The organism is Frankia sp. QA3, assembly GCF_000262465.1.
Classification (GTDB): Bacteria; Actinomycetota; Actinomycetes; order Frankiales; family Frankiaceae; genus Frankia.
Genome location: NZ_CM001489.1, coordinates 381,386 through 438,253, shown reverse-complemented (window position 1 = coordinate 438,253; position 56,868 = coordinate 381,386). Strand labels below are relative to the sequence as shown.

Genomic DNA, 56,868 nt, shown 5'->3' with positions numbered 1-56,868 from the left:
GCGTGTTGGTGAACGCCGACTGTGCGCCGAGCACGTCGTTGTTCAACCGGCTGGTGAGCGCTCCGGTCTGGGTACGGGTGAAGAACGCGAGCGGTTGGCGTTGCACGTGCCGGAAGATCTGGCTGCGCATCTCGTAGATCAGGCCCTCGCCGATGCGGGCCGAGAACCAGCGCTGGGCGAGGGACAGGCCGGCGTCGAGGAAGGCCAGCGCGGCGACGATCGCCGCGAGCACCTCGACGTAACCCACCCGGTGACGCCCGATCCCACCGTCGATGATCTCCTTGAGGATCAGCGGGACGACCGCGCCGAGCGCGGCGCTGACCGCGATGAGCCCGAGAAACCAGACCAGCTGGCCACGCCAGGGGCGCGCGAAGGCCGCGATCCGGCGCACCGTCCCCGGCCGCAGGGAGGTCTTCGCCGTCGCCCGGTCCCGGGCGACGGATCGCATCAACGCCCGACTGTCCGGACCCGGCCGCATCACGCCTCCCACTGCCCTGTTGCTTACACTGTAAGCAGGTAAGCCCACGTCGGTGCGGGGTCATTCCCGCCGGCGGCGGACTGGACAGCGGCGGCCTGGGACGGCGGCGATCGGACGGCGGCGATCGGGCGGCCGCCCGCGGCGAGATCAGCCCGCGGCGGCGCCCCGCGAGGTGTCCAGCAGATCGACGACCGTGCGCTCCCACGCCTCACTCTCGGCGTCGGGAAGGTCGCGAGCATCGGGACCGGCCACGCCCCAAACCCGCGCCGGGACCGCGGACCGGCCGGCCGGGTGAGCGCCGCGCAGGAGCGCCTTGACCTCGGCCGCGACGGCACGGGATGCGGCGAGCAGGCCCGCGACGACCGTGTCGACCTCGTCGTCGAGCCGCGGGCGGGGCACCAGCCGCTGGGCCAGCCCGAGGCGGGCCGCCTCCGCCGCGCCGAGCGGCTGCCCGGTCAGACACAGGTCGAGAGCACGGGACCAACCGAGAAGCTCGGCCAGCCGGGTCAGTGCCCCCGCCGCAGGCAGCAGGCCGACGCGCGCCCAGACCGGGCGCAGCCCCGCCTCGGCGGCGAAGATCCGCAGGTCGCAGGCGACGGCGAGGGCCGTGCCCACGTCCCCGGTGGTCTCGGCCACGGCGGCGACGCTGACCAGGTCGGCCCGCGTGGTCAGCCGTTCGAGCGCGTCCCGCCAGACCCGGTACCCCCCGATCAGGGAGGCCGGATCGGCCCGCACGCGCGACGGCGGGAATGGTGCGTGCCCGTTCGGACCCGGCGGACGCGGCGCGGTGTCCGCGGCCGGCGGGACCGCGTCGCCCACGCGAACGACGGCGACCCGGACGTCGCCGCTCATTCGCCGCTGGGCGTCATCAAGGGCGGAGCCGAGGCCCCCCAGAGACCCGGGATCTCCGGATCCGGACAGCCTGATGGTCGCGACGGGTCCGACGACCTCCACCCGTAGCCCGGCCGCCGCCGATTCGGCGGCGGCCGGCACCGCCATGATCAGGCGCTCTTCTTCTTGGTGCCCCGGGTCGCACCGCCACGGCCGCGCAGGGTCGTACCGGACTCCGACAGGATCCGGTGGACGAAACCGTACGAACGGCCAGAGGACTCGGCGAGCAGACGGATGCTCTGCCCACCTTCGTACTTCTTCCGAAGTTCGGCAGCGAGCTTGTCCCGCTCGGCGCCGGTGATCCGGGTTCCTTTCCTAAGCTCGGCCAACGTGGCCCCCTCCGTGTTCGATGATCTGCGAACCGATCTTCACTCAGCTCGAGTGAACGCGCCACTCGAAGCAGATGTGATCCATCACACGCGGTGCGCCGGTGCGTACCCGGGCCCTCGCGTTTCCATCTCCACGCCGACGCCAGCGCCGGCATGGCCCGGGTCGCACCCGCCCGCACGCACGCCGGGCGTCCACGGCCGACCATGCACGGTGACCAGTGTCCCCAATCCCCTGCGCACGGCCTAACAACGGCAACGGCGCGTCGCCGCGAACATCGTCACCAGCATGATCGGCGATCTTCCCTCAACGCAACACCGCAGGTACAACCAACAGTCGATCACTGTACAGAGCCCGCCGACGGACCGCTAACGCCGCAGATCAAACCGACTGATTACTCACACCCGGCGACGGCCCGCCCGGGGCCGTCGCCGGCCGGGAGACCGCCGCCGGACGGTCCGCGCCTCCCCCCGCGACGCCTGTCCGGCCTGGGTTCGCGCACCCGCAACCCGCGCGCCGATCGGCCCTGGACCTCGGCCGGCGGAAGACTCGTTACCGTGCAGGGGTGGCCCGTGAAGTGGTGATCGCCGGCTCGGCGCCGAGTGCGTCCCGGGACGCGGCGACCGGCTGGGCGAACCGGTGAGCGTCACCGGCAGCGCATCCGAGCGGGCGGGCGTCCCGACGGCCGCGCGGGGATCGGCGGACCGGCGGACCGGCACGCCCGCCGCCGCGCTGGGACCGGCCCTGCGGGCGGAGCTCGCCGAGGCCGGGATCTGGCTGGTCCTGGTCGCCTTCGGGCTCGCCGGCACCGCCGTACTGGCCAGCACCGACGTGAGTCTGGGTCTCGCGCGGCCCCCGTGGCACGACGGCTGGGATCCGCGCCTCGACCCGCTCGTCGCGGTCCCGCTCGCGGTCGCCGCAACCGTGATCGCACTCACGGCCTGGTGGGCCTCGACGATCCGGCCGCCAGCCCCGCCCACCAGCACGACCCCGACCACCGGCACCACTCCCGGCATCGACACCACTCCCGGCATCGACACCACTCCCGGCACCGACATCACTCCCGGCCCCGGCACAGCCCCGACCACCGGCACAGCCCCACCGACCGCCCCGGCCACGCGGCCGGTGGCGTTCCGGCTGCCCTGGAGCGTCCTGCTGCTGCTGGGCTATCTCGGCTCACTGGCGTGGACTCTCGCGCTCGCCCTGGTCACGCCCGGGGATCTCGCCGCCGGGCTGCGGGCACCGGCGGACCTGCTCGCGGCGGCCGGCGCGGCCGGCGACGACCCGCTCGGCCTGCTCGCCGCCTACACGACGACGACGCCGCACGCGGTCGCCGGCTCGGTCGCCGTGCTGCCGGCGCACCCGCCGGGACCGGTGCTCGCCACCTGGCTGCTCACCCGGGCGGGGCTGCACGGCGCCGTGCCGATCGGCGTGCTGTTCACCGCACTCGGCGCGCTGACCGTTCCGGTCGTGTGCGTCGCGGTGCGCTCGCTGTGCCATGAGACCGCGGCCCGCCGCCTGGTGCCCGTCCTCGTCCTGGCGCCGTGGAACGGCTGGATGGCGGCTTCCCCGGACGCCGTGACGGCCACGCTCGCCGCGCTGGCGGTCGCCGTCGGCGTGGTCGGCTGCGAACCGGAGCGCCGGTCGGTCTGGTGGGCGCTGGCGAGCGGGCTGCTGCTGGGCCTGGCGGCGCTGTTCGGCTACGCCCCGGTGTGGCTGGGGGTGGCGATCGCGGCCGCCTACTTCATCCGGCGCCGGCCGCTGCTCAACGTCATCACCGGGCTCGGCGCGCTGCTGCCGCTGTGGCTGCTCTACGCCTGGGGCTTCTCGTGGCCCGACGGGCTGGCCCTGGCCGGCGCGCCGCGGCCGTCCGCGGGAGCCGCGCTGGCCTGGGTCTTTCTGGACCTGACCGTCGTGGTCCTCGCCACCGGTCCGGTCGCCGTCCGGGCCGCGCGCCGGCTGCGCCTGACTCCGGGCTGGCCGTTCCTGGTCGGCGCCACCGCCACCGTGCTGTTCGCCGTGATCCTGGGCCTCGCCCAGGGCGGGGTGGAGCGGACCTGGCTGCCGGTGTTCCCCTGGCTGCTGGTCGCGGCGGTGGCGCCCCGGCCCCGGCCAGCCCGCCCGGGCGACCGGTTGCAGGCCGGCAGCCTGCCCGTCATCCTCATGTCACTGAGCGCGATCGGAGCCCTCGCCCTGCGGCTCTGCCTCGGCGGCCCCCCGACCTGACCTGCGGTCCGGGAGCGTCCGCAACCCGCCGCGGCGCGACCCGGCGCGTCCGGAACCGGGCGCGTCAGGCGGGCGCGGAGGTCGCCTCGGTGCCGCTCGCGGACGGTCGGGGTAGCGCGTCGCGGGGGATGTCCGGCTCCAGGAAGATCCGCATCGGAACCGTCAGGGACGCCCGCAGCGCCTTCTCGGCGCCGTCGATGGTCGCGGCGACCTCCCGCATCGTCGCCGTCGGCGCAATCCCGATCTTGGCCGCGACGAGGAGCTCGTCCGGGCCCAGGTGCAGGGTTCGCAGGTGGATGACCGCCGTCACTCCCGGCGCGGCGGCGAGCGTGCCGCGGATCGTCGCGACGGCCTGCGGGGTCGCCGCCTCCCCGACGAGCATGCCGTAAGCCTCGGTCGCGACGAGCACCGCCACGACGAGCAGCAGGATGCCGATGGCCAGGGTGCCGGCGCCGTCCCAGATGGGATCGTCGAGCAGCAGGGTCAGCCCGACGCCGAGCAGGGCGAAGATCAGCCCCAGCTCGGCGGCCAGGTCCTCGAGCAGGACGATCGGCAGCTCCGGTGCGCGCGCCTCCCGGATGAACCGCCACCAGGAACGGTCTCCCTTGATCTTGCTCGACTCGCGTACCGCGGTGGACAGCGAGTACGACTCCAGCCCGACGGCGATCAGCAGGATGACGATGGCGATCAGGCCGCTCTCCAGCTCGTGCGGGTGACGCAGCTTCTCGACGCCCTCGTAGGCGGAGAACAGCCCACCGACGCTGAACAGCACGATGCCGACGAGGAACCCGGCGATGTACCGCGCGCGGCCGTACCCGAAGGGGTGCTCCTCGTCGGGCGGGCTGGCCGACTTGCGCTGGCCGAGCAGCAGCAGACCCTGGTTGCCGGAGTCGGCGACCGAGTGGATGGACTCGGCGAGCATCGACGACGACTGCGTGAGCAGAAACGCCACGAACTTCGTCACCGCGATGCCCAGGTTGGCGGCCAGCGCCGCCAGAACCGCCTTCGTGCCGCCCTGCGTACTCACAAAGAACTCCCCATTTCCATCCCGGCGCCGGCGGCCGCCTCGTCCCTGCCACCATGCCGCCGAACATCGCTGCCGGTGTCCCCGCCGACCCGATGCTTCAGTCTTACAAGTCGGGCCGGCCGGCCGTGCGGCGGGTGGGGCGGCCCCGCGGCGGCAGCGCGACGGCAGCGCCTGAGGAGGCGGTGTCAGGCCAGCGTGATGAGCTCCATGAGATCGGGGGACCAGTTGTCCTCGACGCCGTCGGGCAGCATCAGCACCTTCTGCGGGTCGAGCGCCTCGACCGCGCCAGGGTCGTGCGTGACGAGCACCACCGACCCCTTGTAGGTGGCCAGCGCGGCGAGCACCTCGTCCCGGGACGCGGGGTCGAGGTTGTTCGTCGGCTCGTCGAGCAGCAGCACGTTCGCCGAGCTGCACACCAGCCCGGCCAACGCCAGGCGGGTCTTCTCTCCGCCGGAGAGGGTCTGCGCGCGCTGCTCCACGGTGTCGCCACTGAACAGGAACGCGCCGAGGATGCGCCGCAGCTCCACGTCGGAGGTGCCCGGCGCCGCGGCCCGCATGTTGTCCAGCACGGAACGGTCGGTGTCCAGCGTCTCGTGTTCCTGCGCGTAGTAGCCCAGCCGCAGGCCGTGCCCCGGATGCACCTCGCCGGTGTCCGCCCGCTCCTGCCCGGCGAGGATGCGCAGCAACGTCGTCTTGCCGGCGCCGTTGAGCCCGAGGACGACCACCCGGGACCCCCGGTCGATCGCCAGGTCGACGTCGGTGAACACCTCCAGCGAACCGTAGGACTTCGACAGCCCGGTGGCGGTCAACGGGGTGCGCCCGCAGGGCGCGGGGTCGGGGAAGCGCAGCTTCGCCACCCGGTCGGCGACGCGGACGTCGGCGAGGCCCGCGGCCAGCCGCTCGGCCCGGCGGTCCATCTGGTGGGCAGCGCGGGCCTTGGTCGCCTTCGCCCGCATCTTGTCGGCCTGCGCCTTCAGCGAGTCGATCTTCTTCTCGGCGTTGGCGCGCTCCCGGCGTCGGCGCCGCTCGTCGAGCTCCCGCTGGTTGAGGTAGGTCTTCCAGTTGACGTTGTAGACGTCGAGGGCGGCGCGGTTGGCGTCGAGGTGGTAGACCTTGTTGACGCACCGGTCGAGCAGGTCGACGTCGTGGCTGACGACGACGAGGCCGCCGGTGTGCGCGCGCAGGAAGTCGCGCAGCCAGACGATGGAGTCGGCGTCGAGGTGGTTCGTCGGCTCGTCGAGCAGCAGCGTCGCGTCCGAGCTGCCGGACCCGGCGAACAGGATCCGAGCCAGCTCCACCCGGCGGCGCTGCCCGCCGGACAGCGTGCCGATGGGCTGGGCGAGCACCCGGTCGGCCAGGCCCAGCGACGAGCAGATCCGGGCCGCCTCCGCTTCGGCGGCGTACCCGCCGAGCGTTCCGAAGCGCTCCTCGAGGCTGCCGTAGCGGCGGATCGCCGCGTCCCGGGCCTTCGAGTCGACCAGCTCGGCCATCTCCAGCTGCAGCTTCTCCATCTCGCGCAGCAGAACGTCGAGGCCTCGGGCCGACAGCACACGGTCGCGGGCGGTGTCCGTCGGATCGCCGGCGCGTGGGTCCTGCGGCAGGTAGCCCACCTCGCCGCGGACGTCGACGCTGCCGGCGAACGGCAGGCCCTCGCGCGCCAGCACCTTCAGCAGGGTCGTCTTACCCGCGCCGTTGCGCCCGACCAGACCGATCCGGTCGCCCTGCTGCACCCGGAAGGAGACGGGCTCGATCAGGGTGCGGGCTCCGGCTCGCAGTTCGAGCTCGGACACGATGATCATTGAGGTTGGGCCTCTTTCGGGCTTCCTGGCGACGCCGTGGTGACGTCAGACGGCTACGGACGACGATGGAAACGCCACCGGGCGGGACCTCCATCGGCGGGACATCCATCGGATCACGACGCGGCGATGCTCATGCCGTCCAGACTACGGTCCTCCCCCGCGCGACGGATTTCGTCGTGGCACGGGAACCCCTGAGGGACCGCGGCGCGCTGCGGCGAGGACAGCCGGCCTCCGGGAGCCGCCGGTGTGGAGATCCGCACGCTCATCCGCCCGCAGGCCACCTCCTGGCGAGGTGCTCGCCCCGACAGATCCTTCTCGCCGGTCATGGTGGGAAGCGGACGCCGAGCGCGTCGCCGGGGGTGGGCCGATCCTGTGATGGCAGCGGCCCCGCGCGGCCTGCTCGGATTCGCCGTCGAACGCGGCGGTGCGCCGGGGATGAGTGCGCCGGGGATGAGTGCGCCGGGGATGAGTGCGCCGGAGACGGGTGCGCCTGCGGTGAGGCGACGGGAGCCGGCGTGCAGGACCTGGCAGGCGGTGCCGGCCGCCGTCACGGGTACCGGGACGCGGTGGACCTCGTGCGGGTCGGCGAAATTTCCGGGCGTCAGGTCGCGGGCCAGGTATCGGTCGGCCGGTTGGTGACGGTGCAGAAGTGGTCTGTCGGGCCGGGCGTCCCCCGACCAGATCGGGCGGCCGCGGCCTTCTCCCGATCCGAGCAGGACGGTGACGCTGCGCGCGGAGCATCACCGGGCGCACACGACCTGCACCGGAGTTAACAGAAAGGACACCAGAACCTTAATATCTGGTAAACTGCATCATGCCATTCTGGGGATCGCCGGGTACCTGACCCCGCGACATCCTAAGGGGTAGCTCGGCTCATCACGGACGGGCAGGTGGTGGATATCATGACCGCTATCATCAAAATAGCAGCATCGATTGACGAGATTCCTACCATGGAAGAAACGGACGCGATGCTCGACGAGCTGCGACAGCTACCCCGTGACGCAGCAACGATCAAGCTGATGGACGATCTTCTCGAGTTCCGGATGCTACTCGGCGCGACATGATTGGGAATGCGCGCCGAGTAGCAGAGCCGAACCGGGGTGACGCGCCAGGTGAAGGTCACCTGGCGCGAGCCCGGTTCGGCTCACCTCGGGGCGAGGATATTACTGCTGCGAGCCGAACGGCTGGCCCTGCTGGCCGCCCTGCTGCGAGCCGAACGCCTGGCCCTGCTGGCCGCCCAGCTGGCCGCCCTGCTGGCCGCCGGAGAAACGCCCTCCGGAAAACCCGCTCTGTCCCGCTCCCACGCCCGCCAGCTCCTGGAGGCGGTTCTGGACGTACGTCTCGCTGTGGTGCGTCTTGTCCGCAATCCGGGCGACAAGGTCGTCGATGCTGTTGGCGGCGTCGACATCCGCCGCGCTGACCTGGCCGAACTGGTCGAGGATACGGTAGCGGATCTGCCGCCAGTTCTGCCGCAGCTGCTGCTCGACCTGCTGATCCTGCTGCTGACCCATTTTCCCTACTTTCCCTGTCAGGTCATTGAGATGCGCCGGGGCGCGAGGCGAACGTTACCGCAGCCTTTTCAGGGCTCGTCAAATCATTGGACGCTCCTGCGTGTATGTGGCGGTCCTGGGCGTCGTCTGCGAATCGCACTTCCTTCTGCACACCATCCCGACCCGGCCAGTCAGAAACAGGCAATACACAACCTGCGCGATCTGCCTGCGCCGCGCACTCCCCGCAGGCGGGGACGCAACGGCTGCGGGGGTTCCCGGCGGCGATCGCGCCGCAGGAGCCGGTCCGCCGCTTCACGCCGATACCGGGGGAGGCCGAGTTCGTCAGCGGGCACCGCAGACCGGCGAGCCGGCGAACCGGCTCGGCGTGGCGGCGCCGGCCGGACCCCACTAGGCTCCCGCGGTGGAGGCTGGCCTCGACGCCTCAGGCGAGGCGGGTCACGGCGACGGTGACGCCGAGGGAGGTGGAGGTGCCGCCGGAGAAGACGCCGCGCACGGGGGGGACGTCGTTGTAGTCACGGCCACGGGCGACGACCACGTGCTGCTCGCCGGCGGGGACCGCGTTGGTCGGGTCGAAGCCCCACCACCGACCGAGCCAGCCCTCCACCCAGGCGTGCGACTGCCCCTCGACGGTCTCGCCGACCTCCGCCTGGGCGGAGGGGTGCTGGTAGCCGGAGACGTAGCGCGCCGGCATGCCCGCCGCCCGCATCAGGACCAGGGCGAGATGCGCGAAGTCCTGGCAGACGCCCTCCCTGCGCCGCCACGCCTCCACCGCGGAGGTGTGCACGCCGGTGGTGCCGCGGCGGTAGGCGAGGCGTTCGCGCACCCAGTCGCCGACGGCGGGGATGAAGTCCCGCGGGCCGTGGCGGGCGACGAGCTCGCGGGCGGCCGCGGTGAGCTCGTCGTGCTCCGGGGTGGACGCCGAGGGGCGCAGGTACTCGACGAACTCGTCCGCGACCGGGTCGGCGCCCAGCCGCTCCCAGGTCGGGACGTCCGTCGGGGGCTGCGGCGCCGGGGCGGTCTGCACGATCGACCGGCCGGTGACGACCAGTTCGGTGTGCGGGGTGTGCAGGTCGAACGCGGTGACCTGGGTCCCCCAGTAGTCCCAGTAGCGGTAGGTGCTCGCCGCGGGCTCGGTGCGGACCGTGGCCTCCAGGGTGAGCTGGGACGCGGCGGTCTGCGGGATGATCCTGACCTCGTTGTAGGAGGACATCACGGGGGTGGCGTAGCGGTATCCCGTCGAGTGCTCGATGCGGATCTGCCAGCTCACCAGGAGTCCCCTCGGGTGGGTCGGGTGGGCCGGGTCGGGCCCGTCGAGCGGGTCGGGCTCGCCGGGCGCCCGCGGCGCAGCGCCGGAGCCCGCCGCCTCCACCGGGCCGCGGCGCCGCCCCGCGCCGGGCGGACCACCCGGGTGGGACTCGCCGGGCGGGTCAGCCGCGACGGCCGGCTCATGCCGGCACCTCCATCGCCCAGGACCGCGGTGCCTCCCGCGCGAAGTAGCGCGCCGTCACCTCGCCGCTGACCAGTGAGCAGGTGCTCTGCAGGGAGGCGAGCAGGTCCGGCATGTTCTCGACGAGCTCGGCGACGCTGTGGAACTCCAGTTCCGTGCGGGTGCGCCCGACCATGCGCCGGGCGGCGTCGTCGACGGTGGACCGGGGTCGGCCGCGGCCGCCGTCGAGTTCGGCGAGGATGTCCTCGGCCAGCGCCAGCGACCAGTACACCGAGCGGGGGAACAGCCGGTCGAGCAGCAGGAACTCGGCGACCCGGGCGGCGTCGACGGCGCGCCGGTAGGTCCGCAGGTACGCCTCGTGCGCGCCGCAGGAGCGCAGCAGGCTGATCCAGCTCTGCGAGTGCGGGTCGTCGCTGATGCTCGACGACAGCAGGCGGGAGGTCATGTCGACGCGTTCCAGGCTGCGGCCGAGCACCAGGAAGCGCCAGCCGTCGTCGCGGGCGAGGGTGGCGTCGACCAGCCCGGCGAGCATCGCGGTGCGCTCGCGGACGTAGCGGAAGAACACGTGCGGGCCGAGCCGGCGGGCCAGCTCCTCGGTGTGCGGCAGGTCGTTCCAGGTGGCGTTGAGGCATTCCCAGACGTCGCTGGAGACGACCACGCGCGCGCCGCGGGCGTTCTCCCGGGCCGCCGACAGGGCCCCGGTGATGCTGAACGGCCGCGTCGGGTCGTAGGCGAGGATCTCGGTGACCGTGCGGGAGTCGACCTGCTGGTCGAACTCGGCGGGCTGGCCCATGACGGCGAGCAGCTCGCGGCCGGCGGAGCTCGCGTCGAGCCACGGGTCCTCCAGCACCCGGTGCACGTGGACGTCGAGGATGCGGGCGGTGGACTCGGCCCGCTCCACGTAGCGGCCGATCCAGAACAGCGACTCGGCGATCCGGCTCAGCATCCCCGGCTCCCGGCGGTGGTCCCGGTGGTCCCGGTTGCGGCGGCCGTTGCGGGCCCGGCCTGGTTCTGCTGCTGCTGTTGCTGCTGGTCGGAGGAGACCGGCCCGAGGTCCGGCCCGCTGGCGGGGCGGGCGGCGGCACCCGGCGGGCGGGCCAGCGGCAGCGCCGGTTCGCGCGGGTTGCGCTCGGCGGCGAGCACCCAGGTGTCCTTGGAGCCGCCGCCCTGGCTGGAGTTGACGACCAGGCTGCCCCGCGGCAGCGCGACCCGGGTCAGCCCGCCGGGCAGCACCCATACCTTGTTGCCGTCGTTGACGGCGAACGGGCGCAGGTCCACGTGACGGGGGCCGAGCCGGTCGCCGGTCAGCGTCGGCGACGTCGACAGCTTGACGACCCGCTGGGCGATCCAGCCGCGGGGGTCATCGCTGACCCGCACCCGCAGCTCGGCCAGTTCGGCGTCACTGGCCTGGGGCCCGATGACGATGCCCTTGCCGCCGGAGCCGTCGACCGGCTTGACGACGAGGGAGTCCAGGTGGTCGAGGACGTGGGCCCGCTGGTCGGGGTCCTCCAGGCGGTAGGTGTCGACGTTCGGCAGGATCGGCTCCTCGCCGAGGTAGTACCGGATGAGGTCGGGGACGTAGGTGTACATCAGCTTGTCGTCGGCGACCCCGTTGCCGACCGCGTTGGCGATCGTCACGTGGCCGGCGCGGGCGGCGTTGACCAGGCCGGCGCAGCCGACCATCGACTCCGGTCGGAAGTGCAGCGGGTCGAGCCAGTCGTCGTCCACCCGGCGGTAGACGACGTGCACCGGCTGCTCACCCTCGGTGGTACGCATGGTGATCTTGTTGTCCCGCACCGACAGGTCGCGACCCTCGACCAGCTCCACGCCCATCTGCCGAGCCAGCAGCGCATGCTCGAAGTACGCCGAGTTGTACACGCCCGGGGTGAGCACGACGACCGTCGGGTCGGCGACCTCCGGCGGGGCCGCGGCGCGCAGCGCGTGCAGCAGGTGGGTGGCGTAGTCGGCGACGGGGCGCACCCGGTGGGTGGCGAACAGCTCCGGAAACACCCGGGTCATCGCCCGGCGGTTCTCGATCACGTAGCTGACCCCGGACGGCACCCGGACGTTGTCCTCCAGGACGCGGAAACCGCCCTGCTCGTCGCGGATGAGGTCGATGCCGGACACGTGCGCCCGCACCCCGTTCGGCGGGTCGATGCCGTGCGCCGCCCGGTGGAAGTGGGCGCTGGTCAGCACGAGCCGGCGCGGCACGATGCCGTCGGCGAGCACCTCGGCCGGCCCGTAGACGTCGGCCAGGAACGCCTCCAGCGCCTGGACACGCTGGGTGACGCCTCGTTCGATGACGTCCCACTCGTCGCCGGCGAGCAGCCGCGGCACGAGGTCCAGGGGGAACGGCCGCTCCTCGCCGAAGAGGTTGAAGGTGATGCCCGCGTCCCGGAACGCCCGGTCCAGGGCGACCTTGCGGGCCGCGAGATCCGCGCTGCTGAGGGGTTGCAACGCGTCATAGAGGGCGGCGTACACCTCCCGGGGCGTGTTCGACGGCTCGAACACCTCGTCCCAGGCTGCCGTGGCCGCCGCTTCCGCTGGATAACCCTCGAACAGGTCCGCCACAGGCCGGAGCGTAATTTGCCCGTGTTACCTCCACATGAAGTCACGGGCCTGGACGGGGATGTTCACCCTCACCGGATGGTGTGGGCGGGGCCCCCCGCCTCCCACCGGGCGTGTGGACCGCAGCCTGGCCTCGCGCAGGCCGATCGCGCAGGCCGATCGCGCAGGCGGGCGGGGGCGACACGGTCACGACCCGCCGGACCCGGCGCGGACCGCCGCGACGCGCACCAGGCAGACTTGAGTCCGCTTGGCCCGGGCCGCGAGACCATGGCTCCGCCGACCGCCCATCCCACCGCGTGCGCCGAAGCACGCGGGCCGACCGAAAGGCCGCACGATGTCGACGCTGCTGGTGACCGGAGCCGCCGGGTTCATCGGGTCGAACTTCGTCCGCTACTGGCGCGAGCGGCACCCCGCGGACGCCGTCGTGGCGCTCGACGCCCTGACCTACGCGGGCTGCCGGGAGAACCTCGCCGACGTCGCCGAACGCATCACCTTCGTCCACGGCGACATCCGCGACCGCGAGCTCGTCGAGTCCACGCTGCGCGAGCACACGGTCGACGTGATCGTGAACTTCGCCGCCGAGTCGCACAACAGTCTGGCGATCATCCGGCCGGGAGACTTCTTCTCGACGAACGTGATGGGCACCCAGGCGCTGCTGGAGGCGGCCCGCACGGTCGGCATCGCCCGCTTCCACCAGATCTCCACCTGCGAGGTCTACGGCGACATGGACCTCAACGACCCGGGCGCCTTCACCGAGAACGCCCCCTACCTGCCGCGCACCCCGTACAACGCGGCGAAGGCCGGCGGCGACCATGCCGTGCGCGCCTACGGCTACACCTACGACCTGCCGGTCACGATCACCAACTGCTCGAACAACTACGGGCCGTACCAGTTTCCGGAGAAGGTCATCCCGCTGTTCGTGACCCGGGCGCTGCAGGGCGAGCAGCTCCCGCTGTACGCGTCGACGACGAACCGGCGCGAGTGGCTGCACGTGATGGACCACTGCCGGGCGATCGACGCCGTGCTCGACCGCGGCCGTGTCGGCGAGACCTACCACGTGGGATCCGGGGTCGAGGCCGACATCTCCACGATCGCCGACACCGTCCTCGCCGAGCTCGGCCTGCCGGCGTCGCTGAAGACGATCGTGCCGGACCGGCCCTCCCACGACCGCCGCTACCTGCTGGACTCCACCAAGTTGCGCACGGAGCTCGGCTGGGCACCGCTGATCGACTTCACCGAGGGGATGCGCTCCACCATCGCCTGGTACAAGGAGAACGAGTCCTGGTGGCGCCCGCTGCTGGGCCGCTCGCCGGTGTCCGAGACCGCCTGGCGGAGCTGACCGGCGCCGCCTGGCCGGCCGCGCGGCCGCCGACCCTTCACCGACCCTTCACCGACGCGTCGACGCGTCGGCGGGTCGGTCGGCGGGTCGGTCGGCGCGGTCAGCCGCCGGTGAGGGAGGCGTAGAGCGCCGCGGTGCGCTCCGCGACGGCCGTCCAGCCGAACTCGCCGACCGCCCGCTCCCGGCCGGCACGGCCCATCGCCGCCGCCCGCGCCGGGTCGGCGAGCACGGTGTTGATGGCGTCGGCGAGCGCCTTCGGCTCGTCGGGCGGGACGAGCAGCCCGGTGACGCCGTCGTCGACGACCTCCGGGATGCCGCCGACGTGGGAGGCGACGACGGCGGTGCCGCAGGCCATCGCCTCCAGGTTGACGATGCCCAGCGGCTCGTACACCGACGGGCAGACGAACACGCTGGCGTGGGTGAGCAGTTGGATGACCTCGGGCTTGCTCAGCATGCCGCCCAGCCAGACGACGCCGTCGCGCTCGCCGCGCAGCCCGTCGACCAGCGCGGTGGTCTCCGCGAGCAGCTCCGGGGTGTCCGGGGCGCCGGCGCAGAGCACGAGCTGCGCCCGACGGTCGATCGCCGCCGCGGCGCGCAGCAGCACCGGCAGCCCCTTCTGCCGGGTGATCCGCCCCACGAAGATCACCACGGGGCGTTCCGGGTCGACCCCGTACCGTTCCAGCACGTCGGTCGCCGGGTCGGGTCGGTACTCGTCGGTGTCGATGCCGTTGCGGATCACGTGTACCCGCGCCGGGTCGACCGCCGGGTAGGCCTCGAGGATGTCGGCGCGCATCCCGGCGCTCACCGCGACCACCGCCGCCGCCGACTCGATGGCGATCCGCTCGCACCAGGACGACAGCCGGTAGCCACCGCCGAGCTGCTCGGCCTTCCACGGCCGGCGCGGCTCCAGCGAGTGCGACGTCACCACGTGCGGGACGCCGCCGAGCAGGGCGGCGAGGTGGCCGCCGAGGTTCGTGTACCAGGTGTGGGAGTGGATCACGTCCGCGCCGACCGCCGCCGCGGCCATCGACAGGTCCATCGACACGGTGCGCAGCACGTCGTCGGCGCCGGCGAGCGCCGCCCAGCTCGGGTGGGCGCTCACCGCGGCGACGCCCGGCCCGCCGGCCGCCTCGATCACAGGCCCGTCGCCGCTGGTCGCCTCCCGGTGGACGGTGAGGTCGACCAGCCGGGCGAGCTCGCGGGCCAGGTACTCGACGTGCACACCCGCCCCGCCGTAGACGTCCGGGGGGAACTCCCGGGTGAGCAGCGCGACGCGCATGGACGGTCTCTCCCTCGACGGGGTGGGTGGGGCACGGGCCGGCGGTGCGGGTGCGGTGGTGCGGGTGCGGTGGTGCGGCGGCGCGGGTGTGCGGGTGCGGGTGTGCGGGTTGCGGACTGGCGCGGGCGGGCGGTTCGGGATCAGTCGGTGACGGTGACGCCCTTGCCGACCACTGTGATGCCCTGCTCGCTGACGGTGTAGCCGCGGGCGCGGTCGCGATCCTTGTCGACGCCGACCTGGCAGCCCGGCGGGACGTGGACGTTCTTGTCGAGGATCGCGTCGCGGACGACGGCGCCGCGCCCGACGATGGCGTTGTCCAGCACGACGGCGCGATCGACCTCGGCCCAGGAGTTGATCCGCACACCCGGCGAGAGCACCGCGGAGCGCACGGTGCCGCCGGAGACGATCACGCCGTTGCTGACGATGCTGTTGATCGCCGTCCCGGTGCGCCGCGGGTCGTCGTGCACGAACTTGGCCGGCGGCAGCGACGGCACGCTCGTGAAGATCGGCCACTCGCGGTTGTACAGGTTGAACACCGGGTCGAGCGCGCACAGGTCCATCTGCGCGTCGAAGTAGGAGTCGAGCGTGCCGACGTCGCGCCAGTAGCCGCGGTCGCGGGCGGTCGTGCCGGGCACGACGTTGTCGGTGAAGTCGTAGACGGCGGCGGCGCGCTGCGCGACGAGCATCGGGATGATGTCGCCACCCATGTCGTGCCGGCTGTCCTCGTCGGCGGCGTCCTTGCGTAGCGCCTCGATGAGGACGTCGGTGGAGAAGACGTAGTTGCCCATGGACGCGAACGTCTCCTCGGGACGGCCCGGCAGACCCGGCGGGTCCGCGGGCTTCTCCAGGAACGCCTCGATCGTCCGGCCGTCCCGGCCGGTCTGGATCACGCCGAACGATCGGCCATCGGCACGCGGCACGCGCAGCCCGGCGACGGTCACCCCGGCACCGGAGTCGAGATGCTGGGCGACCATCTGCCGGGGATCCATCCGGTAGACGTGGTCGGCGCCGAAGACGACGACGATGTCCGGGTCGTCGTCATGGACGAGGTTCAGCGACTGGTGGATGGCGTCGGCACTGCCGGCGAACCACCGCGGGCCGAGACGCTGCTGCGCCGGCACCGGGGTGACGTAGTTGCCCAGCAGGTTGCTCATCCGCCACGTCGTGGTGATGTGCCGGTCGAGGCTGTGGCTCTTGTACTGGGTGAGCACGGCGATCCGCAGATAGCCGGCGTTGACCAGGTTGGATAACACGAAGTCGATCAGCCGGTACATCCCACCGAAGGGAACGGCGGGCTTGGCCCGATCGGCCGTCAGCGGCGCCAGCCGCCGTCCGGCTCCCCCGGCAAGTACCAGGCCGAGGACCCGCGGGCTCGGCACAGACTTGCTCCCGTCTCATGGCGTGGTCTGCGGGGCGATCCGCGGGCCGATACACCCTGTCCCCAGCGGTTTCCCAGCCAAACCGGAGGTCCCGGCCGACACGCCGAGCCACACCGAGCACGAAGGAAAATCCGCCGAATGAGAGCCACTGCCGGGAAGGACCGATGACGCCGCCGATCGCCTGTTGCGACCTTACAAGCTGGGCTTGCAGGGCTCGGAACCGCCGCCTGGGGACTGCCCCGAACGGGGTCGCCCCCAGCCCCGAACCGGCCCGGTCGGGCCACGCCGACGGGGCCCGACCGTCAGCTCAGGACGACCCGGCGATCACCGAAGTCGGCGATGAGCTGGATCTTCCCGCCGAGCGCTTCCACGTAGGCCCGGATGGTCGACAGCCCGGCACGCTCGAGAGCCCCGCACTCAAGATCGGAAACAGCTGGCTGCCTGACGTGCATCCGGGACCGGCCGCGGCCTCCGCACGCACGGTAGCCAGCTGACCCAGGGGTAGGGAGAATCGGCGCATGAAGGCATCGCCGCCCGATCTGCTTCCGGTGCCGCCGCTCGAGGAACTGCGGCAGCGCCGCAGCGCCAAATGGCGGATGCACGCGCCGGATGTGCTGCCGCTGTCGATTGCGGAGATGGACTTCGCTGCGGCCGAGCCCATCACGCGCGCGCTGCACGCCGCGGTCGACCGCAGCGACTTCGGTTACGCCAGCGAGTTCGTGCAGCTCGCCCACTCATACGCGGATTTCGCCGCCGAGGAGTGGGGCTGGCGCCCGGAGCCCGACCGCATCGTGCCCGTGACCGATGTGAGCGTCGGCGCTGTTGAGGTGCTGCGCGTACTCAGAGTGCGCCGCGTCGTGATCAGTTCCCCGGTGTACCCGCCGTTCCAGGACTGGGTTCCCGAGGCCGAGGCCACCCTCGTCGACGTGCCGCTGCGCGGCGGCCGGCTGGAGCTGGAACGTCTCGACGAGGCCTTTCGTGGCGGCGGCGCGTACCTGCTGTGCAACCCGCAGAACCCGACGGGCACCGTCCATACCCGGGCGGAGTTGACTGCGCTCGTGTCGGCGGCCGCGCGCCACGGCGTCGTCGTGATCTCCGACGAGATCCACGCGCCACTCGCCCTGCCCGGTGCCGCCACGACGCCGATCCTGTCCGTCCAGGGCGCGGGGGAACTCGCGATCGCACTGGCCTCGGCCAGCAAGGCGTGGAACCTCGCCGGCCTCAAATGCGCGCTCGTCATCGCGGGTGGCGCCAGGATGGGCACGGCGCTCGCCCGCCTGCCGCCCGAGACCCACTGGCGGGTGGGGCAGCTGGGAGCGGTCGCCTCGTCGGCGGCGTTCCGCGAGGGCGCAGCCTGGCTCGCCCGGCTGCGCGAAACGATCGACGACCGCAGGCACCTGTTCGCCGGGCTGGTCCGCGACCGACTGCCCGAACTGGAATTCGAGTTGCCGCAGGCGACCTACCTCGCGTGGCTCTCGGCCGCAGACGGGATCTCCGGCACCCGGCTCGCCGAGGCCGTCCTCCGGTATGGCCGCGTCGCCGTCGAAGCAGGCGAGAAATTCGGCGCCGGCGGCGCCGGCCACATCCGAGTCAACCTCGCGACCAGTCCGGAGCTACTCGAAGCCGGCGTCGACGGCATCCGCGCGGGTCTCGACGCCCTGTGACGCTGTGAAATGTGCGAATTCCCTTCCCGAACTCGTCGAGCGGGTCGACATCGTCAACATCGACAGACTGGCAAGCCGGGTCGTCGGCGAGACCGGCACGGCCCGGCAGCGACGAACCATCGATGACGACGCGGCCCTGCGGGAGTGGGCGGCGATGCTCACCGAGGTCGGTGAGCGCCGATGGGACGCCGAGTTCCTCGTGGCCGAATGGTCCGATGTCATCCTGGGGCAGGTGCTGCGTTCCCGTTCCGACTACTGCAGGGCACGGCGGCCCGGCCACCGCCGGATCATCATCGCCGGCGCGACGGCCGGGCTCATCCCCCGGGCCGCAATCGCCCGCTACCAGGACACCGATGCACGGCGCTACCAGCGAGAACGCGCCCGCGATCGTTCCTTGCTCTTCGTGGCCGCAACCCGCGCCCGCGACGACCTGGCCATCTTCTGGCACGGCCAACCAAGCCCGTTCCTGGCCAACGCCCAGAACACCGCAGCGCTATGAGTCCGCCGCACTGCCAATAGAGCTACTACTCTGGCAAAGCCCGGCATTTGCGGTCCGATGGCCGGCGACTAGCGCAGCGGCTCCCTCACCAGCTCGCTGTCCGGTTGACGGCGGACGGTCGTGGCGGCGGCCCGGCCTGGTCGGAGATGCTTCCGGCCAGGCCGGTGGCGGCGAAAGGTCGGTCAGACGTTGAAGCCGAGGGCGCGCAGCTGCTCACGGCCGTCGTCGGTGATCTTGTCGGGGCCCCACGGGGGCATCCAGACCCAGTTGATCTTCACGTCGGCGACGAGGCCGTCGGGGCCGTCGACGAGCGCGGAGCGGGTCTGGTCCTCGATGACGTCGGTCAGCGGGCAGGCCGCCGAGGTCAGCGTCATGTCGAGGGTGACGGTGTTGTCGTCGGCGACGTGGATGCCGTAGACGAGGCCGAGGTCGACGACGTTGATGCCGAGCTCGGGGTCGACGACGTCGCGCATCGCCTCCTCGATGTCGGCGAACTCGGCGAGCTCCAGGCCCGCGGCCCGCTCCGCGACGGTGGCCGGCGCGATGCCGCCGGCGGCGGCCGCGGGGCCGGTGGCGTCGGCGGTCGGCGCCGGGCTGTCGCTCGCCGCCGTCTCGGCGCGAGTGTCGGTGACCGCGTCGCTCATGGCTTCTCCTGCTCGGGTACGTCGAGGGGTGCGCCGGCGGGCGCGGGCGCGGCGACGGAGGCGCCGGTGGCGGCGGCCGGGTCGACGGCCTTGGCCGTCGCGTCCTTCCAGGCCATCCAGGACAGCAGGGCGCACTTTACCCGGGCGGGATACTTGGAGACGCCGGCGAACGCCACCGCGTCCTCCAGCACGTCCTCGTCGCCCTCCGCGGTACCCCGCGACTGCATCAGCGCCAGGAACTCGCGTTCGAGCTCCAGCGCCTCGTCGACCTTCTTGCCGATGACCAGGTCGCTCATGACGCTCGCCGAGGCCTGGCTGATCGAGCAGCCCTCGCTCTCGTAGGAGACGTCCTCGACGACCCCGTCGGAGACCTTCACCCGCAGGGTGACCTCGTCGCCGCAGGTCGGGTTGACGTGGTGCACCTCGGCGTCGAACGGGTCGCGCAGGCCGCGGTGCAGCGGGTTGCGGTAGTGATCCAGGATGATCTCCTGGTACATGGAATCGAGCTTCACCTCGAGAAGAACCTCCGAACCCCGTGCAGACCTTCCACCAGCGCGTCGACCTCGCCGGTCGTCGTGTACAGGTGGAACGACGCCCGGGTCGTGGCCGGCACGCCGAAGCGCAGGCAGACCGGCCGGGCGCAGTGGTGGCCGACGCGCACGGCGATGCCGCGCTCGTCGAGGAGCTGGCCGACGTCGTGCGGGTGGATCGCCCGGCCGGCGTCGTCGTGCAGGACGAAGGAGATCGCCCCGCCGCGGTCCTCCACGGTCGGCGGGCCGATGATCCGCGTTCCGGGCACGGTGGCGAGCGCGTCGAGGGCGTACGCGGTGACGGCGTGCTCGTGCGCGGCGATCGCCGGCATGCCCAGCGCCGTCAGGTAGTCGACGGCGGCGCCGAGCCCGACGACCTGACTGATCATCGGGGTGCCGGCCTCGAAGCGGTGCGGCGGGGCGGCGTAGGTCGACCCCTCCATCGTGACGATCTCGATCATCTCGCCGCCGCCGAGGAACGGCGGCATGACCTCCAGGAGCTCGTAGCGCCCCCAGAGCACCCCGACGCCGGTCGGCGCGCACATCTTGTGGCCGGTGAAGGCCAGGAAGTCCACGCCGAGCGCGGCGACGTCCACCGGGTTGTGCGGCACCGACTGGGAGCCGTCGAGCACGGTGAGCGCGCCGACCTCGCGGGCCCGGGCGACGATCCGCTCGACCGGGTTGATCGTGCCGAGGATGTTCGACTGGTGGACCATCGAGACGACCTTCGCCCGGTCGGTGATGACCGCGTCGAGGTTGTCGAGGTTCAGCCGGCCGTCGTCGGTCAGCCCGATCCAGCGCAGGGTGGCGCCGGTGCGCCGGGCGAGCATCTGCCAGGGCACCAGGTTGGAGTGGTGCTCCATCTCGGTGACGACGATCTCGTCGCCGGGGCCGAGCCGGAACCGCTCCGCCTCCGCGCCGGTGGTCTCGGCGTTGCTCATCGCGTAGGCGACGAGGTTGAGCGCCTCGGTGGAGTTCTTCGTGAAGACGACCTCGCGCCGGTCGGTCGCGCCGATGAAGGCGGCGACCTTGTCCCGTGTCGCCTCGTACAGGCCGGTGGCCTCCTCGGCGAGCACGTGGATGCCGCGGTGCACGTTGGCGTTGTGCAGCTCGTAGTAGGCGCGCTCGGCGTCGAGGACGGCCAGCGGCTTCTGCGAGGTGGCGGCGCTGTCGAGGTAGACCAGCGCCAGGTCGTCGTGCACCGTGCGGGCCAGGATCGGGAAGTCCTTGCGGACCTGCTCGACGTCGAAGCCCGCGGTGCCCGGGGTGCCGTCGGCGATCAGCGACTCGGTGAGCGTCATGACACCGCCCCCGCCCCCGCCGGCGCCGCGGCTCCGCCGCCCTTGACGTAGCGGTCGTAGCCGGACTCCTCCAGCACGGCGGCGAGCTCCGGCCCGCCCTCGTCGACGATCCGCCCGGCCGCCATCACGTGCACGAACTCGGGCTTGATGTAGCGCAGGATGCGGGTGTAGTGGGTGATGAGCAGGATGCCCGTCTCCCCCTGGGCGCGCACGGCCTCGATGCCACCGGAGACGATGCGCAGCGCGTCGACGTCGAGGCCGGAGTCGGTCTCGTCGAGCACGGCGATCTTCGGCTTGAGCAGCGCCATCTGGAGGATCTCGTGGCGCTTCTTCTCACCGCCGGAGAAGCCCTCGTTGACGCCGCGCTCGGCGAACGACGGGTCCATCTCCAGGGCCTCCATGGAGGTCTTGACCTCCTTGACCCAGGTGCGCAGCTTCGGTGCCTCGCCGCGCACGGCCGTGGCCGAGGAGCGCAGGAAGTTCGACACCGACACCCCGGGGATCTCCACCGGGTACTGCATCGCCAGGAAGATCCCGGCGCGGGCGCGGGCGTCGACGCCCATCGCGAGAACGTCCTCGCCGTCGAGCGTGATGCTGCCGTCGGTCACGGTGTACTTGGGGTGGCCCGCGATCGAGTACGACAGCGTCGACTTGCCCGAGCCGTTCGGACCCATGATCGCGTGCGTCTCGCCCTTGCGGACGGTGAGGTCGACACCGCGCAGGATCTCGCGCGGGCCTTCTTCCGTCTCGACCGAGACGTGCAGGTTACGAATCTCCAAGGTCGACACCGCTGCCGTCACCCTCGTTCCGGGTTCGAATGTGCGACGTCGACGAGCACGTCGTCGCCGTCGATGGTCACTGCGTAGGTGGGCACCGGGTCGATCGCCGGCAGGGTCAGCGCCTTGCCGCTGGCCAGGTCGAACTGGGACCCGTGCAGCCAGCACTCGATCTTGCCGTCCTCGACCTCGCCCTGGGAGAGCTGCACGTCGGCGTGCGAGCACTCGTCGCGCACCGCGTAGACGCGCTCGCCCGCGCGCACGACGCACACCGGCACGCCCTCGATCTCGGTGCCGAGCGCCGTGTCGTCCTTGAGGTCGGCGAGCGCGCACACCCGGTGCCAGCGGGGCGCGGCCACGGAGTCGGTGGCGGCGCTCATGCGCCCGCCTGCCCGGCCGCGGCCGGCGTCGCGGGCTCGTCCTCGGCCGGCGTCTCGCCGAGCCGGGCGGCGACCGACGCCATGATCCGGTCCCGCAGGTCGGCGACCTCGATGCGGTCGATGACCTCGGCGAAGAAGCCGTGCACGACCAGCCGGCGGGCCTCGGCCGGCGGGATGCCGCGCGACTGCAGGTAGAACAGGGCCTCGTCGTCGAAGCGGCCGGTGGCGCTGGCGTGGCCGGCCCCGACGACCTCCCCGGTGAGGATCTCCAGGTTGGGCACCGAGTCGGCGCGGGCGCCGTCGGTGAGCACCAGGTTGCGGTTGAGCTCGTAGGTGTCGGTGTCGACCGCGTCGGCGTTGATGACGACGTCGCCGATCCACACCGAGTGCGCCGCGTCGCCGCGCAGCGCGCCCTTGTAGGTCACCCGGCTGCGACACGACCGCGGGGTGTGCGTGACGAGCAGCCGGTGCTCCTGATGCTGGCCGGCGTCGGTGAAGAACACGCCGTTGAGCTCGGCGTCGCCACCCGGGCCGCGGTAGTCGACGGTCGGGTTGAGCCGGACCAGGTCGCCGCCGAGGGTGACGGTGAACGAACGCAGCTTCGCGTCGCGGCCGATCGAGTAGGCGTGCGCGCCGAGGTGCACGGCGCCCGCGTCCCAGTCCTGCAGGGACACGAAGGTCAGCGAGGCGCCGTGGCCGACGTACACCTCGACGTTGCCGGCGTAGGTGGCGCTGCCGGTGTGGTCGAGCACGACGGTGGCCGAGGCGAACGGGCCGATCTCGATGAGCAGATGGCCGTAGGCGACCCCGGCGGCGGCACCGGCCGCGGGCCGGGGGCTCTCGCCGTGCAGGTGCACGATCACCGGCTCGGCCGGGGCGGCCTCGGCCGGGATCGTGACGGCCGTGGCGCCGCCCGCACGGGCCATCGCGAACGCGGCGACCCGGTCGGCGGGGGTGAACGACCGGCCGATCCGCGGGTCGGCGGCGTCGAGCTGCTCGACCGCGATCCCGGCCGGCGCGGAGACGGTGACGGAGACCTTCCCGTCCGCGTCCGGGCCGGTGAGCAGGCCGCGCAGCCGGCGCAGCGGGGTGAACCGCCACGCCTCCTCGCGGCCGGTGGGCACGTCGTGGTCGAGCGGGTTGCGCGATCGCACGGGGCGGGGCACGGCTCCGGAGGCCAGCGGGGGGCGCCCGGTGGCGTCGATGACGACCATCAGCCGACCGCACCTTCCATCTGCAGCTCGATGAGCCGGTTCAGTTCGAGGGCGTACTCCATCGGCAGCTCACGGGCGATGGGCTCGACGAAGCCGCGCACGATCATCGCCATCGCCTCCTCCTCCGACAGGCCGCGGCTCATCAGGTAGAACAGCTGGTCCGCGCCGACCTTGGAGACGCTGGCCTCATGGCCGATGGAGGCGTCGTCCTCGCGCACGTCTACATAGGGGTAGGTGTCGGAGCGGCTCACGGTGTCGACGAGCAGCGCGTCGCACTTGACCGTCGACCGCGACGCCGCGGAGCCCTCGTTGATCTGCACGAGACCGCGGTAGGAGGTGCGGCCGCCGCCGCGGGCCACCGACTTGGAGATGATCGTCGACGACGTGCGGGGCGCGGCGTGCACCATCTTGGCGCCGGCGTCCTGGTGCTGGCCGGGGCCGGCGAAGGCGATCGAGAGGACCTCGCCCTTGGCGTGCTCGCCGAGCAGCCACACGGCCGGGTACTTCATCGTCACCTTGGAGCCGATGTTGCCGTCGACCCACTCCATCGTGGCGCCCTCGTGGCAGGCGGCCCGCTTGGTGACCAGGTTGTAGACGTTGTTCGACCAGTTCTGGATGGTCGTGTACCGGCAGCGCGCGTTCTTCTTCACGATGATCTCGACGACCGCCGAGTGCAGCGAGTCCGAGGAGTAGACCGGCGCCGTGCAGCCCTCGACGTAGTGCACGTAGGCACCCTCGTCGACGATGATCAGCGTCCGCTCGAACTGGCCCATGTTCTCGGTGTTGATCCGGAAGTAGGCCTGCAACGGGATCTCCACCTGCACGCCCGGGGGCACGTAGATGAAAGACCCACCCGACCACACCGACGTGTTCAGCGCGGCGAACTTGTTGTCGCCGACCGGGATGACCGAGCCGAAGTACTCCTGGAACAGCTCCGGGTGCTCGCGCAGGCCGGAGTCGGTGTCCAGGAAGATGACGCCCTGCTCCTCAAGGTCCTCGCGGATCTTGTGGTAGACGACCTCGGACTCGTACTGCGCGGCGACGCCCGAGACGAGGCGCTGCTTCTCCGCTTCCGGGATGCCCAGCTTGTCGTAGGTCGCCTTGATGTCCTCGGGCAGGTCCGCCCACTCGGCGGCCTGCTTCTCCGTCGACCGGACGAAGTACTTGATGTTGTCGAAGTCGATGCCGGAGAGGTCCGCGCCCCAGGTCGGCATCGGCTTGCGCTCGAACAGCCGCAGGCCCTTGAGGCGCAGGTCGGTCATCCACGACGGCTCGGACTTCTTCGCCGAGATGCCGCGGACGACCGCCTCGGACAGGCCGCGCTCCACGTCAGCGGCGTAGGCGTCGGTGTCAGCCCATCCGAACTTGTAGGAACCAAGGCCTTCGAGGGCGGTCTCGGCAGAGGTTGTCATAGGGCGGAACCCTCCGAAGACGGGGACGGTGAACAGGTCGGGGGCGCGGGTGCGGGGTCCCGGTCGGACGCGGTCGGCTTCGACCCGCCTGCACGGAATACGTCCTGGTCGGACGGATCATCCGGAACCGGTCCCGGCGCCGCGCCAGCGGGGATGTGGGTCGTGCAGACGCCGTCGCCGTGCGCGATCGTCGCCAGGCGCTGCACGTGGGTGTCCAGGACCCGGGCGAGCGCCGCGGTCTCGGCGTCGCACAGTGCGGGGAAGCGCTCCGCGACGAACTGGACCGGGCAGTGGTGCTGGCAGATCTGCAGACCGGTCGGCAGCTCCGAGACGCTGGCCGTGTAGCCGGCGGCCGTCATCGCCTCGGCCAGCGCCGCCGGGCGATCGGCCGGCGGCGCCGCGACGACCGCGGAGCGCACCCGACGCTCCAGGTCGGAGGCCCGCCCCTCGGCGAACTGACTGACCGCCGAGGGCCCGACGACCTCCGCCAGGAACCGCAGCGCGCCGGCCGCCAGATCGGAGTACGCCGTCGGACCGGCCCGGTGGCCGGCCTCGGTGAGGGCGTAGCGCCGGGCCGGACGGCCGCGGCCCCGCGGTTCGCGGGACCGGCTCTCGGTCGGGGTGATGATGCCGTCCCCGACCATGGCGTCGAGGTGCCGGCGGATGGCCGCCGGGGACACGCCGAGCTGCCGGGACAGCTCGGCCGCCGTGGCCGACCCGCCCTCCAGCAGCAGACGCACGACCCGGTCGCGGGTGCGGCCGTCGGCCGTCCCGCCCGAGGCATCGTGGTCGTTTTTCACAACGCTAGTGTGCCCTATTTACGGGACACGGTCGAACCGAGGGCCCCCGATCAGGTCCACCTCGAGGCGATGTCCGTCACAGGCGAGCCCCGCCCCAGGTGAGGCCCGTCACAGGCGAGCCCCGCCCCAGGCGAGGCCCGCCCCAGGCGTGACGCCGGGGCCGGCCGCGTTTCGCATCCGCACAACATCTACCCACGGCTGGTAGGCGGTCGGCCAGCGCTGGCGGCGTGATGCCAGACTTGCGACACCATCGGGCGGGTCGTCCCTGCGGACGACCACCCCCGGTGGACCTCGGACGGGGAGGCGACGGACGGATGCGGGCTCGACCACGGAGCGGCGCGATCGGGCGGGCCCTGCTCGGGCTCGGCCTGCTGCTCGCGCTCGGCGCGGCGGCGGCCTGCGGCGGCGGGGGCGAGAAGACCAACGGTCTGGAGAAGCTGCCGGCCGCCGAGGTCGGCTCCCGCACGCTCGCGGCGCTGCGCTCCGCCCCCGGGGTGCACGTGGTGGGCACCGAGGAGGACCCGAGCTCCGACTCCCCCGCCCGCTACGACCTGGTGATGTCCGCCACGACGACCCGCGGCACCATCGAGGAGTACGGCCAGCGGACCCAGCTCGTCAAGATCTCCGACGACACCTACGTCCGCCGCGGCCGCTCCTTCTACACGGCGACGGGCGACGGCGACGCCGCGGACCTGCTCGCCGACCGGTGGGTCCGGCTCGCGCCCGCCGACGCCGCCAAGTACAGCTACTTCACCCTCGGCCGGCTCAGCGACTCCCTCGGCAACTACCTCGTCGGGCTCACCGGCGAGGTGCGGCGGGAGAAGGTCGACGGCGCCCGGGCGGTGCGGGCCGCGGCGCCCGACGGCACCGCCTTCCTCGTGGCGAACACCGGCCCCGCCTACCCCCTGCGGATCACCGTCGCGGGCAGCTCCACCAACCAGGTGACCTTCGACGGCTACGGCCCCCCCGCCGCCGTCACCCCGCCCGACTCCGCCGTCGACCTGTCCAGCCTGGGCTGACCCGAGGCCGTGGGCCGGTCTGTTCGACACCTGGACGAGTGAATCCTCAGCGGGTCCGTGGTCATGGGGATCCGGACGAGGGGCGGGGGGTCGCCTCGGTGTCTGGTGCACTCATCGGCCACCACAGCCTCGGTAACTTTCCGTGGTCAATCATGCACAAAATCGTGCCGAGGCGTAGGCACGGTCTTCGGCTCTGAAACCGTGCCCAGACCTCGGCACGATCTGGCCGGGCCACAACCGGGCATGGCGCCGCGCCTGTTCCCCCGGAGTGCGGCAAGATCGGCTCGACGGCGGCACCGGCACGGGAGGCGACGATGGGCACACCGGCGCGGGGCTGCGTGGTGGCCGCGGTCGACCAGGGCACCACCGGGACCACGGTCTGCCTGCTCGATCGGGACGGGACGGTCGTCGGGCGTGGGTATACGGAGATCCATCCCCGGTTCCCCCGGCCCGGCTGGGTCGAGCAGGACCCCGACGAGCTGTGGCGCAGCGCCGTCGACACCGTCGCCGCGGCGCTGGCCGACGCCGGTCGCCGCCCCGCGGACCTCGCCGCGCTGGGCATCACCAACCAGCGGGAGACCACCGTGTTGTGGCAGCGGTCCTCCGCCGCCCCGGTCGGTCCGGCGATCGTCTGGCAGGACCGGCGCACGGCCGCGCGCTGCGAGCGCCTCGCCGCCGACGGGCACACGGGCGCGGTCGGCGTCCGCACCGGCCTGGTCCTCGACCCCTACTTCTCCGCCACGAAGATCGGCTGGATCCTGGATCGGGACCCGGAACTGCGCCGGCGGGCCGGCCGCGGCGAGATCGCCTTCGGCACCGTCGACTCCTGGCTGGTGTGGAAGCTGACCGCCGGCGCCGTCCACGTCACCGACGTCACCAACGCGTCCCGGACGCTGCTGCTCGACCTCGCCGCCGCGGCCTGGGCTCCCGACATGCTGGACCTGTTCGGCGTGCCCGCCGAGGTGCTGCCCGAGGTGGTGCCGAGCTCCCGGGTCTACGCCGAGACCGATCCGGACGCCTTCCTCGGTGTGCGGATCCCGGTCGCCGCCGCCGTCGGCGACCAGCAGGCCGCCCTGTTCGCCCAGGGCTGCCTCCAGCCGGGGCAGGCCAAGAACACCTACGGCACCGGCTCGTTCGTCCTGGTCAACACCGGGACGGCGGTGCCGCCGCCGCAGTCGTCGCTGCTGCGGACCGTCGCTTACCAGCTCGACGGCGAGCCCGTGCGCTACGCCCTGGAGGGCGCGATCCTGTCCACCGGCGCGGCCGTCGGCTGGCTGCGTGACTCCCTCGGGGTCATCCGCGACGCCGCCGAGACGGCCGACCTGGCCGCCTCGTTGTCCGGCAACGAGGGCGTCTACTTCGTCCCGGCGCTGACCGGCCTCGGCGCGCCGTACTGGGATCCGCGCGCCCGCGGCACCCTGCTCGGGATCACCCGCGGCACCGGCCGGGCGCACCTGGCCCGCGCGGTGTTGGAGGGGATCGCCTACCGGACCCGCGACGTCGTCGAGGCGATGGGCGCCGCCGGTTTCGCCGTGCGGGAGCTGCGCGCGGACGGCGGGGCCGCGCGCAACCCGTGGCTCATGCAGTTCCAGGCCGACATGCTCGGCGTCGACGTCGACGTGCCGGACAACATCGAGACCACAGCGCTCGGCTCGGCGTACCTCGCGGGGCTGGCGACCGGCTTCTTCACCGACCCGGCCGCGCTCGCCGCGCACCGGCGCAGCGAGCGGCGCTACCGCCCGACGATGACGGCCGCCCAGCGCGACCGTGCCTACCGCCGGTGGCTGACCGCCGTCGACCGCGCCCGCGCCTGGGCCGACGACACCGACGACACCGATGACACGGGCGACACCGGCGACACGGGAGCCGAGATCGACGCCGGCTTCGAGACCGACGTACGCCGGCGATAATCGTCGTTACTCATGGTCATCGCCGTGACGGGGGCCACCCGCATGGCCAGGCCTTGCACGGCTCGCCCCGAAATCCCCTGCCGGCGCTGGGACGAGCCGAGGTCGGGCACCTGTACCTGCACAACAAGCCGCGGCAACGCACTCCGCTGACCTGCTTCGGCGATCGCTGAGCGGGCAGGACCGCCCCCCGCCGTGGATTCCGCAGCCGCGACCTCGCGACAAGTGACGCAAGTCGGTCACCGAACGCCACCACCAGGAACGACTCCACCCCGAAATCTGCTGCACCCCGCATTCACGAGACCACCCCAGGGACACATTCCCTCGCGCCTTCTTGGTCGAACCGCCTGCCAGGCGCACCGATGCCTGACAGGCTGTCACTGGGGGCGGTTGGCGTCTCCTGTCGACCTGACCCGGACGGAGACCGTGACCGAGGCGGACTACGCCCTGGAGCTCGGGCGCCGGCTTCGCGCGGCGCGCAATCGGCGTGGCATGTCGCTCCTGGATGTCCAGGAGCGCACCCACGGCCGGTGGACCGCGGGAACTCTGGGGGCCTACGAACGAGGCTCCCGCACCCTGCGGGTGCACCGGCTCGTCGAGCTCGCCGAGTTGTACGACGTTCCGGCGACCCTGCTGGTCCCTCCGGCAGCCGACCGCCGTGACATCGACCACCTTCCCCCACTCGTCATCGACCTGCGCCGGCTGCGCAAGCTGCCGCCGACCCGGACCGGCCCGCTGCGGCGCTGGATCGCGATCGTGCAGGTCCTACGCTCGGACAGCTCCCGCGACATCCTGCGGCTGCGCCGCTCCGATCTGCAGTCGCTGTCCCGGCTCTACAGCACGACCCCGTCGATGCTCTACGAACGACTCGGCGCCTGGGGAGCGCTGGTGGAGCCGGGCGAGCCGGTGGCGGTCGGCGCGCGGCGGCGGGTCCTGCCCATCCGGCCGCCCCAGCAGCGAAGTTGACGGTGCGTGCCACGGTCGGATCGGGCGGCGCGCTCTGGTCGGGCGCTGAGGCTGTTGGGGGGGGCGTTGGGGGGGCCGTTGGGGGGAACGTGGTCGGGTCGGGCGGCGCTCGACGCGACGCCCGACCGGCGGGCGGCTCCGAGGCGGCGGGGATCCGCCCCCCCTCCCCCCCGGTCGGATCCGTAGGATCGCCAGGTGGCCGAGATCCTGGCAGTCAGCGTCACGGGCCTCGTGAAGACCTACTCCGCGCGGTCCGTTCCCTCCCGGTCCGGGCCCGCCCGCGCCGAGGGCTCCCGGGGCCCCGGTCGACGTGGCCGGCGCGGCCCCGCCGCTGCGGGTATCCGGCCCGCTCCGTTCACCGAGGTCTCGACGATGCCCGCCACGCTCGCGGTACCCGCAGGGCGGGCCGCCTCCCCCGATGGCCGGATACGTGCGGTCGACGGCCTGTCGCTGAGCGTCCCGGTCGGCTCGGTGACGGCGATGCTGGGCCCCAACGGCGCCGGGAAGACGACGACGGTGGAGATCTGCGAGGGCTTCCGCCGGGCCGACGGGGGCGAGGTCCGCATCCTGGGCCGTGACCCGATCGCGGACGCGGTCGCCCTGCGCCCCCGCGTCGGCGTGATGCTCCAGTCCGGCGGGATGTACCCGGGCGCCCGGGCCGGGGAGATGCTGCGCCTGGTCGCCGCGCACCACCGCAACCCGCTCGATCCCGCGGCGCTGCTGGACCGGCTCGGCCTGACCGAGTCCGCCGGCACCCCGTTCCGCCGCCTGTCCGGCGGCCAGCAGCAGCGGCTGTCACTGGCGATGGCCGTGGTCGGCCGCCCCGAGCTGGTGTTCCTCGACGAGCCGACGGCCGGGCTGGACGTCGCGGGCCGGCGCACCACCTGGGAGCTGATCGAGGAGCTGCGCACGGCCGGCGTCACCGTCGTGCTCACCACCCACGCGATGGACGAGGCCGAGCGCCTCGCCGACCAGGTGATCATCATCAACCGCGGTCGGGTCGTGGCCGTCGGCTCGCCCGCGGAGCTCACCCGCGGCGGCGCCGAGGGGCAGCTGCGCTTCCGTGCCCCCACCGGGCTGGAGCTCGGCAAGCTGCTGCTCGCGCTGCCGGACGGCACCACCGCCCACGAGGGGCCGGTCGGGCACTACCTGGTCCAGGGCACGGTCGACCCGCAGCTGCTCGCCGCGGTGACCGCCTGGTGCGCCGGCAACGGCGTGCTCGCGGAGGATCTCCGGGTCGAGCAACGAACGCTGGAGGACGTCTTCGTGGAGCTGACCGGTTCGGAGCTGGGCGCATGACCGCCACCGACGCTGTCGGCGCGTCCGGCCCAGGCGCCCGGGGACCAGCCGGTGGCCGCGGCGGCGCCGGCCTGCTCGACCTGCGCCCGGCGCCGGCGGCCGCCTCCCGCGCCCGGATGTTCGCCGCGCAGACCCGGCTCGAACTGATCCTCACCCTGCGCCGCGGCGAGTCCGTACTGCTGACCATGATCATCCCGGTCGGCCTGCTCGCCTTCTTCACCGCCGTGGACGTGCTGCCGAGCGACACCGAGAAGTCGGTCGACTTCCTCGTCCCCGGGGTGCTGGCGCTCGCGGTGATGTCGACCGCGTTCACCGGCCAGGCGATCGCCACCGGTTTCGAACGCTCCTACGGGGTGCTCAAACGGCTCGGGGCGACGCCGCTACCCCGCTCGATCCTGCTCGCGGGCAAGACCGCGGCGGTGCTCGCCGTCGAGGTCATCCAGCTCGTCCTGCTGATCGCGGTCGGCTTCGCGCTGGGCTGGGATCCGGGCGGCGCAGCGGCCGCCGTGCCGTCGGTGCTGGCGCTGCTGGTGCTCGGCACCGCGGCCTTCTCTGGGCTCGGCCTGCTCATGGCCGGCACCCTGCGCGCCGAGGCGACGCTCGCCGCCGCCAACGGCGTCTACCTGGCGCTGCTGTTGATCGGCGGGGTGGTCTTCCCCCTGTCGAAGCTGCCCGACTGGCTGCGGGCGATCGCCGAGGTGCTGCCCACCGCGGCGCTGTCCGACGGGCTGCGCGACGTCCTCGCCGACGGTTCCGGCCCCGGGGTCCGCAACCTGGTCGTGCTCGCGGTGTGGGCCGTGGTGAGCCTGGGCCTGGCCGCCCGCACCTTCCGCTGGGAATGACCGGCCGCCGCGCACGACCCGACCGCCGCGCACGACCCGACCGCCGCGCACGACCCGACCGCCGCGAATGACCCGACCGCCGCGAATGACCCGACCGGGCCGGACGGCGTCCGACCGGCCAGTCGGGGGCGCACCGGGCGTTACTATGGCACCCGTGCCAGCTTCTACAACGCGTCGGAGATTGCCGCTGGTGAGCCGGCGCGCGTTCCAGCTCGTCACCGCGCTCAACGTCTTCCTGCTGTCCCTGATCGTGGTCAGCGGCGGAGTCGTCCGGCTCAGCGGCTCCGGCCTGGGCTGCCCGACCTGGCCGCAGTGCGGCGACGGCTCGTTCACGCCGCACTCCGAGTACGCCCTGCACGGCGCGATCGAGTTCGGCAACCGGCTCGTCGGCCTGGTCGTCGGCGCGGTGGTGCTCATCACCCCGCTGATGGCGCTGCGGCTGCGCGGCGGGCGGCGCCGCGATCTGACCCGGCTGTCGTTCGGGCTCTGGCTGGGCTACCTCGGCCAGGCGGTGCTGGGCGGGATCACCGTCCTGACGAAGCTGCACCCGGCCACCGTCGCCGCCCACTTCCTGCTGTCCATGGTGCTGCTGTGGAACGCGGTCGTCCTCGACCGCCGCGCCCGCCAGGGTGCCGGCCAGGTGACCCCGGCGGTCGCCCCCGCGCTGCTGTGGCTGGCCCGGCTGCTCGTCGTCGTCTCGGCGGGGGTCCTCGTCCTCGGCACGGTGGTGACCGGGACCGGCCCGCACAGCGGCGACAGCGAGCACCCCGCCAGGTTCGGCTTCGACATCGTCAACGTCTCCCAGCTGCACGCCGACGGCGCGATGCTGCTGACCGGCCTGGTCGCGGCGATGGCGTTCGCGGTGCGCGTCACCGCCGCCCCCGCGGCGGCCCGGCGCGAATCGCTCGTCCTGGTCGCCGTCGTCGTCGCGCAGGCCGGCCTCGGGTTCGCTCAGTACTTCCTCGGCATCCCGTCCGTCCTCGTCGCCCTGCACATGACCGGCGCCACCGTGATGTGGGTCGTCGCGCTGCGCCTGTGGCTCGCCATGGTCACCCGCCCGGCCCTCACAGCCGACGCCGCGACCGCGGCGACCACCGCCGCCCCGGCAACGCCTATCCCAGGGACGGAGACTCCGGCAGCGGGCGTTCCCACGAGCGACGCCCCGGCGCCGGACGCGACGCCCACCCCCGGGGCGCCGGCCTTGCCCGCCCCGGCGGCCGTCCCCCTGGCCCTGGGCGCGCCCCGTCCCTGACCGGAGGACCGCGCCGTGGACGTGGCCGGCCCAGGAGGGCCCTCGCTCCCGCGATACGGCCGGAGGGCTCCGGGCTGGTGCGGCAGATGCGGAGGCGATCCGGTCTGGTGGTTCGTGGCGGTTTTCCGTCGGTGGCGGGTGGGACGATGCCCGGGTCCGATGATCGACGACACCCCCGGCCCGGTGATCACGATGATGACAGTTCCGACAGCCGATGAGACGTATTCGTCTAGGACCGGTCGGCGGCCTTGCGTGGCCAGGAATAGGCGGCGTTTGGCCGCGGGTTGGCCTCGGACATGACCATCACGCCCTTCGACCCACGCGCGCTGCTCGCGGAGAGTCGACTCGGTGTCCTTGCCACGATCAAGTCGGACGGCCGTCCCCAGCTTTCCCCCGTTCTGCCCTTCTTCGACCGTGAGGCCGGTGTCATCTACGTTTCGATGACTGAGGGACGGGCCAAGACGGCGAATCTGCGTCGGGACCCACGAGCCACGCTGGAGGTCACCAGCCCCGACGGCGGGGCGTGGGCCACCGCCGAGGGCACGGCGACACTCACCGGGCCGGGGACGGACCTCCACGGTCCCGAGGTGCAGGCACTGGTGGACTACTACCGCATCGCCGCCGGGGAGCATCCGGACTGGGACGAGTACCGGTCGGTGATGGTGTCCGACCGCAGGGTGCTCATGACGATGACGGTCGACCACGTGTACGGAGACAAGATCAGCTGACAGCGCTCCCCGGCACCGAACGTGGGCTCGATGGTCCCTCCCAGGCCGGCGCGGTCCGGGCGCAAGGACGGTCGGTGTGGATCGGACCGAACTCGCGGACTTCCTGCCCGGCCTGCGCCGCGAGGAGGTGGCCTGGCTGGCCGGCATCTCGGTGGACTATTACTCCGGCTACTCCGGCTGGAGCAGGTACATCCGGCTGGAGCAGGTACATCCGGCTGGAGCAGGCCCGCGGGCCGCATCCGTGCCGGCAGGTCCTCACGGCGCTGAGCAGCTTCACCGTAGAACCGCCCGAGGGCGCCTCACGACCCACGGTCGAGGGAGTGCTTTCGCCGGGAGGCGCTCGCGGACCTGCGCGCCGCCGCCCGCTACCCGCACGATCCGGGGGTGCGCCGACTGGTTCGCCGGCTGTCCGCGGCCAGCGACGAGTTCGACCGGCTGTGGCGGGCGCACGAGGTCCGGGTGCGGCGCAGCACGACCAGGCGCCTGTACCACCCGCAGGTCGGGGTGTTCGACGTCGACTGCGAGTCGCTGCCCATCCCCGAACGCGACCAACGCCTGATCATTCACACGGCCGCGCCCGGCTCCCCCGGCCGGGCTGCCCTCGACCTCATCCGGGTCATCGGCTCCGAGTCCTTCTCCCCGAGCTGAGCTCGGGGAGAAGGACTCACCCTGGTCAGGCTCGGGTCAGACGACGGCGGTGACCGCGATGGCCACGAACAGCAGGGTCAGATAGGTGATCGACATGTGGAACAGACGCATGGGGCGGGGATCGTCGCCGCGGCGGGTCCGGCGGTCGATGCGGTGCGCCTCGGCGAGGAACCAGGCGCCGACGACCACCGCGGACACGAGGTACACCGGCCCGGTGTGGGCGACCGGGACCAGCGCGAGCGACGCGGCCACCATCGCGTACGAGTAGCCGAGGATCCGCCGGGTCACCACCTCGACGGGGGCGACGACCGGCAGCATCGGGATGCCGGCGGCGGCGTAGTCGTCGCGGAACTTCATCGCCAGCGCCCAGAAGTGCGGCGGGGTCCAGAAGAACACGACGGCGAACAGCAGCACCGCGGACCAGCTGACGGTGCCGGTGACCGCGGACCACCCGATGAGCACCGGGAAGCAGCCGGCCGCGCCGCCGATGACGATGTTCGACGGGGTACGGCGCTTGAGCCCGAGGGTGTAGACGAAGACGTAGAACGCGATCGCGCCGTCTGCCAGCAGCGCCGACGGCCAGTTCACCAGCAGGCCGAACATCAGCGTCGAGACGATGCCGATGGCGATGCCGAAGGTGAGCGCCTCGGTCGGGGTGACGGTGGCACGGACCAGCGGGCGGCGCTTGGTGCGGCCCATGACCTGGTCGATGTCCCGGTCGACGTAGCAGTTGATCGTGTTGGCGCTGCCGGCCGCCAGGGTGCCGGCGACGAGGGTCACGACGATCAGCCAGATCGAGGGCATCCCCCGGTCCGCGAGCATCATCACCGGCACGGTGGTGATGAGCAGCAGCTCGACCACACGCAGCTTCATGAGCGCGATGTAGGCGCGGATCTTCGCGTTCACCGCGGCGAGCCCACCTGCGGCGGGCGGCACCGGACCGGCGGCGGGCGTCGCGTAGGCGGCCACCGTGCCGTTCGACGCGCCGAGCACCACCGTCCCGTTCGACGCCGCACCAACGGAGACGGCGCCGTGCGCCGCCCTGGGGGAAGCGGGGCCGTTGGACCGGGCGGTCCCGTTCGAGACGGACGTGCCGTTAGAGACGGACGTGCCGTTCGAGACGGACGTGCCGTTAGAGACGGACGTGCCGCCTGCGGCCGTGGACCCGTGGGGGATCACCGTCACGTTCGACATGACGGCGCCGGCCGGGGGCACCGTCGCGCGCGAGACCGCCGTGCCGTTGGACTTCGCGGTCCCGTTCGAGATCGCGACCCCGTTCGAGAACCCGGTCCCGTTGGGCTTCGCGACCCCGTTGGAGATCGCGGTCCCGTGCGAGATCGCGGTGCCGTTGGACGTCGCGGTCCCGTGGGACAGCGTGGCGACCTCGGTCGGTGCGGGCTCGGCCTCCGGGCGCGGGGCGGGCGCGGGGTCGGGGGCACCCTGGGCCGGGACATGGTCCAGGGCAGGCTGGAGCGTGGGTCCGGCGATCACCGACGTGGAGGTGCCCGACCGCACCGGTCCGCGTGTGGTGACGTGCCGGCGACGAAGGGCGGCCTCGGTAGACAGAGCGACCTCGCGATCGGCGGAATCGGCGGACGACCCGCACTGTACGGAGCCCCGGGGACGGAGCGGACGGTGTTCTACGACGTGTCGGAGTCTAGCCGCCGGATCGCGGCGCACGCGCGGCGGCCGCGCCCGGACCGGACAACTGCCGGTGCGGCCTGGCTCACGTCGCCGCCCGCGCCCCCGGCCGTCCGGGCCGCCGGACGAGGTCGTCACCCCCGCGGTCGGTGCCTGGCGTGGTGTGTCTCACGGGTGCCGTCCCGCCAGTTCGCGCCGGCTGTTCTTCCAACCGCCACCCGCGCGTCACGGAGACGAACAGATGGGGATCAGACTGGGATGGAGCCGGTGCGACGGGGTAGTGCCCACAGGGGTGCACCCGGCGGGCGTCATGGTGGAGCCGGCTCCGTCGGAGGGCGCCGCCCGCTGCGCGCCGGTCCGGCGGCACACCGGATCGATGCCCGAGGACGGGCATCACCGGCACCGAGAACGGCTTGATTTGTTGTGGACGTTCACCGCCCGCGGAGAGGAACCAAAGCCCGATGAGCAACTCCCTGTCCGAGCTCTCAGCCGCCGGAGTGGCGGTCTGGCTGGACGACATCAGCCGGGACCGGCTGCGCACCGGCAACCTCGCCGATCTGGTCGCGAACCGCAGCGTCGTCGGCGTCACCAGCAACCCGACGATCTTCCAGAAGGCGATCGCGTCCAGCGATCTGTACAACGAGCAGCTGCATGACCTGAAGGTCCGCGGCGTCGACGTCGGCGAGGCGGTACGCGCGATCACCGCCGCCGACGTCCGCGACGCCTGCGACGTGCTGCGCGGTGTCTACGACGCCTCCGGCGGGATCGACGGGCGGGTGTCCCTGGAGGTCGACCCCCGCCTGGCCCACGAGACCGAGCGCACCGTCGCCGAGGCTCGCGCGCTGTGGTGGCTGGTGGACCGGCCCAACCTGTTCATCAAGATCCCGGCCACCCTCGGTGGACTGCCCGCTATCACGCAGACCCTGGCCCAGGGCATCAGCGTGAACGTCACGCTGATCTTCGGCCTGGACCGCTACGACGCCGTCATCGACGCGTTCATGGCGGGGGTCGAGAAGGCGATCGACGCCGGCCGGGACGTCAGCGACCTGACCTCGGTGGCGTCGTTCTTCGTCAGCCGGGTCGACTCCGAGGTCGACGCGCGACTGGACAAGATCGGCACGCCGGAGGCGAAGGCGCTGCACGCCAAGACCGCCATCGCCAATGCCCGGTTGGCCTACGAGCGTTACGAGAAGGCGTTCGCCACCCCCCGGTGGAAGGCGCTGGCCGCGAAGGGCGCGAAGCCGCAGCGGCCCCTGTGGGCGTCGACCTCGACGAAGGACCCGTCCCTGCCGGACACGATCTACGTCTCCGAGCTGGTCGCGCCCGGCACCGTCAACACCATGCCCGAGGCGACCCTGCAGGCGTTCGCCGACCACGGCCAGGTCCGCGGGGACACCATCCACCCGTACTACGACGACGCCCGCCAGGTGTTCGCCGCACTGGCCTCGGTCGGCGTGGACCTGGACGACGTGATCGAGACCCTGGAGGCCCAGGGCGTGCAGAAGTTCGAGGAGTCGTGGAACCAACTGCTCGGCACCATCGCGCAGCAGCTCGGCAGGTCCGGTTCGAGCAGCTAGCCGGGACGCGCCGCGTCGTGAGCATGACCCCGATCGGCCGGGCGACCGGGCCGGACCGGAGCCGTGGTGATCGTCTCAACGTCCGTCATGGACAGGCGGCGGTCCCAGGTGAAACAACCTCGGGTAGACCGAAGCGAGAACGAAGGGGGAACGGGTGGCGCCCACGGTGAGATCCAACCCGCTGCGGGATCCACGTGACCGCAGACTGCCCCGGCTGCCGGACGCGAGCGCCCTCGTGGTGTTCGGCGCGACCGGCGACCTGGCCCGCAAGAAGCTGATTCCCGCCGTCTATGACCTGTTCGACCGCGGGTTGCTGCCGCCCGGTTTCGTGCTGCTCGGCTTCGCGCGCAGGGACTGGTCGGACGCGGAATTCGTCGAGTTCGCCCGGGAGTCCGCCGAGAAGGGAGCGCGCACCCCGTTCCGGGAGGAGGTGTGGGACCGGCTGGCCGGCTCCATCCGCTTCCTGCAGGGCTCCTTCGACGACGACGCCGCCTTCGACCGGCTCGCCTCGACGCTGGAGGACCTGGAGCGCACGCACGGCATCGGGGGCAACGCCGCGTTCTACCTGTCCATCCCGCCCTCGGCGTTCCCGGTAGTGCTCAAGCAGATGCAGCGCACGAACCTGGCCTCCGCGCAGGAGGCGGGCGGCTGGCGCCGCGTCGTCATCGAGAAGCCGTTCGGGCACGATCTCGTCTCGGCCCGCGAGCTCAACGCCCTCGTCGACGACGTGTTCACGCCGTCCGGGGTCTACCGGATCGACCATTACCTGGGTAAGGAGACGGTTCAGAACCTGTTCGCGCTGCGGTTCGCGAACAACCTGTTCGAGCCGATCTGGAACTCGCAGTTCGTCGACTCGGTGCAGATCACCATGGCCGAGGACGTCGGCATCGGCACCCGCGCCGGCTTCTACGACGAGACCGGCGCCGCCCGCGACGTGCTCCAGAACCACCTGCTCCAGCTGCTCGCCCTCACCGCGATGGAGGAGCCGGTCAGCTTCGGCGCGGAGACGATCCGCACCGAGAAGCTCAAGGTGCTGCGTGCGGTCTCGCTGCCCACCGACCTCGCCCGCTACGCCGTGCGCGGCCAGTACGAGCAGGGTTGGCTCGCCGGGGAAAGGGTTCCCGGCTATCTCGACGAGAAGGACATCCCGCCGGATTCCCGGACGGAGACGTTCGCCGCGGTGCGCCTGGGCATCGAGACCCGCCGCTGGGCCGGGGTGCCGTTCTACCTGCGGACCGGCAAGCGGTTGCCACGGCGGGTCACCGAGATCGCGATCGTGTTCAAGAAGGCGCCGCACCTGCCCTTCGACCAGACCGACACCGCCGAGCTCGGCAACAACCAGCTCGTCATCCGGGTGCAGCCCGACGAGGGCGTCACCATGAAGTTCGGCTCGAAGGTGCCGGGCTCGGCGATGGAGGTCCGCGACGTCGCGATGGACTTCCTGTTCGGCGAGGCGTTCACCGAGGCGCTCCCCGAGGCCTACGAGCGGCTCATCCTCGACGTGCTGCTCGGCGACGCGACGCTGTTCCCGAACAACGCCGAGGTCGAGGAGTCCTGGCGCATCGTCGACCCGCTGGAGGAGTACTGGGCGAACACGACCCCGCACCGCTACCGGGCCGGTAGCTGGGGCCCGGCGGCGGCCGACGAGATGCTCGCCGCGGACGGCCGCCGGTGGCGGCGGCCATGAGCGCGCCCGCCCGCCGGCACCCAGCCGGGTACCACGGCGTGAACCCTCCCGTCGGCCGAGGCTCGACGCCCGCAGCCGGCCCACTCCCGCGGACGGATAGGAGCCCCTCGTGACCACACTCTGGGACACCACCGGTTCTGAGGTGGTCAAGGCCCTCTCCGCCGAGCGGCGGGCGGCCGGGGCGCTGGCCTTCGGCCTGGCGCTCACCCTCGTCGTCGTCGTCGACGAGAAGCACGTCAGCGAGGCGGAGGGCGCGGCGACGCTCGCCGCCTCCGCCCACCCGTGCCGGCTGCTCATCGTCGTGCGCCGGCAGATCGAGTCGCCGCACCCGCGGCTGGACGCCGAGGTCTCGATCGGCGGCCGGCTCGGCCCGGGTGAGGCGGTCGTCATGCGGATGTCCGGGCGCCTGGCGCTGCACGCCGAGTCGGTCGTGCTGCCGCTGCTCGCCCCGGACGCCCCGGTGGTCACCTGGTGGCACGATGAGCCGCCGACCCGGATCGCCTATGATCCGCTCGGCGTCTTCGCCGACCGGCGGGTCACCGACGTCACCGCCACCCCCGACCCGCTGTCCGCGCTGTTCCAGCGGGCGGCGGACTTCGCCCCCGGCGACACGGACCTGTCGTGGACCCGACTGACGCCCTGGCGGACCCTGCTCGCCGCGGCGTTCGACACCGTCAGCGACCAGCCCGACTCGGCAGTGATCACAACCGGGCGCGCCAATCCGAGCGCCCAGCTGTTCGCCGGCTGGCTGCAGAACAAGCTCGACATCCCGGTCACCGTCGAGGAGATCGGGACCCGCCCCGACATCACGAAGGTGACCGTCTCCCTCGGCGGGTCCGAGCTCGCGATCGCCCGGACCGACTCCCGCACGGCGAAGATCTCCCGCTCCGGCTACCCGGACCGGGTCCTCCCGCTGCCGAGCCGCGGCGTCGGCGAACTGCTCGCCGAGGAGTTGCGCCGGCTCGACGACGACGAGGTCTTCGGGGAGGCGCTGGGCACCTGGAGCGGCCTGCCGCATCTCGGCGCCCGCTCGCCGCACCGCGAGCACATCTGGCGCGACCCGATGGACAAGTCCGTGACGGTCGCCAGCACGGTCCCGCCGTCGGGCAGTGCCCCCCAGGCCGGGGCGACGTCCTCCGCCGGGAGCACCCCGCCCGTCGGCCTGTCGGGTTCCACCGCCCGGTCGGATCGGCCGGCAGCCGCTCCGACCGGACCCGGGTCCGCCGCGACGGACACGTCGAAGGCCGGCGGCGCATGACAGCCGAGCCGCAGCTCGTCCCGCACCGTGACGCCGGCGTGCTCGCCCGCGCCGCCGCCGCCCGGCTGATCACCCGTCTGATCGACGGGCAGGCGGCCCGCGGCGAGGCGTCGGTCGTCCTCACCGGCGGCGGCATCGGCATCGCGCTGCTGCGCGCGGTCCGGGCGAGCCCCGCGGTCGACGCGGTCGACTGGTCCAAGGTCGACGTCTGGTGGGGCGACGAACGGTTCGTCCCCGCGGACTCGCCCGACCGCAACGACCGGCAGGCACGCGAGGCGCTGCTCGACCACGTCCCGGTGGACCCGAAGCGGGTGTTCCCGATGGGCCACCGCGCGGCCCAGACGGCCGGCGGGGACGTCGAGGGCACCGCTGCGGCGTCCGGCTACGCCGACCCGGAGTCCGCCGCGGCGGAGTACGCGGCCCTGCTCGCCAGCCGCGCCGCGCCGGGCGCGGCGGTCGGCGTGTTCGACGTGGTGCTGCTCGGTCTCGGCCCGGAGGGGCACGTCGCGTCGCTGTTCCCGCACTCGCCGGCGGTCGTGGCGACGGAGCCGGTGGTGGCCGTGCACGACTGCCCGAAGCCGCCGCCGGAGCGCATCTCCCTGACGCTGCCGACGATCCAGTCCGCCCGCGAGGTGTGGGTGATCGTCGCGGGTGAGGAGAAGGCCGAGGCGGTGGCCGCGTCGTTCTCCGGGGTCGGGCCGATCGAGGTCCCGGCAACCGGTGCCGTCGGCCGCGAGCGCACCCTCTGGCTGGTCGACCGGGCGGCCGCCTCCCGGCTACCGGCCCGCGGCTGAGACCCCCGACCCGGACCCCCGACCCGGACCCCCGACCCGACCCGAACCGAACCGGACCGGACCCCGACCCGAACTGCCCGAGTCACCCTCGTCGTCCAGGCAGGCGGATCCTCGGTCCGGCAGGCGGATCCGCGGTTTCGCGCGGATCCGCCGGCGGCCGGGTGGTCCTAGGCGCGCCGCTCAGGCGAGGATCCGGGTCTTGCCGCGTTCGAACTCGGCGTCGCTGATGACGCCCTGATCGCGCAGGTCCGCGAGCTTGCCGAGCTCGTCGGCGCTGCTCGCCGGGGCGGCGGCCCGCTGGAGGTACTCACGCCACGCCCGCTCGTCACGATCCGCGGCGGCACGGCTGCGCTCGTGCATGCTGCCCCCGCGGACGATCAGGTAGGCGATCACGCCGAGCCAGGGCAGCACGACGATCGCCGCGGTCCAGGCCGCCTTCGCCCAGCCGGACAGGTCCGGACTGCGGAACACGTCGGTGATCACCGCGAACAGCAGGAACAGCCACAGGACGAGGGCGAAGAACCAGACCATGTAGAGAAACACGCTCAGCAGCGGGAAGTCGGGATCCACCGCGGTACCTCCAGTTCGCACCGTCGCCCCGGCCCTGCGGCACCGTCACCGGTCCGCGCGGCCTGCGGGCCGAGACCCGGGTCATACCCGCCCACGGCCGCCCCGACGTCGCCGACGGTCACCCGCCGGGGGTGGAATCCCGATTCCCGCCACGGCCCCCGTGGGTGCTCGTGGTGATCGCGCCGGGAGCGGCCTCACCCGGGCACGCGGCGCAGCACCGCATGCCCGCCGGAGGTGAACAGGGACGCCGGGTAGTCGTAGTCGAGGGTGCCGTCGTTGCGCAGCACGAGGACGTCGATGGCGTTCGCGCTACACACCAGGCCGCCCGCGACGAGCCGTTCGGCGAACCGGGCTTTGGTGCCGTCGACGGCGAGCAGTTCCAGGTCGGCCCCGCAGCCGTCACGCGTGTTCCAGTTGCTGCCGACGGTCTCGCCCACCCGGCCGGCGCGCAGCCTCAGCTCGGCCGGATACGAGGCTTCGCCCTGCGCGACCGTGCCCCGCCAGCGCCCGACCATGCCGGCGGGCAGGTCGTCACCGGTCCCCGGCCGCGCCGAGTCGTCCCCGTCGGCCGCGGCGGGCGCGGCCGACCGCGACGGGCGGGTGTCGCCGCCGACACCGCCACCACTGGTGAGCAGAAGGATCCCGCCCGCCACGGCCGCGACCAGCGCCAGCGCGGCGAGCGCGAGGCCAGCCGGCCGCCGGGCCCGCCCCACCCGACTCGGCCCTGTCCACGCCGGCGCCCCACCGACCGGGGGCCGCCGCGCCGACGCCACCTCGGCCGACGCCGACGGCCCGCGGCCGGACGCCTCGACGGTTGATCGCCCGCGCTGCGCCGGGGCCCCGGTCGACGGCCGCACCGTCGGCGGCGGGCCCGCCGGGGAACCCTGCGGCGGCAGGGCCATCAGCGACACCGGCGCCGCGGACCCGCCCCCTCCGGACGGACCACCCGCCCGCCGGCCGCGTGTACCAGCCGACGGGTGCGCCGACGGGTGCGCCGACGGGTGCGCCGACGCGGGGGCGACGGCGGCGGGGGGCGACAACGCCCAGGTGAGCAGCGCGTGCGCGCCGTCCGGGCGCAGCCGGCTGGCCGGGCTCTTGGCCAGCAGGCCGACGATCGCCGGGGCCAGCGGGCCGGCGCGGGTGAACGGCGGCGGTTCGGCGTGCACCACCGCGCCGACCGTCAGCGGCAGGCTCTCCCGTTGGAACGGGGAGACGCCCTCGACGGCGAGGTACAGGGTGGCGCCGAGTGCGAACAGGTCGCCGGCCAGGGTCGCCGCGCCGCCGAGCAGCCGCTCGGGGGCCATGTAGGCGGGGGTCCCGCCGCTGCCGAGACCGCCGGTCAGCGTCGGGTCGGAGACATGGGTGGCGATGCCGAAGTCGGTGAGCAGCACCCGGCCGTCGTGCGCCAGCAGGATGTTGGACGGCTTGACGTCGCGGTGCAGCACGCCGAGCCGCTTGCCGGCGACGAGAGCGTCGAGGACGGCGAGGCCCACCCGGGCCGCGCGCTCCACCGGCAGCGGGCCCTGCCGCTCGATGGTGGCGGCGAGGGTGGCGGCGGGCACGTAGTCCATCACGATCCACGGCAGGCCGTCCTGCTCGACGGCGTCGTGGACGGTCACGACGTGCGGGTTGCCCCGCAGCCGGGCGGCGTTGCGGGCCTCCCGCATCGCCGTGTCGACCTGGCCGGCCCGCTCGGCGTCGTCGAGGTCGGCCGGGAACCGGATCTCCTTGACCGCGACGTCGACTCGCAGCACCTCGTCGTGCGCCCGCCAGACGGTGCCCATCCCCCCGGCGCCCAGCCACTCGGCCAGCCGGTAGCGCCCCGCGACGAGCCGACCGGCGCCGACGTCATCCACTGTCACGGCGCATCATCCTCGGCGGTGGGCCCGGCCGGGCCGGCCGGGCGCGGCCCGCGCACCCGCGACGGGCACCGGCCGCGGCCCGCCTGCCCAGCCCCGGGCGGTCGCGCGCGGCGCGGGCCGGGGACCGGGCGGGCGCGCCAGGCCCCGATCCAGCCTAGGGGGCGCCCCGCAGCTTCGCGAGCGCTTCCGCGAGGATCGCCTCGCCGTCCTTCTCGTTACGCCGCTCCCGGACGTAGGCGAGATGGGTCTTGTACGGCTCGGTCCGCGGTGGGGCCGGGGTGTTGTCCCGGTCCCGCCCCGCCGGAAAGCCACAACTCGGACAGTCCCACGTGTCGGGGATGGCCGCGTCCGCGGCGAACGACGGTCTCGTCTCGTGCGCGTTGGCGCACCAGAAGGAGATGCGCTGGCGGGGCGCGGTCTCGCCCCGCTCCGCCTCTCCCATCGGTCCAGCCCCGACCCGGCTCCCCCGGATGGCGTTGCCACCTGCCACGGCCCGCATGCTCCTTCGTCTCGTCCCATGGGTGGTAGCCCGGACCCCGCGCCGGCGGCCCCGCGGTGTGCAACACCGCGGGAACCGACAGTCGGTTCCGCAAGCGTGACGTTCCCGGCCACTCCCCCGGGTTGTCCCTCCGGGTACGTCCTGGGGGGAGTGTAGGCCGCCATGGCCCAACGTGGATGCACCGACCACCCCAACCCGGCCATGCGCAGCCGGGAGGATCATGGACGGGTCGGGCGTCATCCGGATCCGAGCGACACAGCGGTCGGATCGGCCGTGCCAATCGACGGGACGATCGCGAACGTCGTGACGCCCGCGCTGTGGAACACCGGGGGGTGCACGACCGCCAGCGGAATCACCGCGGCGCTGCCCACGACGGTCTGCTCCAGCGCGCCCCAGGAGGCGGCCGCGGTGGTCTCCGTGGTGGCCCGCAGGGCGGCGTCGAGCTGGCGGGCGACGACCGGATCGCGGTAGCCGCCGTCCGCGGGCCGCGGGCCGAGCCACTGCTCGTCCAGCAGCGGCTGGAAGACCGTGCGTCCGGCGTCGCCGAACCAGGCGGGGGTGATCGTGGACAACGCCAGGTCCCAGAACTGGCCGGCGGGCTGGATCGCCGCGGCGGCGAAACGCGCACCGGTGCGGATCCGGACGTCGAGGCGGATGCCGGCCCGGGCGAACGCCGTCCGCAGCGCCTCGGCGACCGCCGCGTCGGTGGCGCTGTCCGTGGTGAGCAGCGACAGCGCCGTGACGGGGCCGCCGGGGGTCTGGCTGAGCGCCTCCCGGCAGCGGGCCGGGTCACCGAGGCCCGCGGGGCTCGGGAACGGGTCCGCGTCGTTGTAACCGGTCATCGGTTCCTGCAGCAGCCCACCCGTGGTGGCCGCGAACTCGGGGCCGCCGAGCGCCGCGGCCAGGCTCACCCGGTCGATGCAGTAGGGCAGCGCCTGGCGGATGACCGGCTCGCGCAGGGCGGCCGCGGACGGCCCGTCGAGGCCGACCGTGAGCGCCAGGGTGGAACCCACCGGATCGACGACGAGGCGCGGGTCCTGGGCCTTCGCGAGTTCCGCGGCCCGCCCGGCCGGCAGCTGGCCGTCGAGCGACATGTCCGCGTCGCCGCGTTCGAGCTGCTGCTGCATCGTCTCCGGGGACAGCCCGTCGGTGATCGTGATGTGGTCGGGCAGCGCCCGCCGGATGCCGTCCGAGGAGGCGCTCCACGACGGGTTGCGGGCCAGCCGGTAGCCCGGCGTGGCGTCGCCGTCCGGGGCGACGGTGAACCGGTAGGGCCCGTCGGAGACCAGGTTGTGCAGGTACTCCGGCGAGTCGGGCGGGTAGGCGAGCGCCTCCAGCGGCACCGGCGACGCCGCCGGCAGGGCCAGCACGTCGACGAAGTCGTTCACCGGGGCGAGCAGATGGAACGCGACGGTGTCATCGCCGACGATCTCCACCCCCTCGATGGTGTTGCTCTCGACGAAGGCGGCGGCGTCCGCGACCGGGGTCGCCGCGAGCTCGGTGCAGAACTCGCGGAAGCCGACGATCGTCGCGGCGAAGTAGCCGCGCAGCGGCGAGGGGTCCGGCGGCACGCACAGCCGCTTGATGCCGCGGGCGACGTCGTTGGCCGTGATCCGCCGCTGGTTGGGGGTGTCCCAGCGGGCCGCCGAGCGCAGCCGGACGGTGTAGACCAGCCCGTCCTCGGTGACGATCGGCGCCCCGGCGGCCAGGTCGGGCCGCGGAACCGTCGACCTCTCGAGATCGGCGTCGGCGGGATAGCTGTAGAGCTGGCGGGTGACGAGCCGGGCGACGGCCTGCTCACCGGGCTGGTCGGCCCAGCCCGGGTCCCCGCTGGGCATCCGCTGGGTGACGATGCGCAGGGTGCCGCCGGGCTTGGCGGCCGGCGGGGTCGTGGCGGTGGCCGTCGGGGTGAGGGTGGGGCTGGCGGCGAGGCGGCCGGAACCGCCGGAACCGCCGCTGCAGGCCGCGACGGCGACGGCGAGGACGGCCGCGAGCGCCGCGAGTCGGAACGCCGCCGGCCCCCGGGGGCGGCGGCGCGCACGCGGGGCGTTCAATTCTTCAGCAGCAGACCGAGACCGATGATGCAGACGAACCAGACTGCCCCGACCAGAACGGTCAGCCGGTCGAGGTTCTTCTCCACGACGGAGGAACCGCCGAGCGACGAGGACACGCCCCCGCCGAACAGGGTGGACAGGCCGCCACCCTTGGCCCGGTGCAACAAGACGAGCAGGATCATCAGAATACTCGCGATGATCAAGGCGATCGACAGACCGACCGTCATTCAGACCAGCTCCTGCTCCTCGGGGAGGCGGCAGGACACCCGCGCCCGGCTCGCCTCCGCGACAGTGGAGGCTCCACGGCCCTGCACACCTCCTGCGCCTTCCAGCAACGTGGGTGGAACCGGCCACCGTCAGGGGTCAGGTGGTATCGGCACGTCGCCAGGCAACAGTATCCGCTCCAACCGGCGAGGCCCCCGCCGAAACCGGCACCGCGAGGGCCGGGCGCGTGGCAGGGGTGTACGGCGGGCAGCCGCGTACACCGGCCCGGCCGGCCGTTCTCGACGGTCCCGCCAAGGTACCGCACCCCGACGTGCCGGCCGCGGTGGCTCACCCGGTCCCGCCGCGGGCGAGGCGCGGACATGTCCGCCGGCGGTGCCGGGCATGGCGAGAGCCCGGCGGGGTTCACCCCCGCCGGGCTCTCGGGTCGGCCGCCTCAGGCGGGCGGGCCGCTGCGCACGATGCCGACGAACTCCTCGGCGACGAGGCTGGCCCCGCCGACGAGTCCGCCGTCGACGTCGGGCATGGTGAACAGCTCGCCGGCGTTCGCCGCCTTCACCGAGCCGCCGTAGAGCACGCGGATGCCCGCGGCGACCTCGTCGCCGTACAGCAGGGCGAGCTGCCCGCGCACGGCGGCGCACATGTCCTGGGCGTCCTGGGCGGACGCCGTGCGGCCGGTGCCGATCGCCCACACCGGCTCGTAGGCGATGACGATCGTCGCGGCCTGCTCGGCGGTGATCCCGGCGAGCGACCCGGTGAGCTGGCCCAGCACGTGCTCGACGTGGGTGCCGGCGGCGCGGATCTGTTCCACCTCGCCGACGCAGAGGATCGGTGTGATTCCGGCGGCGTAGGCCGCCTTCGCCTTCGCGGCGACCAGGGCGTCGTCCTCGTGGTGGTCGGCGCGGCGCTCGGAGTGCCCGACGACGACGTAGGAGCAGCCGAGCTTGGCCAGCATCGACCCGCTGATGTCGCCGGTGTGCGCGCCCGAGCCGTGCGGGGAGAGGTCCTGCCCGCCGTAGCCCAGGGCGAGCTTGTCGCCGTCGACCAGCGTCTGGACGCTGCGCAGGTCGGTGAACGGCGGGATGACGACGACCTCGACGGTCTCGAGCTCCGCGGGCTTGAGATCGAAGGCGATCTTCTGCACCAGCGCGATGGCCTCGAGGTGGTTGAGGTTCATCTTCCAGTTGCCGGCCACCAGCGTCCGCCGCCCGGTGCCCTTGTCCTTGCTCACGCCGTTCTTACCCTTCTCGGTACCCCGTTCGGAACGCCCCCGGCCCAGTGGCGCCATCACAAGCTCCCGGTCCCAGCCATCGAGGCGGTCCCAGCCATCGAAGTGGTCCCAGACATCGAAGTGGTCCCAGACATCGAGGCGGTCTCAGACATCGAGCGCCGCGAGGCCGGGCAGCGTCTTGCCCTCCAGGTACTCCAGGCTCGCCCCGCCGCCGGTGGAGATGTGGCTGAAGGCGTCCTCGGGGATGCCGAGCGTGCGCACGGCGGCGGCGGAGTCCCCGCCGCCGACCACGGAGAAGCCGTCCCCGGCGGCGATCGCCTGGGCGACCCCGCGGGTGCCGGCGGCGAACGGCGCGAGCTCGAACACGCCCATCGGGCCGTTCCAGAACACGGTCGCGGCGCCGGCGAGCCGCTCGGCGAACAGCGCCGTGGACGCCGGGCCGATGTCCAGGCCGAGCCAGCCCTCGCCGATCCCGTCGGCGGGCACGACCGCCGTCTGGGCGTCGACGGCGAAGCGGTCGGCGACGACGACGTCGGTCGGCAGCACGATCCGGTCGCCGCCCTCGGCGAGCAGCGCCTTGCAGGTGTCGATCATCTCGGACTCGAGCAGCGAGCCCCCGACGCCGTAGCCGAGGGCCGCGAGGAAGGTGAAGCACATGCCGCCGCCGACGAGCAACGCGTCGACCTTGGGCAGCAGGGCGCGGATGACCCCGAGCTTGTCCGACACCTTCGAGCCACCGAGGACCACCGCGTAGGGGCGGGCCGGGTCGGCGCTGAGGCGGCGCAGCACGTCGAGCTCGGTGAGCACCAGCCGGCCGGCGGCGTGCGGCAGCCGCTTGGGCACGTCGACGACGCTGGCGTGGGCCCGGTGGACCGCGCCGAAGGCGTCGCCGACGTAGAACTCGGCCAGCGCCGACAGGGCGTCCGCGAACGACGCCCGGGTCACGGCGTCCTTGCTGGTCTCGCCGGGCGAGAAGCGCAGGTTCTCCAGCAGCGCCACCTCGCCGTCGCCGAGGCCGGCGACGACCTCGCGCGCGCGGGCACCCGCGATGTCACCGGTGCCGTCGCCGGCGAAGGCCACCGGTCGACCGAGCAGCTCGCCGAGGCGGGCCGCGACCGGCTCCAGCGAGTACTTGGGGTCGGGCTCGCCCTTGGGACGGCCCAGATGGGAGGTCACGATCACCCGCGCGCCGCGGTCCAGCAGCGCGGCGATCGTCGGGACACTGGCGCGGACCCTGCCGTCGTCGGTGATGCGCGGGGTGTCGCCCGAACGGTCCAGCGGCACGTTCAGGTCGCTGCGGACCAGGACGCGGTGCCCGGCGACCTGCAGGTCGTCGATCGTCCTCACTCTTGGTTACTCCATTGGGTTCGAGACCGGGGATGGGAGACGGGGCGATGCGGCGAACCGCCTCCGGCGATCCCCACCGGGAACCTGGCCGGACACGCTCCGCGGCGTTGCGGTTGCGCGGATTGCAGGGTGCGGGACGCAACCACGACGGCCGGGACCGCGCACGGCGGCCCCGGCCGGAACGGCTCCTAGAGACGGGCGCCGACCAGGGCGGTCAGGTCGACCAGCCGGTTGGAGTAGCCCCACTCGTTGTCGTACCAGCCGACGATCTTGACCTGGTTGCCGGCGGACATCGTCAGCAGCGAGTCGAAGGTGCACGACGCCGGGGTGTTCACGATGTCGGAGGAGACGATCGGGTCCTCGGTGTAGACCAGGTAACCCTTGAGCGGGCCCTCGGCCGCCGCCTTGAACGCCGCGTTGACCTCGTCCTTCGTCGCCGGCTTGGTCAGCGTGGCGACGAGGTCGGTGACGGAGCCGTCGAGCACCGGCACCCGCATGGCGATGCCGTCGAGCTTGCCCTTGAGGTGCGGCAGCACCAGCGCGGTGGCCTTGGCGGCACCGGTGGTGGTCGGGATGATGTTCTGCGCCGCCGCCCGGGCCCGGCGCAGGTCCTCGTGCGGGAAGTCCAGGATGACCTGGTCGTTGGTGTAGGCGTGGATGGTGGTCATGAGGCCCTGGCTGATGCCGAACGCCTCGTCGAGCACCTTGGCCATCGGCGCCACGCAGTTCGTGGTGCAGGAGGCGTTGGACAGGATGTGGTGCTTCGCCGGGTCGTAGGCGTCGTCGTTCACGCCCACGACGACGGTGAGGTCCTCGTCCTTGGCCGGGGCCGAGATGATGACCTTCTTGGCGCCCGCGGTGAGGTGCTTGCCCGCGTCGGCGGCCTTGGTGAACCGGCCGGTGGACTCGATGACGATGTCCACGCCCAGCTCGCCCCACGGCAGCGCGGCGGGGTCCCGCTCGGCGAGCACCTTGATCAGGGTGTCGCCGACCCGGATGCCCTCCTCGACGACGCTGACCGGAGCGGCCAGCGTGCCCAGGGTGGTGTCGTACTTGAGGAGGTGCGCGAGGGTCTTGTTGTTGGTCAGGTCGTTGACGGCGACGATCTCGAGGTCGTCCCGCTTGCTCGCCGCGAGCGCCCGCCAGAAGTTACGGCCGATCCGCCCGAAGCCGTTGACACCCACCCGCGTAGCCACGTCCAGGACTCCCTACCGTCTTGTCTCGTCGTTTCGACAGCCATGACGCCGCTTGCGTCATGACCGGAGTTCGGTATCTCGTTGTCGAGGCAGGAGCCTAACGAGTTCGCACATCATCGGCGGTAATCCGAACCGTGCGGTGTTGGTCTCCTCACACGAGGCCGCGCACCCGTCGGGGGACCTGCTCCCACCCGGTCACGACGATGCTCCGCATCCGGAGGTTCCCGCCGCTCCCCTGCCCGGACCCCGGGCCAGGCACGTCCCGTGCTTGCCTGCCACACCGTCCGAGCCGCCCCACCGTTCGGGCACCCCCGCGGCGCGGGGCCTGCACCGTCCCCTGTGTGCGATCCCGATGGTGCTACCCCGAGATTATTCCACGGACGATCGGGCATCGTTGATCTGACCCCGACGCACTCCACCACCAACGGGCCTATATCAGGAATAGCGATGATCCAGCTAGCGAAATGCCCGAAATCAACTAGATGACGCATTGTCAGCACTCAGGCGTTCTCCAGCAGATCCGGTGAGACGCTTGCCTCGGTGTTGGGGATGCCGAGGGCGTTCGCCCGCTTGTCCGCGAGCGCCAGCAGCCGCCGGATGCGCCCGGCGACGGCGTCCTTGGTCAGCGGCGGGTCGGCCAGCGCGCCCAGCTCCTCCAGGGACGCCTGGGCATGCTCCAGGCGCAGCCGGCCCGCGGCAAGCAGGTGCTCGGGCGCGTCGTCGCCGAGGATGCGCATCGCCGCCTGCACCCGCGCCCCGGCCGCGACCGCGGCGCGGGCCGATCGGCGCAGGTTGGCGTCGTCGAAGTTCGCCAGCCGGTTCGCCGTCGCCCGGACCTCGCGGCGCATCCGCCGCTCCTCCCAGGCCATCAGGCTGTCATGGGCACCGATCTTGGTCAGCAACGCGCCGATGGCGTCCCCGTCCCGGATGACCACCCGGTCGACCCCGCGCACGTCGCGGCTCTTGGCCTGCACACCGAGCCGGCGAGCCGCCCCGACCAGCGCGAGCGCCGCCTCCGGACCGGGCGAGGTGACCTCCAGCGAGCAGGACCGGCCGGGTTCCGTCAGCGACCCGTGGGCGAGGAACGCGCCCCGCCACGCCGCCGCCGCGTCGCACGCCGAGCCGGTGACGACCTGCGGCGGCAGCCCGCGTACCGGCCGGCCACGCTGGTCGAGCAGCCCCGTCGAGCGGGCGAGCTGCTCGCCGTCGCGCTCGACCCGCACGATGTAGCGCACCGAGCGGCGCAGCCCACCGGCGGCGAGCACCGCCACCGTGGACGGGAAACCGAAGACCTCGGCGACCTCCCGACGTAGCCGGCGCGCGGTCGCGCCCGTATCGAGCTCCGCCTCCACCACGATGCGGCCCCCGACGATGTGCAGCCCCCCGCCGAAACGCAGCAGGGCTGCCATCTCGGCCCGCCGGCAACAGGGCTTCGCGACCCGTAGCCGGCTCAGTTCGTCCTTGACGGTGGCCGTCATCGCCGCCACACCGATCACTCCTTGGCTTCACCGAATGGGGTCCGGCGGACGCCGCCGGACGATGGGTACTTCGTGACCGGCCGCCGGCTGCTCCCCGCGGACGGCGCCCGCGGCGCCGACGGGGCAGGCTGGCCGGACGGCCCGGTGCGAGCGGCCGGCGACGCCGCCGAGGCCTCGCCACCGGGTGCCGCGGCCTGCGCCGGCGCCGCGGCAGTCGCCGGCCCGGCACCCTCCCCGACCGCCGTGGCCTGTGAGACCGCCGTGGCCTGCGGGACCGCCGTGGCCTGTGCGAACACGGCGCGGAAGGCCGCGACGAGGCGGGTCGGGTCGTGCACGGGCGCGCCGGGCACCCGCACCGGCGCCAGATGCAACCGGGCGCCGAGATCCGCCGCGGCCCGCGCGAGCGGGTCGGGTTCGGGCACCGCGCTCGGATCGGCGACCACGACGTCCAGGCGCAGGCCGGGCACGTGCCGGCGCAGGGCCTCGAGGTGGGCCTGCGGGGTGTACCCGGCGGTCTCCCCCGGCTGGGCGGCCAGGTTGAGGACCATCAGCGTGCGCGCCCGGGAGGTGGTGATCGCGTGCCGCATCCCGGGCACCAGCAGGTGCGGCAGCATGCTCGTGTAGAGCGACCCCGGGCCGAGGACGAGCCAGTCGGCCGCGCAGGCCGCCGCCACCGCCTCCGCGCAGGCCGCCGGCTCCGCCGGGGCCAGCCGGACGCCCACCACCCGCCCCGCCGTGGTGGCCACCGCGGCCTGCCCGCGCACCTCGCTCACCGCCCCCGGTGCGGCCGGGTCCAAGCCGACGACGTCGGCGACGATGTCGATGCCCTCCGTGGACAGCGGCAGCACCCGACCCCGCGCCCCGAGCAGGCTGGCAGCGAGGTCGAGGGCGGCCACCGGGGAGCCGGTGTGCTCGGCCAGCCCGGTCAGCACCAGGTTTCCCACCGCGTGCCCGGCCAGCGGCCCGGAACCGGCGAAGCGGTGCTGGAAGAGCTCCGCCCAGGTCGCCGGCGGCCCGTCCGGGCCGGCGAGCGCGGCCAACGCCATCCGCAGGTCACCCATGGGCAGCGCGCCGAGCTCGGCGCGCAACCGCCCCGACGATCCGCCGTCGTCGCCGACGGTCACCACCGCGGTGAGCGCCGAGGTGAGCTGACGCAGCGCAGCCAGCGAGGCGGCGAGCCCGTGGCCGCCCCCGAAGGCGACGACCGCCGGCTGCCGCCCGGCGACGGCGGCCTGGGGATCACGGCCGGGGCCGGTGGGATCGACGGGCTTCGGCACGCTCACTCCCGTCCCAGATCGCGGTGCACGACCCGGACTCCGACGCCGTCGGCGGCCAGCCGCGCGCCGAGCTGCTCGGCCATCGCCACGCTGCGGTGCTTGCCGCCGGTACACCCGACCGCGAGGGTCAGGTACCGCTTGCCCTCCCGCGCGTAGCCCTCCCCGACCAGGCGCAGCAGTGCCGCGTACTGGTCGAGGAACTCCTGCGCCCCGGGTTGGGCCAGGACGTAGCTGCGCACCTGCGGATCCCGCCCGGTGTAGGGGCGCAGCTCCTCCACCCAGTGCGGGTTGGGCAGGAACCGGCAGTCGGCGACGAGGTCGGCGTCCAGCGGCAGCCCGTACTTGTACCCGAACGACACGACGGTGGCGTTGAGCCGGTTCGCGCCCGGCTGCCCGAACGCCGCATCGATCTTCGACCGCAGCTCGTGGACGTTCAGATCGGTGGTGTCGAGGACGAGGTCGGCCTCGCCGCGCAGCTCGGCGAGCAGCGCCCGTTCCCGGCCGATGCCGTCGACGACCCGCTCGTCGCCCTGCAGCGGATGCGGCCGGCGGACGTGGTCGAACCGGCGGATGAGCGCGTCGTCGCTGGCCTCGAGGAAGAGCATCCGCGGATGCATGCCGCGGGCGTCCAGCGCCGCGACCGCGGCCCGCAGGTCGGAGAAGAACGCCCGGCCGCGGACGTCGACGACCACGGCGATCCGGCTGACCGCGCCCCCGGAGCGGTGGCCGAGCTCCGCCATGGTGGACAGCAGGGCGGGCGGCAGGTTGTCGACGACGAACCAGCCGAGGTCCTCCAGGCACTTGGCCGCGGTGCTGCGCCCCGCGCCGGACAGGCCGGTGATGATGGCGAGGTCGAGGGTCGGGGTGGTCATGACGCCCTTCCCGAGTCGGCGTGGTGCAGGGCTCGCGGCGCCGCGGCGGGACCGTCGGCCGCGGCCGCCGGTGCGGGCCGCGCCGGGTCGGGGTCGGGATCCTCCGGGGCCGCCGACGGCGGCTCGTCCAGGATCTCACCGGTGCGGGGGTCGACGGCGGGGGTGGGCGCGGCGGCGGTACCCGGCGCGGACCGACCGAGCGTCGTGAGGATGGCCGCGGCGGTGCGCGGTCCGATCCCGGGCACCTGGGCGATCTCCTCGGCGCTGGCCGCCCGCACCTTCGCCACCGAACCGAACTGCCGCAGCAGCGCCTTGCGCCGGGTCTCCCCGAGGCCCGGCACGTCGTCGAGCGCGGAGGTCACCATCGCGGCGGACCGCTTCTGCCGGTGGTAGGTGATGGCGAAACGGTGCGCCTCGTCCCGAACCCGCTGCAACAGATACAGCGCCTCGGAGGTACGGGGCAGGATCACCGGCTCCGCGGTGTCGGGCAGCCAGACCTCCTCCAGCCGCTTCGCGAGCCCGCACAGCGCCACCCCGCCGGGCCCGGTGTCGATGCCGAGCTCGTCGAGGGCGCGGGCGGCCGCGGCGACCTGCGGCGGGCCGCCGTCCACGACGACGAGGTTCGGCGGGTAGGCGAACCTGCGGGGTCGACCGGTGTCCGGGTCGACCGGCTGCGCCGCGCCCGGCGAGACGACCCGGCCCCGTCCGTCCCGGGTGGCCGCCTCGGGGCCGGCCGCGACATCGCCCGTGGGGCCGGCCGCGACATCGCCCGTGGGGCCGGCGGTGGCATCGCCCGTGGGGCCGGCGGCGAGATCGTCCGCGGTGTCGACGATGTCGACGAGCTCCCCGGTGCGGGACCGCTCGGCGAGGTAGCGGGAGAACCGCCGGTGGATGGTCTCGTACATGCTGGCGACGTCGTCCTGCCCGGCGTCCGCCCGCCCGCGCTCGCGGGCGGCGCCGCCCGCGCCGCCGCGGATGGAGAACCGGCGGTACTCCGACTTGCGCGCCAGCCCGTCCTCGAAGACGACCATGCTCGCGACGACGTTGGTGCCCTGGATGTTCGACACGTCGTAGCACTCGATGCGCAGCGGCGCGTCCGGCAGCTCCAGGGCCTCCTGCAGCTCGGCGAGCGCCCGGCTGCGGGCGGTCAGGTCACTGGCCCGCTTCGTGCGGTGCAGCGCCAGCGCCTGGCGGGCGTTGCGCTCCACGGTCTCCAGCAGGGTGCGCTTGTCACCGCGGCGGGGCACCCGGACCTCGACCCGGCCGCCGCGGGCGGCGCCGAGCAGCTCGGCCACGGCATCCGCGTCCGGGGGCAGGGCGGGCACGAGGATCTCGCGCGGGATGCCCGCGCCCTGAGGGTCGGTGCGTGGCGTCCGGGCCGGCGGCATGGGCCCGGCCGCGCGGCCTGATCCCCCACGCCCGGCCGGCGACTCGCCCGCGTCCCCGCCGCCGGCATCGCCTGCGCCGGCGGCGGTGAGCGACGTGCCCTCCAGGTACTCCTGGGTGAGGAACTGCTCGACGAGGTCGGCCGTGGTCACCTCGTCGAGCTTGTCGACGACCCAGCCGCGCTGCCCGCGCACCCGCCCGCCGCGAACGTAGAAGATCGCGACCGCGGCCTCCAGCTCGTCCTCGGCGAAGGCGATCACATCGGCGTCGGTGCCGTCGGGCAGCACGACGGCCTGCTTCTCGATGGCCCGCCGCAGGGCGCCGGCGTCGTCGCGCAGCCGCGCGGCCCGCTCGTACTCCTGCGCCGAGGCGGCCTGCTGCATCTGCTGCTCGAGGCGGCGCAGGTAGCGGGCGGTCTGACCGGACATGAAGTCGCAGAAGTCGTCGACGATCGCCCGGTGGGTCTCGGCGTCCACCCGGCCGACGCAGGGCGCCGAGCAGCGGTCGATGTAGCCGAGCAGGCACGGCCGGCCGACCTGCCCGGCCCGCTTGAACACCCCCGCCGAGCAGGTGCGGGCCGGGAAGACGCGCAGCAGCAGGTCGAGGGTCTCCCGGATCGCCCAGGCGTGGACGTACGGGCCGAAGTACCGCACACCCCTGCGCTTCGGTCCCCGCATGACCTGCAGGCGCGGGAACTCCTCGTGGAGGGTCACCGCGAGACTCGGGTAGCTCTTGTCGTCGCGGTACCGGACGTTGAAGCGCGGATCGAACTCCTTGATCCACGTGTACTCGAGCTGGAGGGCCTCGACCTCCGTGGAGACCACGGTCCAGTCGACCGCGCTGGCCGCCTGGACCATGTGCTGGGTGCGAGGGTGGAGCGTGTGCAGATCGGCGAAGTAGTTGGCCAGCCGGGCCCGCAGGTTCTTGGCCTTGCCCACGTAGAGCACACGGCCGTGCTCGTCGCGGAAGCGGTAGACGCCGGGGGTCTCGGGGATCGAGCCCGGCGCGGGCCGGTAGGACGCCGGATCAGCCATGAACCGAGCCTACGGCGACCATCATCCCGAACGAGCAGCGCCTGCACGTAACCATTTCATCACGCATAGCGTGCGACCTCATCGGCGGGCCCTCTCGAAGCGTGGCAGAAGGGTGACAGGAGGCAACAAAATCTGAAGCTGGTCGTGATTAATCCGAGACTTTCGGTTGTTTCCAGTGCCCCCGCTGGCGTCCGGCGCGGGGGGCTGCGACCCTCGACACACCGGGCAAGCGAACCGAGGGAGCCAGCACGTGCTTGGTAAAGACGTCACGGCGGAGTTCGTCGTGGACGACGCGGCCAGCCGTGGGCGGGTGACGGTGTTCCAGATCTGCTGGCGAGCGTGCGATCCGTTGGCCGTGTCCATGACCCTGGTGTCCAGGCCGGAGCACCCCGCGCTGCCGCAGGGCAGCTGGGTGGCGCCCCGCGACGCGCTGCGCGCCGGTCTGGAGACGGCGGTCGGCGACGGCGACGTGCGGATAGGCCCCGACCCGGGGCAGGGCGGCGTCCGGCTGGACCTGGTCGACGGGGACCGCCGCTCCGTGGTGATCCTCTCGACATCGTCGCTGCGGAGCTTCCTGGACCGCACCGAGCGGCTCGTGCCGACCGGCCAGGAGCACACCGAGCAGGAACTGGACACCGTCCTGGCGAACCTGCTCCAGACCTGACCTTCCCGCCGCCGGGCCGGCCCGCCGCCCCGCGCGGCCGTCCGGCAGACCAGCCGCCGGCCACCCT

At 73.1% G+C, this 56,868-nt stretch carries 50 protein-coding genes and 1 pseudogene (1 of these 51 running past the window's edge); 18 read left to right on the top strand and 33 right to left on the bottom strand.

The annotated features are described in order from the left end of the window. The 3 genes from FRAQA3DRAFT_RS01780 to FRAQA3DRAFT_RS01770 all read right to left on the bottom strand — a co-directional run. A protein-coding gene (locus FRAQA3DRAFT_RS01780) for an ABC transporter ATP-binding protein (RefSeq protein WP_009399487.1) crosses the window boundary here: on the bottom strand, nucleotides 1-478 show its 5' portion. It extends 1,427 nt beyond the left edge of the window; the window shows 478 of its 1,905 coding nt (coding positions 1-478); it begins with the start codon at nucleotides 476-478; its stop codon lies beyond the left edge, outside the window. A gap of 147 nt (nucleotides 479-625) precedes the next feature. Further along, nucleotides 626-1,477 (bottom strand): enoyl-CoA hydratase/isomerase family protein, encoded by an 852-nt coding sequence (locus tag FRAQA3DRAFT_RS01775; protein WP_009399486.1) that lies wholly within the window; start codon nucleotides 1,475-1,477, stop codon nucleotides 626-628. Between the two features lie 2 nt (nucleotides 1,478-1,479). Continuing rightward, nucleotides 1,480-1,698, bottom strand: a complete 219-nt coding sequence (locus FRAQA3DRAFT_RS01770) for a helix-turn-helix domain-containing protein (RefSeq protein ID WP_009399485.1) — start codon at nucleotides 1,696-1,698, stop codon at nucleotides 1,480-1,482. A 637-nt stretch (nucleotides 1,699-2,335) separates the two neighbouring features. On the opposite strand from FRAQA3DRAFT_RS01770, the gene FRAQA3DRAFT_RS01765 reads away from it, so the two are divergent. Then, nucleotides 2,336-3,922, top strand: a complete 1,587-nt coding sequence (locus tag FRAQA3DRAFT_RS01765; RefSeq protein ID WP_009399484.1) for a hypothetical protein — start codon at nucleotides 2,336-2,338, stop codon at nucleotides 3,920-3,922. A gap of 64 nt (nucleotides 3,923-3,986) precedes the next feature. Here FRAQA3DRAFT_RS01765 and FRAQA3DRAFT_RS01760 read toward each other — a convergent pair whose 3' ends face one another. Both FRAQA3DRAFT_RS01760 and FRAQA3DRAFT_RS01755 read right to left on the bottom strand, forming a co-directional pair. After that, a complete protein-coding gene (locus FRAQA3DRAFT_RS01760) occupies nucleotides 3,987-4,949 on the bottom strand; it encodes a cation diffusion facilitator family transporter (RefSeq protein ID WP_009399483.1) in 963 nt (320 codons plus the stop codon). A gap of 185 nt (nucleotides 4,950-5,134) precedes the next feature. Beyond that, nucleotides 5,135-6,748, bottom strand: coding sequence for an ABC-F family ATP-binding cassette domain-containing protein (locus FRAQA3DRAFT_RS01755; RefSeq protein ID WP_009399482.1), 1,614 nt, complete (start codon nucleotides 6,746-6,748; stop codon nucleotides 5,135-5,137). A 902-nt stretch (nucleotides 6,749-7,650) separates the two neighbouring features. On the opposite strand from FRAQA3DRAFT_RS01755, the gene FRAQA3DRAFT_RS35660 reads away from it, so the two are divergent. Beyond that, nucleotides 7,651-7,812: a hypothetical protein gene (locus FRAQA3DRAFT_RS35660; RefSeq protein WP_009399481.1), complete on the top strand. Its 162-nt coding sequence runs from the start codon at nucleotides 7,651-7,653 to the stop codon at nucleotides 7,810-7,812. A 99-nt stretch (nucleotides 7,813-7,911) separates the two neighbouring features. Here FRAQA3DRAFT_RS35660 and FRAQA3DRAFT_RS01750 read toward each other — a convergent pair whose 3' ends face one another. The 4 genes from FRAQA3DRAFT_RS01750 to FRAQA3DRAFT_RS01735 form a co-directional block, all read right to left on the bottom strand. After that, the gene (locus FRAQA3DRAFT_RS01750) at nucleotides 7,912-8,259 is read right to left on the bottom strand and encodes a hypothetical protein (protein ID WP_009399480.1); all 348 of its coding nucleotides are present in this window, start codon (nucleotides 8,257-8,259) and stop codon (nucleotides 7,912-7,914) included. 421 nt (nucleotides 8,260-8,680) lie between these two features. Continuing rightward, entirely contained in the window at nucleotides 8,681-9,526 is an 846-nt protein-coding gene (locus tag FRAQA3DRAFT_RS01745) for a transglutaminase family protein (protein WP_009399479.1), read from the bottom strand. A gap of 178 nt (nucleotides 9,527-9,704) precedes the next feature. After that, a complete protein-coding gene (locus tag FRAQA3DRAFT_RS01740; protein WP_009399477.1) occupies nucleotides 9,705-10,652 on the bottom strand; it encodes an alpha-E domain-containing protein in 948 nt (315 codons plus the stop codon). Next, nucleotides 10,646-12,277, bottom strand: coding sequence for a circularly permuted type 2 ATP-grasp protein (locus tag FRAQA3DRAFT_RS01735; RefSeq protein ID WP_009399476.1), 1,632 nt, complete (start codon nucleotides 12,275-12,277; stop codon nucleotides 10,646-10,648). Before FRAQA3DRAFT_RS01735 ends, FRAQA3DRAFT_RS01740 begins: the two co-directional genes overlap by 7 nt. 331 nt (nucleotides 12,278-12,608) lie before the next feature. Between FRAQA3DRAFT_RS01735 and rfbB the strand changes: the two genes are divergently transcribed. Beyond that, nucleotides 12,609-13,613 (top strand): dTDP-glucose 4,6-dehydratase, encoded by a 1,005-nt coding sequence (gene rfbB, locus FRAQA3DRAFT_RS01730; RefSeq protein ID WP_009399475.1) that lies wholly within the window; start codon nucleotides 12,609-12,611, stop codon nucleotides 13,611-13,613. Between the two features lie 100 nt (nucleotides 13,614-13,713). On the opposite strand, the gene glgA is transcribed toward rfbB, so the two are convergent. From glgA to FRAQA3DRAFT_RS34425, 3 genes are all read right to left on the bottom strand, one after another. After that, nucleotides 13,714-14,892: a glycogen synthase gene (gene glgA, locus FRAQA3DRAFT_RS01725; protein ID WP_009399474.1), complete on the bottom strand. Its 1,179-nt coding sequence runs from the start codon at nucleotides 14,890-14,892 to the stop codon at nucleotides 13,714-13,716. Nucleotides 14,893-15,032: 140 nt separating this feature from the next. After that, a complete protein-coding gene (gene glgC, locus FRAQA3DRAFT_RS01720; RefSeq protein WP_009399473.1) occupies nucleotides 15,033-16,271 on the bottom strand; it encodes a glucose-1-phosphate adenylyltransferase in 1,239 nt (412 codons plus the stop codon). A 302-nt stretch (nucleotides 16,272-16,573) separates the two neighbouring features. Beyond that, nucleotides 16,574-16,723, bottom strand: coding sequence for a hypothetical protein (locus tag FRAQA3DRAFT_RS34425; RefSeq protein WP_157467003.1), 150 nt, complete (start codon nucleotides 16,721-16,723; stop codon nucleotides 16,574-16,576). Nucleotides 16,724-16,789: 66 nt separating this feature from the next. Between FRAQA3DRAFT_RS34425 and FRAQA3DRAFT_RS01715 the strand changes: the two genes are divergently transcribed. Together FRAQA3DRAFT_RS01715 and FRAQA3DRAFT_RS38330 are read left to right on the top strand one after the other, a co-directional pair. Then, on the top strand, nucleotides 16,790-17,935 hold the full coding sequence (locus FRAQA3DRAFT_RS01715) for a MalY/PatB family protein (RefSeq protein WP_009399472.1): 1,146 nt from the start codon (nucleotides 16,790-16,792) through the stop codon (nucleotides 17,933-17,935). Between the two features lie 28 nt (nucleotides 17,936-17,963). Further along, nucleotides 17,964-18,212, top strand: a pseudogene (locus FRAQA3DRAFT_RS38330) (DNA helicase); the annotation flags it as partial. Between the two features lie 404 nt (nucleotides 18,213-18,616). Here the strand turns inward: FRAQA3DRAFT_RS38330 and FRAQA3DRAFT_RS01705 are convergent. From FRAQA3DRAFT_RS01705 to FRAQA3DRAFT_RS01670, 8 genes are read right to left on the bottom strand one after another with little or no spacing between them, the layout of a single operon-like run. Next, nucleotides 18,617-19,078 (bottom strand): metal-sulfur cluster assembly factor, encoded by a 462-nt coding sequence (locus tag FRAQA3DRAFT_RS01705; protein WP_009399471.1) that lies wholly within the window; start codon nucleotides 19,076-19,078, stop codon nucleotides 18,617-18,619. Further along, a complete protein-coding gene (gene sufU / locus FRAQA3DRAFT_RS01700; RefSeq protein WP_009399470.1) occupies nucleotides 19,075-19,590 on the bottom strand; it encodes a Fe-S cluster assembly sulfur transfer protein SufU in 516 nt (171 codons plus the stop codon). Before sufU ends, FRAQA3DRAFT_RS01705 begins: the two co-directional genes overlap by 4 nt. Continuing rightward, nucleotides 19,587-20,909 (bottom strand): cysteine desulfurase, encoded by a 1,323-nt coding sequence (locus FRAQA3DRAFT_RS01695; protein WP_009399469.1) that lies wholly within the window; start codon nucleotides 20,907-20,909, stop codon nucleotides 19,587-19,589. The genes sufU and FRAQA3DRAFT_RS01695 overlap by 4 nt, the downstream gene beginning before the upstream one ends. Beyond that, nucleotides 20,906-21,697, bottom strand: coding sequence for a Fe-S cluster assembly ATPase SufC (gene sufC, locus FRAQA3DRAFT_RS01690; RefSeq protein WP_198287008.1), 792 nt, complete (start codon nucleotides 21,695-21,697; stop codon nucleotides 20,906-20,908). Before sufC ends, FRAQA3DRAFT_RS01695 begins: the two co-directional genes overlap by 4 nt. A gap of 8 nt (nucleotides 21,698-21,705) precedes the next feature. After that, nucleotides 21,706-22,065 carry a non-heme iron oxygenase ferredoxin subunit gene (locus tag FRAQA3DRAFT_RS01685; protein ID WP_009399467.1) on the bottom strand — a complete coding sequence of 120 codons (360 nt, stop codon included), beginning with the start codon at nucleotides 22,063-22,065 and terminating at the stop codon, nucleotides 21,706-21,708. After that, nucleotides 22,062-23,279 (bottom strand): Fe-S cluster assembly protein SufD, encoded by a 1,218-nt coding sequence (gene sufD, locus FRAQA3DRAFT_RS01680; RefSeq protein ID WP_009399466.1) that lies wholly within the window; start codon nucleotides 23,277-23,279, stop codon nucleotides 22,062-22,064. The genes FRAQA3DRAFT_RS01685 and sufD overlap by 4 nt, the downstream gene beginning before the upstream one ends. Then, nucleotides 23,279-24,691, bottom strand: a complete 1,413-nt coding sequence (gene sufB / locus FRAQA3DRAFT_RS01675) for a Fe-S cluster assembly protein SufB (RefSeq protein ID WP_009399465.1) — start codon at nucleotides 24,689-24,691, stop codon at nucleotides 23,279-23,281. Before sufB ends, sufD begins: the two co-directional genes overlap by 1 nt. Continuing rightward, complete coding sequence (locus FRAQA3DRAFT_RS01670) at nucleotides 24,688-25,491, bottom strand: metalloregulator ArsR/SmtB family transcription factor (protein WP_009399464.1); 804 nt, start codon at nucleotides 25,489-25,491, stop codon at nucleotides 24,688-24,690. Before FRAQA3DRAFT_RS01670 ends, sufB begins: the two co-directional genes overlap by 4 nt. Before the next feature lie 314 nt (nucleotides 25,492-25,805). On the opposite strand from FRAQA3DRAFT_RS01670, the gene FRAQA3DRAFT_RS01665 reads away from it, so the two are divergent. The 8 genes from FRAQA3DRAFT_RS01665 to FRAQA3DRAFT_RS31130 all read left to right on the top strand — a co-directional run bounded on the left by FRAQA3DRAFT_RS01665 (nucleotide 25,806) and on the right by FRAQA3DRAFT_RS31130 (nucleotide 34,152). Next, nucleotides 25,806-26,510 carry a hypothetical protein gene (locus tag FRAQA3DRAFT_RS01665; RefSeq protein ID WP_009399463.1) on the top strand — a complete coding sequence of 235 codons (705 nt, stop codon included), beginning with the start codon at nucleotides 25,806-25,808 and terminating at the stop codon, nucleotides 26,508-26,510. 314 nt (nucleotides 26,511-26,824) lie between these two features. Beyond that, on the top strand, nucleotides 26,825-28,420 hold the full coding sequence (gene glpK, locus FRAQA3DRAFT_RS01660) for a glycerol kinase GlpK (RefSeq protein ID WP_009399462.1): 1,596 nt from the start codon (nucleotides 26,825-26,827) through the stop codon (nucleotides 28,418-28,420). A 423-nt stretch (nucleotides 28,421-28,843) separates the two neighbouring features. After that, nucleotides 28,844-29,383, top strand: coding sequence for a transcriptional regulator (locus FRAQA3DRAFT_RS01655; RefSeq protein ID WP_009399461.1), 540 nt, complete (start codon nucleotides 28,844-28,846; stop codon nucleotides 29,381-29,383). Between the two features lie 195 nt (nucleotides 29,384-29,578). Next, complete coding sequence (locus FRAQA3DRAFT_RS01650) at nucleotides 29,579-30,682, top strand: ABC transporter ATP-binding protein (protein WP_009399460.1); 1,104 nt, start codon at nucleotides 29,579-29,581, stop codon at nucleotides 30,680-30,682. Next, the gene (locus tag FRAQA3DRAFT_RS01645; RefSeq protein WP_009399459.1) at nucleotides 30,679-31,524 is read left to right on the top strand and encodes an ABC transporter permease; all 846 of its coding nucleotides are present in this window, start codon (nucleotides 30,679-30,681) and stop codon (nucleotides 31,522-31,524) included. The genes FRAQA3DRAFT_RS01650 and FRAQA3DRAFT_RS01645 overlap by 4 nt, the downstream gene beginning before the upstream one ends. Before the next feature lie 145 nt (nucleotides 31,525-31,669). Continuing rightward, a complete protein-coding gene (locus FRAQA3DRAFT_RS01640) occupies nucleotides 31,670-32,776 on the top strand; it encodes a heme A synthase (protein ID WP_051054094.1) in 1,107 nt (368 codons plus the stop codon). Nucleotides 32,777-33,072: 296 nt separating this feature from the next. Further along, nucleotides 33,073-33,504, top strand: a complete 432-nt coding sequence (locus FRAQA3DRAFT_RS01635) for a PPOX class F420-dependent oxidoreductase (protein WP_009399457.1) — start codon at nucleotides 33,073-33,075, stop codon at nucleotides 33,502-33,504. A gap of 348 nt (nucleotides 33,505-33,852) precedes the next feature. Beyond that, nucleotides 33,853-34,152: a hypothetical protein gene (locus FRAQA3DRAFT_RS31130; protein ID WP_232292076.1), complete on the top strand. Its 300-nt coding sequence runs from the start codon at nucleotides 33,853-33,855 to the stop codon at nucleotides 34,150-34,152. Nucleotides 34,153-34,188: 36 nt separating this feature from the next. Here the strand turns inward: FRAQA3DRAFT_RS31130 and FRAQA3DRAFT_RS01625 are convergent, their stop codons facing one another. Beyond that, nucleotides 34,189-35,058 (bottom strand): heme o synthase, encoded by an 870-nt coding sequence (locus tag FRAQA3DRAFT_RS01625; protein ID WP_085950062.1) that lies wholly within the window; start codon nucleotides 35,056-35,058, stop codon nucleotides 34,189-34,191. 1,196 nt (nucleotides 35,059-36,254) lie between these two features. Between FRAQA3DRAFT_RS01625 and tal the strand changes: the two genes are divergently transcribed. The 4 genes from tal (at nucleotide 36,255) to pgl (ending at nucleotide 41,109) form a co-directional block, all read left to right on the top strand. Continuing rightward, nucleotides 36,255-37,370, top strand: coding sequence for a transaldolase (tal, locus tag FRAQA3DRAFT_RS01620; RefSeq protein ID WP_009399455.1), 1,116 nt, complete (start codon nucleotides 36,255-36,257; stop codon nucleotides 37,368-37,370). 154 nt (nucleotides 37,371-37,524) lie between these two features. Next, complete coding sequence (gene zwf, locus FRAQA3DRAFT_RS01615; protein ID WP_009399454.1) at nucleotides 37,525-39,057, top strand: glucose-6-phosphate dehydrogenase; 1,533 nt, start codon at nucleotides 37,525-37,527, stop codon at nucleotides 39,055-39,057. Between the two features lie 109 nt (nucleotides 39,058-39,166). Further along, nucleotides 39,167-40,315: a glucose-6-phosphate dehydrogenase assembly protein OpcA gene (locus FRAQA3DRAFT_RS01610; RefSeq protein ID WP_009399453.1), complete on the top strand. Its 1,149-nt coding sequence runs from the start codon at nucleotides 39,167-39,169 to the stop codon at nucleotides 40,313-40,315. Then, entirely contained in the window at nucleotides 40,312-41,109 is a 798-nt protein-coding gene (gene pgl, locus FRAQA3DRAFT_RS01605) for a 6-phosphogluconolactonase (RefSeq protein ID WP_009399452.1), read from the top strand. The genes FRAQA3DRAFT_RS01610 and pgl overlap by 4 nt, the downstream gene beginning before the upstream one ends. A 180-nt stretch (nucleotides 41,110-41,289) precedes the next feature. Here pgl and FRAQA3DRAFT_RS01600 read toward each other — a convergent pair whose 3' ends face one another. From FRAQA3DRAFT_RS01600 to uvrC, 12 genes are all read right to left on the bottom strand, one after another. Next, entirely contained in the window at nucleotides 41,290-41,679 is a 390-nt protein-coding gene (locus FRAQA3DRAFT_RS01600) for an SHOCT domain-containing protein (RefSeq protein ID WP_009399451.1), read from the bottom strand. 194 nt (nucleotides 41,680-41,873) lie between these two features. Then, complete coding sequence (locus FRAQA3DRAFT_RS01595) at nucleotides 41,874-43,541, bottom strand: serine/threonine-protein kinase (protein ID WP_009399450.1); 1,668 nt, start codon at nucleotides 43,539-43,541, stop codon at nucleotides 41,874-41,876. A 154-nt stretch (nucleotides 43,542-43,695) separates the two neighbouring features. After that, nucleotides 43,696-44,031, bottom strand: a complete 336-nt coding sequence (locus tag FRAQA3DRAFT_RS01590) for an RNA polymerase-binding protein RbpA (RefSeq protein WP_009399449.1) — start codon at nucleotides 44,029-44,031, stop codon at nucleotides 43,696-43,698. Between the two features lie 245 nt (nucleotides 44,032-44,276). Next, nucleotides 44,277-46,094 carry an ABC transporter substrate-binding protein gene (locus FRAQA3DRAFT_RS01585; protein WP_009399448.1) on the bottom strand — a complete coding sequence of 606 codons (1,818 nt, stop codon included), beginning with the start codon at nucleotides 46,092-46,094 and terminating at the stop codon, nucleotides 44,277-44,279. Further along, a complete protein-coding gene (gene secG / locus FRAQA3DRAFT_RS01580) occupies nucleotides 46,091-46,321 on the bottom strand; it encodes a preprotein translocase subunit SecG (RefSeq protein ID WP_009399447.1) in 231 nt (76 codons plus the stop codon). Before secG ends, FRAQA3DRAFT_RS01585 begins: the two co-directional genes overlap by 4 nt. Before the next feature lie 431 nt (nucleotides 46,322-46,752). Further along, complete coding sequence (gene tpiA, locus FRAQA3DRAFT_RS01570) at nucleotides 46,753-47,604, bottom strand: triose-phosphate isomerase (protein WP_009399446.1); 852 nt, start codon at nucleotides 47,602-47,604, stop codon at nucleotides 46,753-46,755. Nucleotides 47,605-47,691: 87 nt separating this feature from the next. Next, nucleotides 47,692-48,894, bottom strand: coding sequence for a phosphoglycerate kinase (gene pgk / locus FRAQA3DRAFT_RS01565; RefSeq protein ID WP_009399445.1), 1,203 nt, complete (start codon nucleotides 48,892-48,894; stop codon nucleotides 47,692-47,694). Between the two features lie 188 nt (nucleotides 48,895-49,082). Then, nucleotides 49,083-50,090: a type I glyceraldehyde-3-phosphate dehydrogenase gene (gene gap, locus FRAQA3DRAFT_RS01560; protein WP_009399444.1), complete on the bottom strand. Its 1,008-nt coding sequence runs from the start codon at nucleotides 50,088-50,090 to the stop codon at nucleotides 49,083-49,085. Between the two features lie 500 nt (nucleotides 50,091-50,590). Next, nucleotides 50,591-51,568, bottom strand: a complete 978-nt coding sequence (gene whiA, locus FRAQA3DRAFT_RS01555) for a DNA-binding protein WhiA (protein WP_173402763.1) — start codon at nucleotides 51,566-51,568, stop codon at nucleotides 50,591-50,593. Nucleotides 51,569-51,582: 14 nt separating this feature from the next. Beyond that, nucleotides 51,583-52,845 carry a uridine diphosphate-N-acetylglucosamine-binding protein YvcK gene (gene yvcK / locus FRAQA3DRAFT_RS01550; RefSeq protein ID WP_009399442.1) on the bottom strand — a complete coding sequence of 421 codons (1,263 nt, stop codon included), beginning with the start codon at nucleotides 52,843-52,845 and terminating at the stop codon, nucleotides 51,583-51,585. A gap of 2 nt (nucleotides 52,846-52,847) precedes the next feature. Beyond that, on the bottom strand, nucleotides 52,848-53,717 hold the full coding sequence (rapZ, locus tag FRAQA3DRAFT_RS01545; protein WP_009399441.1) for an RNase adapter RapZ: 870 nt from the start codon (nucleotides 53,715-53,717) through the stop codon (nucleotides 52,848-52,850). Then, entirely contained in the window at nucleotides 53,714-56,137 is a 2,424-nt protein-coding gene (uvrC, locus tag FRAQA3DRAFT_RS01540; RefSeq protein WP_009399440.1) for an excinuclease ABC subunit UvrC, read from the bottom strand. Before uvrC ends, rapZ begins: the two co-directional genes overlap by 4 nt. Nucleotides 56,138-56,387: 250 nt before the next feature. On the opposite strand from uvrC, the gene FRAQA3DRAFT_RS01535 reads away from it, so the two are divergent. Beyond that, complete coding sequence (locus FRAQA3DRAFT_RS01535) at nucleotides 56,388-56,801, top strand: SsgA family sporulation/cell division regulator (protein WP_009399439.1); 414 nt, start codon at nucleotides 56,388-56,390, stop codon at nucleotides 56,799-56,801. Nucleotides 56,802-56,868 lie beyond the last annotated feature (67 nt).

Excerpts from the sequence above, each read along its gene's own strand:
- FRAQA3DRAFT_RS01775 (WP_009399486.1), bottom strand. The coding sequence starts at position 1,477 with ATGGCGGTGCCGGCCGCCGCCGAATCGGCGGCGGCCGGGCTACGGGTG.
- FRAQA3DRAFT_RS01755 (WP_009399482.1), bottom strand. The coding sequence starts at position 6,748 with ATGATCATCGTGTCCGAGCTCGAACTGCGAGCCGGAGCCCGCACCCTG.
- FRAQA3DRAFT_RS35660 (WP_009399481.1), top strand. The coding sequence starts at position 7,651 with ATGACCGCTATCATCAAAATAGCAGCATCGATTGACGAGATTCCTACC.
- FRAQA3DRAFT_RS01750 (WP_009399480.1), bottom strand. The coding sequence starts at position 8,259 with ATGGGTCAGCAGCAGGATCAGCAGGTCGAGCAGCAGCTGCGGCAGAAC.
- FRAQA3DRAFT_RS01740 (WP_009399477.1), bottom strand. The coding sequence starts at position 10,652 with ATGCTGAGCCGGATCGCCGAGTCGCTGTTCTGGATCGGCCGCTACGTG.
- rfbB (WP_009399475.1), top strand. The coding sequence starts at position 12,609 with ATGTCGACGCTGCTGGTGACCGGAGCCGCCGGGTTCATCGGGTCGAAC.
- glgA (WP_009399474.1), bottom strand. The coding sequence starts at position 14,892 with ATGCGCGTCGCGCTGCTCACCCGGGAGTTCCCCCCGGACGTCTACGGC.
- FRAQA3DRAFT_RS34425 (WP_157467003.1), bottom strand. The coding sequence starts at position 16,723 with ATGCACGTCAGGCAGCCAGCTGTTTCCGATCTTGAGTGCGGGGCTCTC.
- FRAQA3DRAFT_RS01715 (WP_009399472.1), top strand. The coding sequence starts at position 16,790 with ATGAAGGCATCGCCGCCCGATCTGCTTCCGGTGCCGCCGCTCGAGGAA.
- FRAQA3DRAFT_RS01705 (WP_009399471.1), bottom strand. The coding sequence starts at position 19,078 with ATGAGCGACGCGGTCACCGACACTCGCGCCGAGACGGCGGCGAGCGAC.
- FRAQA3DRAFT_RS01695 (WP_009399469.1), bottom strand. The coding sequence starts at position 20,909 with ATGACGCTCACCGAGTCGCTGATCGCCGACGGCACCCCGGGCACCGCG.
- FRAQA3DRAFT_RS01685 (WP_009399467.1), bottom strand. The coding sequence starts at position 22,065 with ATGAGCGCCGCCACCGACTCCGTGGCCGCGCCCCGCTGGCACCGGGTG.
- sufD (WP_009399466.1), bottom strand. The coding sequence starts at position 23,279 with ATGGTCGTCATCGACGCCACCGGGCGCCCCCCGCTGGCCTCCGGAGCC.
- sufB (WP_009399465.1), bottom strand. The coding sequence starts at position 24,691 with ATGACAACCTCTGCCGAGACCGCCCTCGAAGGCCTTGGTTCCTACAAG.
- FRAQA3DRAFT_RS01665 (WP_009399463.1), top strand. The coding sequence starts at position 25,806 with ATGCGGGCTCGACCACGGAGCGGCGCGATCGGGCGGGCCCTGCTCGGG.
- glpK (WP_009399462.1), top strand. The coding sequence starts at position 26,825 with ATGGGCACACCGGCGCGGGGCTGCGTGGTGGCCGCGGTCGACCAGGGC.
- FRAQA3DRAFT_RS01645 (WP_009399459.1), top strand. The coding sequence starts at position 30,679 with ATGACCGCCACCGACGCTGTCGGCGCGTCCGGCCCAGGCGCCCGGGGA.
- FRAQA3DRAFT_RS01640 (WP_051054094.1), top strand. The coding sequence starts at position 31,670 with ATGGCACCCGTGCCAGCTTCTACAACGCGTCGGAGATTGCCGCTGGTG.
- FRAQA3DRAFT_RS01635 (WP_009399457.1), top strand. The coding sequence starts at position 33,073 with ATGACCATCACGCCCTTCGACCCACGCGCGCTGCTCGCGGAGAGTCGA.
- tal (WP_009399455.1), top strand. The coding sequence starts at position 36,255 with ATGAGCAACTCCCTGTCCGAGCTCTCAGCCGCCGGAGTGGCGGTCTGG.
- pgl (WP_009399452.1), top strand. The coding sequence starts at position 40,312 with ATGACAGCCGAGCCGCAGCTCGTCCCGCACCGTGACGCCGGCGTGCTC.
- secG (WP_009399447.1), bottom strand. The coding sequence starts at position 46,321 with ATGACGGTCGGTCTGTCGATCGCCTTGATCATCGCGAGTATTCTGATG.
- tpiA (WP_009399446.1), bottom strand. The coding sequence starts at position 47,604 with ATGGCGCCACTGGGCCGGGGGCGTTCCGAACGGGGTACCGAGAAGGGT.
- whiA (WP_173402763.1), bottom strand. The coding sequence starts at position 51,568 with ATGACGGCCACCGTCAAGGACGAACTGAGCCGGCTACGGGTCGCGAAG.
- rapZ (WP_009399441.1), bottom strand. The coding sequence starts at position 53,717 with ATGACCACCCCGACCCTCGACCTCGCCATCATCACCGGCCTGTCCGGC.
- uvrC (WP_009399440.1), bottom strand. The coding sequence starts at position 56,137 with ATGGCTGATCCGGCGTCCTACCGGCCCGCGCCGGGCTCGATCCCCGAG.